Annotated in this window: 40 protein-coding genes (1 of these 40 running past the window's edge); 22 read left to right on the top strand and 18 right to left on the bottom strand. The window is 37.2% G+C overall.

All coding sequences use genetic code 11. The features are described from left to right. From A6M55_RS16400 to recO, 5 genes are all read left to right on the top strand, one after another. Window positions 1–279, top strand: partial view of an RluA family pseudouridine synthase gene (locus A6M55_RS16400; RefSeq protein ID WP_015028461.1) — the 3' end only. Its footprint begins 450 nt before the window's first position; only the last 279 of its 729 coding nucleotides appear in the window; the start codon falls outside the window, past its left edge; it ends in the stop codon at window positions 277–279. Window positions 280–409: 130 nt separating this feature from the next. Further along, entirely contained in the window at window positions 410–1354 is a 945-nt protein-coding gene (locus A6M55_RS16395) for a hydroxypyruvate isomerase family protein (RefSeq protein WP_015028462.1), read from the top strand. Window positions 1355–1649: 295 nt separating this feature from the next. Next, window positions 1650–2474, top strand: a complete 825-nt coding sequence (ispE, locus tag A6M55_RS16390) for a 4-(cytidine 5'-diphospho)-2-C-methyl-D-erythritol kinase (protein ID WP_064198566.1) — start codon at window positions 1650–1652, stop codon at window positions 2472–2474. Between the two features lie 33 nt (window positions 2475–2507). Further along, window positions 2508–3092 (top strand): cytochrome c oxidase subunit 3, encoded by a 585-nt coding sequence (locus A6M55_RS16385; protein WP_015028464.1) that lies wholly within the window; start codon window positions 2508–2510, stop codon window positions 3090–3092. Next, window positions 3082–3771: a DNA repair protein RecO gene (gene recO / locus A6M55_RS16380; RefSeq protein WP_015028465.1), complete on the top strand. Its 690-nt coding sequence runs from the start codon at window positions 3082–3084 to the stop codon at window positions 3769–3771. The genes A6M55_RS16385 and recO overlap by 11 nt, the downstream gene beginning before the upstream one ends. Before the next feature lie 183 nt (window positions 3772–3954). Here recO and A6M55_RS16375 read toward each other — a convergent pair whose 3' ends face one another. From A6M55_RS16375 to A6M55_RS16365, 3 genes are all read right to left on the bottom strand, one after another. Next, entirely contained in the window at window positions 3955–5478 is a 1524-nt protein-coding gene (locus A6M55_RS16375) for a M17 family metallopeptidase (protein ID WP_064198565.1), read from the bottom strand. A 55-nt stretch (window positions 5479–5533) separates the two neighbouring features. Next, window positions 5534–6625, bottom strand: coding sequence for an alpha/beta hydrolase (locus tag A6M55_RS16370; RefSeq protein WP_015028467.1), 1092 nt, complete (start codon window positions 6623–6625; stop codon window positions 5534–5536). A 325-nt stretch (window positions 6626–6950) separates the two neighbouring features. After that, window positions 6951–9920, bottom strand: coding sequence for an FAD-binding and (Fe-S)-binding domain-containing protein (locus tag A6M55_RS16365; RefSeq protein WP_082893076.1), 2970 nt, complete (start codon window positions 9918–9920; stop codon window positions 6951–6953). A 468-nt stretch (window positions 9921–10388) separates the two neighbouring features. Here A6M55_RS16365 and A6M55_RS16360 point away from each other — a divergent pair, with 468 nt between their 5' ends. The 5 genes from A6M55_RS16360 to A6M55_RS16340 all read left to right on the top strand — a co-directional run bounded on the left by A6M55_RS16360 (window position 10389) and on the right by A6M55_RS16340 (window position 23345). Beyond that, a complete protein-coding gene (locus A6M55_RS16360; protein WP_041693436.1) occupies window positions 10389–13397 on the top strand; it encodes a TonB-dependent receptor in 3009 nt (1002 codons plus the stop codon). A gap of 47 nt (window positions 13398–13444) precedes the next feature. Beyond that, window positions 13445–14926, top strand: a complete 1482-nt coding sequence (locus A6M55_RS16355) for a RagB/SusD family nutrient uptake outer membrane protein (protein WP_015028470.1) — start codon at window positions 13445–13447, stop codon at window positions 14924–14926. A 184-nt stretch (window positions 14927–15110) separates the two neighbouring features. Further along, window positions 15111–18431, top strand: coding sequence for a VCBS repeat-containing protein (locus A6M55_RS16350; protein WP_064198563.1), 3321 nt, complete (start codon window positions 15111–15113; stop codon window positions 18429–18431). A 5-nt stretch (window positions 18432–18436) separates the two neighbouring features. Beyond that, on the top strand, window positions 18437–21769 hold the full coding sequence (locus tag A6M55_RS16345) for a VCBS repeat-containing protein (protein ID WP_064198562.1): 3333 nt from the start codon (window positions 18437–18439) through the stop codon (window positions 21767–21769). Window positions 21770–21815: 46 nt separating this feature from the next. Then, window positions 21816–23345 carry a VCBS repeat-containing protein gene (locus A6M55_RS16340; protein WP_064198561.1) on the top strand — a complete coding sequence of 510 codons (1530 nt, stop codon included), beginning with the start codon at window positions 21816–21818 and terminating at the stop codon, window positions 23343–23345. Here the strand turns inward: A6M55_RS16340 and A6M55_RS16335 are convergent, their stop codons facing one another. Then, complete coding sequence (locus A6M55_RS16335) at window positions 23346–23936, bottom strand: hypothetical protein (protein ID WP_156511099.1); 591 nt, start codon at window positions 23934–23936, stop codon at window positions 23346–23348. 215 nt (window positions 23937–24151) lie between these two features. On the opposite strand from A6M55_RS16335, the gene A6M55_RS16330 reads away from it, so the two are divergent. The 5 genes from A6M55_RS16330 to A6M55_RS16310 all read left to right on the top strand — a co-directional run bounded on the left by A6M55_RS16330 (window position 24152) and on the right by A6M55_RS16310 (window position 31138). Continuing rightward, complete coding sequence (locus tag A6M55_RS16330; protein ID WP_064198559.1) at window positions 24152–26671, top strand: TonB-dependent receptor; 2520 nt, start codon at window positions 24152–24154, stop codon at window positions 26669–26671. Further along, a complete protein-coding gene (locus tag A6M55_RS16325; RefSeq protein ID WP_064198558.1) occupies window positions 26671–27735 on the top strand; it encodes a DUF4249 domain-containing protein in 1065 nt (354 codons plus the stop codon). Before A6M55_RS16330 ends, A6M55_RS16325 begins: the two co-directional genes overlap by 1 nt. 150 nt (window positions 27736–27885) lie before the next feature. Further along, a complete protein-coding gene (locus A6M55_RS16320) occupies window positions 27886–29406 on the top strand; it encodes a lipopolysaccharide biosynthesis protein (protein WP_064198557.1) in 1521 nt (506 codons plus the stop codon). A gap of 15 nt (window positions 29407–29421) precedes the next feature. After that, entirely contained in the window at window positions 29422–30303 is an 882-nt protein-coding gene (locus A6M55_RS16315; protein ID WP_064198556.1) for a glycosyltransferase family 2 protein, read from the top strand. Continuing rightward, window positions 30296–31138 (top strand): NAD-dependent epimerase/dehydratase family protein, encoded by an 843-nt coding sequence (locus tag A6M55_RS16310; RefSeq protein WP_064198555.1) that lies wholly within the window; start codon window positions 30296–30298, stop codon window positions 31136–31138. Before A6M55_RS16315 ends, A6M55_RS16310 begins: the two co-directional genes overlap by 8 nt. 2 nt (window positions 31139–31140) lie before the next feature. Here A6M55_RS16310 and A6M55_RS16305 read toward each other — a convergent pair whose 3' ends face one another. The 7 genes from A6M55_RS16305 to A6M55_RS16275 form a co-directional block, all read right to left on the bottom strand. Then, the gene (locus A6M55_RS16305) at window positions 31141–31533 is read right to left on the bottom strand and encodes a MerC domain-containing protein (RefSeq protein ID WP_015028479.1); all 393 of its coding nucleotides are present in this window, start codon (window positions 31531–31533) and stop codon (window positions 31141–31143) included. A 114-nt stretch (window positions 31534–31647) separates the two neighbouring features. Next, the gene (panB, locus tag A6M55_RS16300; protein WP_064198554.1) at window positions 31648–32463 is read right to left on the bottom strand and encodes a 3-methyl-2-oxobutanoate hydroxymethyltransferase; all 816 of its coding nucleotides are present in this window, start codon (window positions 32461–32463) and stop codon (window positions 31648–31650) included. Window positions 32464–32567: 104 nt separating this feature from the next. After that, a complete protein-coding gene (locus tag A6M55_RS16295) occupies window positions 32568–33848 on the bottom strand; it encodes a murein hydrolase activator EnvC (protein ID WP_015028481.1) in 1281 nt (426 codons plus the stop codon). Window positions 33849–33892: 44 nt separating this feature from the next. After that, on the bottom strand, window positions 33893–34738 hold the full coding sequence (locus tag A6M55_RS16290) for a DUF4292 domain-containing protein (protein ID WP_015028482.1): 846 nt from the start codon (window positions 34736–34738) through the stop codon (window positions 33893–33895). 60 nt (window positions 34739–34798) lie between these two features. After that, window positions 34799–36523, bottom strand: a complete 1725-nt coding sequence (locus tag A6M55_RS16285) for a tetratricopeptide repeat protein (protein ID WP_064198553.1) — start codon at window positions 36521–36523, stop codon at window positions 34799–34801. A gap of 536 nt (window positions 36524–37059) precedes the next feature. Then, window positions 37060–38400 carry a xylose isomerase gene (gene xylA, locus A6M55_RS16280; RefSeq protein WP_015028484.1) on the bottom strand — a complete coding sequence of 447 codons (1341 nt, stop codon included), beginning with the start codon at window positions 38398–38400 and terminating at the stop codon, window positions 37060–37062. A 169-nt stretch (window positions 38401–38569) separates the two neighbouring features. After that, window positions 38570–39910 carry an Nramp family divalent metal transporter gene (locus A6M55_RS16275; protein WP_064198552.1) on the bottom strand — a complete coding sequence of 447 codons (1341 nt, stop codon included), beginning with the start codon at window positions 39908–39910 and terminating at the stop codon, window positions 38570–38572. A gap of 177 nt (window positions 39911–40087) precedes the next feature. Here A6M55_RS16275 and A6M55_RS16270 point away from each other — a divergent pair, with 177 nt between their 5' ends. The 7 genes from A6M55_RS16270 (at window position 40088) to A6M55_RS16240 (ending at window position 49271) form a co-directional block, all read left to right on the top strand. Continuing rightward, window positions 40088–40756 carry a metal-dependent transcriptional regulator gene (locus A6M55_RS16270; protein WP_041693959.1) on the top strand — a complete coding sequence of 223 codons (669 nt, stop codon included), beginning with the start codon at window positions 40088–40090 and terminating at the stop codon, window positions 40754–40756. Window positions 40757–40873: 117 nt separating this feature from the next. After that, window positions 40874–41953 (top strand): LptF/LptG family permease, encoded by a 1080-nt coding sequence (locus tag A6M55_RS16265; protein ID WP_015028487.1) that lies wholly within the window; start codon window positions 40874–40876, stop codon window positions 41951–41953. Between the two features lie 235 nt (window positions 41954–42188). Further along, a complete protein-coding gene (locus A6M55_RS16260) occupies window positions 42189–43385 on the top strand; it encodes an argininosuccinate synthase (RefSeq protein WP_015028488.1) in 1197 nt (398 codons plus the stop codon). A 253-nt stretch (window positions 43386–43638) separates the two neighbouring features. Then, window positions 43639–45834 carry a carbohydrate binding family 9 domain-containing protein gene (locus tag A6M55_RS16255; protein WP_015028489.1) on the top strand — a complete coding sequence of 732 codons (2196 nt, stop codon included), beginning with the start codon at window positions 43639–43641 and terminating at the stop codon, window positions 45832–45834. 12 nt (window positions 45835–45846) lie between these two features. Next, window positions 45847–46728 carry a glycerophosphodiester phosphodiesterase family protein gene (locus A6M55_RS16250; RefSeq protein ID WP_064198551.1) on the top strand — a complete coding sequence of 294 codons (882 nt, stop codon included), beginning with the start codon at window positions 45847–45849 and terminating at the stop codon, window positions 46726–46728. 108 nt (window positions 46729–46836) lie between these two features. Further along, on the top strand, window positions 46837–48363 hold the full coding sequence (locus A6M55_RS16245) for a GH3 auxin-responsive promoter family protein (RefSeq protein ID WP_064198550.1): 1527 nt from the start codon (window positions 46837–46839) through the stop codon (window positions 48361–48363). Window positions 48364–48413: 50 nt separating this feature from the next. Beyond that, window positions 48414–49271, top strand: coding sequence for a fumarylacetoacetate hydrolase family protein (locus A6M55_RS16240; protein ID WP_064198549.1), 858 nt, complete (start codon window positions 48414–48416; stop codon window positions 49269–49271). 103 nt (window positions 49272–49374) lie between these two features. On the opposite strand, the gene A6M55_RS16235 is transcribed toward A6M55_RS16240, so the two are convergent. The 7 genes from A6M55_RS16235 to A6M55_RS16205 form a co-directional block, all read right to left on the bottom strand. Continuing rightward, window positions 49375–49899, bottom strand: coding sequence for a GNAT family N-acetyltransferase (locus tag A6M55_RS16235; protein ID WP_015028493.1), 525 nt, complete (start codon window positions 49897–49899; stop codon window positions 49375–49377). Between the two features lie 16 nt (window positions 49900–49915). Next, window positions 49916–51094, bottom strand: coding sequence for a type IX secretion system outer membrane channel protein PorV (gene porV, locus A6M55_RS16230; protein ID WP_015028494.1), 1179 nt, complete (start codon window positions 51092–51094; stop codon window positions 49916–49918). Window positions 51095–51195: 101 nt separating this feature from the next. Next, window positions 51196–54612: a type IX secretion system sortase PorU gene (gene porU, locus A6M55_RS16225; protein WP_082893074.1), complete on the bottom strand. Its 3417-nt coding sequence runs from the start codon at window positions 54610–54612 to the stop codon at window positions 51196–51198. A 129-nt stretch (window positions 54613–54741) separates the two neighbouring features. Further along, complete coding sequence (locus A6M55_RS16220; protein WP_082893073.1) at window positions 54742–55425, bottom strand: SprT-like domain-containing protein; 684 nt, start codon at window positions 55423–55425, stop codon at window positions 54742–54744. An 8-nt stretch (window positions 55426–55433) separates the two neighbouring features. Beyond that, window positions 55434–55841, bottom strand: coding sequence for a Holliday junction resolvase RuvX (gene ruvX, locus A6M55_RS16215; protein ID WP_015028497.1), 408 nt, complete (start codon window positions 55839–55841; stop codon window positions 55434–55436). Between the two features lie 73 nt (window positions 55842–55914). Continuing rightward, complete coding sequence (mazG, locus tag A6M55_RS16210) at window positions 55915–56691, bottom strand: nucleoside triphosphate pyrophosphohydrolase (protein WP_229235557.1); 777 nt, start codon at window positions 56689–56691, stop codon at window positions 55915–55917. A 177-nt stretch (window positions 56692–56868) separates the two neighbouring features. After that, the coding region (locus A6M55_RS16205; RefSeq protein ID WP_229235556.1) for a thioredoxin family protein at window positions 56869–57671 on the bottom strand (803 nt) is incomplete at its 5' end.

Genomic DNA, 57671 nt, shown 5'->3' with positions numbered 1-57671 from the left:
TTACTCGAGATAAACCCGATTACTGGTCGCCCACACCAAATTCGTGTGCAATTGGCCAAAATGGGTTGCCCAATTAGAGGTGATGTGAAGTATGGATACCCACGCCCAAATATTGAAGGCAACATCAATCTTCATGCTCGCAGGTTGTATTTTATTCATCCAGTGAAAAAGGAGCCAATCATTTGCAAAGCGGCATTGCCCGAAAATGCCTTCTGGGAAGAGTTTTTAGAACTCGAACCAGAAGATATCAAAACAGAAAATCTTGATTTCTTATATTGAAAAAACAAAAAGCGATTGGGTTAGTCCAATCGCTTTTTTTATAATATATTTGAAGACCATTTATTCCAACAAAAAATTCAAAACTACCAAACCATTATTTTGGTATTCAACCTTCAATCTATAACAAAAAATGAATCGCAGAAACTTTTTATCAAAGAGTGTCTTGGCTGCCGGAGCTAGTACCCTTGGCACTTCAACCGCAGCTTTAGCTTCTACGCCGAGTCAAATCGAACAACCAAACATCATCGCTCCTAATAAATTCAAACTTCTCTATGCTCCGCATTTCGGAATGTTTGAAAATTCAGCTGGCAAAGACCTTTTCGACCAACTTAAATTCATGGCTGACAATGGCTTCATGGCTCTGGAAGATAACGGAATGTTAGGCCGCCCAGTAGAAATACAAACAAAAATTGGTGAAACAATGGCCAAATTAGGCATGAAAATGGGGGTTTTTGTGGTAGATGGTGGCGATAATTGGAAAGTTTCACTCACCACTGGTAAAAAAGATTTCCTCGAAAACTTCTTAAAAACTTGCCGTGCCTCGGTAGAAACAGCTAAACGTTGTAATGCTAAATACATGACGGTTGTACCTGGCTATTTTGAGCGAAATCTACCATTAGGTGTTCAGACAGCCAATGTCATTGATGCCTTACGCCGAGCTTGTGATATTTTCGAGCCTCATAACCTCACGATGGTACTTGAACCATTAAGCGATAATGCCGATTTATTCTTACGCTATTCTGACCAAACCTACATGATTTGTAAGGCGGTGAATAGCCCTTCATGTAAGATTTTATTTGATATGTGGCACATGCAAAGAAATGAAGGCCGCATGACTCAACACATGAATTGGTGCTGGGAAGAAATTGCCTATTTTCAGATTGGCGATGAGCCAGGCCGCAAGGAGCCAACTACTGGCGAAATAAATTACAAGAGCTTATTTAAGCATATTTACGAAAAATCGAAAGCCAATAATCAAGAGTTCATCATGGGAATGGAACATGGTAATTTTGCTAAAGGCAAAGAAGGAGAAGCAAAATTGATTGAAGCTTATCAATGGAGCGATAATTTCTAAGATTATTATACAAGCAGGGGTATAAAGCCCCTGCTTATTTATTTTTCATAGTTTCATTTAGTGAATCATCAGACTTTTACTATTTATCTACAATCAGTTTCTATTCTTCCTTATCAAAACTGCTCAAAAGTCCTACTAAAACCACTATTCAGACTACAATTCTGATTATTTCATATTTTTGAGTCTGTTTAAAATTAACTTATTTAAGATTTAAGTGTTTTAATAAAAACTAACAATCGTTTTGTTATTGATTTACTCGGTGGTTGAGTAATTTTGAAATCGAAATTTTATATAGATGCTTACATTTCCAAACGCTAAAATAAACATTGGCCTCAATATCGTAGAAAAACGCTCTGATGGCTTCCATAATATCGAATCTGTTTTTTACCCAGTCGAATGGTGCGATGCCCTCGAAATCTTACCAAATCAAGACCAAACTGCCAATGAAGCAATCTTCCAAAGTACGGGCTTGAATATTCCGGGCAATGAAAGTTCAAATCTTTGTTTGAAGGCATGGCATTTATTGCAAGACCAAATCTCTACGCCACCGACTATTCATTTGCACAAAGTAATACCAATGGGTGCAGGCTTGGGTGGTGGTTCTGCCGATGGAGCTTTTACACTTCGCATGCTCAATGAGGTTTATCAACTAAATTTGAGCAACGACCAACTAAAAGATTTTGCCCGAAAATTAGGTTCGGACTGTGCTTTTTTCATCGAAAATAAACCTGTTTTTTGCTATAATAAAGGCGATGAATTTGAAGATTTTTCGCTTAATCTGAAAGGGAAATTTATAGTGTTAGTCAATCCAGATATTCATATTTCTACTGCTGAAGCTTATTCGGGGGTATCGCCACAAAAACCTGAAATATCATTAAAAACGGCTCTTTCGGAGCCAATATCTAATTGGAAAACAATTGTTAAAAACGATTTCGAAGAAAAACTGTTATTAAAGTATCCAACCATTGCCGAAGTAAAAGAATCACTTTATGTAGCTGGTGCTGTTTATGCTTCTATGACGGGCTCAGGCTCAACTGTATATGGAATTTTTGAAAACGAAATAGACTTAAAAAATCAATTTCCAAATTTCGCAATATGGCAAGGATTCTTTAAAGTATAATTTTATTTAAACCCTTGGGGGACGGGTGAAAAGATGAATCAATTAAGTAAACGCCGAGAACCATTTGCTTTCATGCTCTACCTTGCTATGATTAGTAGCGGGCTGCTTTTTTTCTTTTTATTGATTGTTTTTATTACGAAAGAAGCTAGAAATCAGGATATTCCTGTAAAGATTCCGGGTGTATTTTGGTTTAGTACTTTAGTTATTATAGCAAGTAGCCTTACGCTGCAAGGGGCAAATAAAGCTTTTAAGGAAGAGCGTTTTCGAACCTATCGTCTAAATATCAGTCTGACCTTACTGACGGGCATTTTGTTTATCGTTTTACAAGGTTTTGGATGGCGTAAATTATTGAATGCCGGCATCACAATGAGCAATAATACTGGAGGAATGTTTATTTATGTTCTTTCAGGACTACATATTTTGCACACACTGGGCGGAATTATAGCACTCATCTCAGCTAACAAAGATGCTTTTCAACGAATGGAATATATTGATTCTTATGTTTATAGTGTCAATCCACCTAATCAACTGAAAATCAAGCTCATAAGTATCTATTGGCATTTTGTAGATGTACTGTGGGTTATTCTGTTTCTATTCTTATTGTATCATGCTTCATAAAACTCGTGGGATAGTCATTAGCTATATTCGATACCGAGAAACCTCCATTATCGTAAAGATTTATACCGAAAAATTTGGTATTCAATCGTTTATTGAAAATGGCGTAAGAAGCAGTAAAGGAAAAAATAAGATTGCACTTTTTCAACCGCTTACACTACTCGATATGGTGGTATATCATGATGAAAAGAAAGACTTGCATCGTATCTCGGAGGCCAAATCAGGCTTTCCATTTCGAAGCCTTCCTTACGATATTCACAAGTCAAGTATCGCCATGTTTTTGGATGAAGTTTTGAACAAAACACTTCAAGAACATACTGAAAACGATGCTCTTTTCGATTTTCTTTATCATTCACTCATTTTTTTAGACGAAACCGACGAACATTTTGAAAATTTTCACCTAATCTTTCTGCTCAAATATGCTTTTTTCTTAGGCTTTTCTCCAGAAAATGCACAAGAAATCGTCTCTCAGTTTCGAGAATTAAATGTTCTTATTCCTTTTGAAAACGATTATCAGAAATTGATGAACCAGCTTATCATGGCTGATTACCAAACGCCATTATTCATGAATCGGGCGGTTAGAAATCATTTACTCGAAATCATCATCGCGTTCTACAAAATTCATGTTGAAGAATTTGGCGAAATAAAATCACTGCAAGTATTACGGGAAGTATTGAGTTGAGTACTAAGCCTTCGGTAGTTGAGCGAAGTCGAAACCACTCCCTGTAGCTTCGGCTTCGCTCAGCTTCCGATGTTTCTTGGTAGGTATCGGTGCAGAAACGCTTGTCAAAATCACTAAATTATAATTTTTGCCAATCGGTGGTTTCGGCTTCGCTCACCCACCGAAAGAAAAATTACACATCAATTATTTTCGCAAGAAGGTAGTTAATAAATTTACACCAAAAGCGGTAGCCGACTTCATTTTGGCAAATTCTGAATCGCCAAAAGCCATCCCAGCAATATCAAGGTGAGCCCAATTAGTGTGTCCATCAATGAAGAACTCCAAGAATTTTGCAGCCGTAATTGCCCCAGCCACTGGAGCAGAAGAAAGGTTCTTTATATCAGCCACATCAGAGTTCATCATATCTTTATAATCATCCCAAAGTGGCAAACGCCATAGTTTTTCTCCAGTTTCTTGCCCGATTTCAAGTAATTCATTTGCTAAGGTATCATTATTCGATAATAATCCTGCGGCGGCATAACCCAATGCGGCAATACAATTACCCGTGAGCGTTGCCAAATCAATAATTACATCAGGCTCAAAATTCTTTTTGATATACGAAAGGCCATCGGCCAAAATTAAGCGTCCTTCGGCATCAGTATCAATTACTTCAATTGTTTTACCAGCATACGAAGAAATAACCTCACTTGGTTTAAGTGCATTGCCATCTACACAATTTTCGGTTGATGGAATAACGCCTATCAAATGCACGGGCAATTGCAGTTTAGCCGCTAATTCCATTGCTCCTAAAACTGCTCCTGCTCCTCCCATATCTGACTTCATATAACTCATACTTGCCGAACTTTTAATAGAAATTCCACCTGTATCAAAAGTTACACCCTTTCCTACTAAACCTACCCTTCGGCTACGCTCAGGGACCGGTTTGGAAGATACTTGTTCTCCGAGCATAGCCGAGGATTGGTTCCCGAGCGTAGCCGAGGGATATTCCATCACAATAAACCTTGCAGGGTTTTCAGTGCTACCACGTCCAACTGCCAAAAGAGCATGTAAGCCTAACTCAAGGCATTGTTTCTCATCATAAACTTTTACATCGAAACCGTATTTTTGCCCAGATTCTATGGCAAATTCTGCTAATTTCTGCGGATATTTATAATTAGCTGGTGCATCAACCAAAGTCATGATTCTACTTTGTGTTTCGGCAATTGCTTGTCCAACCGCCACTCCTTTTTCGCCTTTTTCGAGCCAATTTTCTGCAACTTGAATTTCTAAAAGCCCAGATTCACCAAAAATATCAGCGGTTTTCTTCTCATCACTTTTATAGATACCTACCTCATATTCAGCCAAACAAATACCATTCACAATTTGCTCAATATTGGCTTCTAAACCTGCCATTTTAAGCTTTAATCCAACATTGCTTGGCAGTTTTTTCTTGTTATTGTAGAAAAACGAGCGAAAAACCTTTACATAATCAATAGGTTTAGGAGATTTTCCTAAGCCTAAAAGATATACCTTTTCCAGCCCCTCAATAGCTCCATACAAAGCCAATGTTTCTTTTGTTCCTGCCTTGAAATCCTGTTGGAGCGTTTCGGCACTTAGCCCAACGTGCTTCGCAATTTTTGAAAGATTTTCCGCCAATTTCTCATTATCTACCAGTGGGAAAATAATTGTCTTAGCAGCAGTATTGTTGGCTGTTATCTTGATTTTCATAAATTCTTTAATATTTGATTTGTAGATGGTTTTTTGTGGAATAAAATACTTTCCGTTAATTAAACAACCACTCTATTGCCTTCGGGAATTCTTGTCCCCAGCGTTTTTCGTTATGCTCTCCTTTAGGGTCGATTGAGAGTTTAATTTGTATTTTTTCAGTGTCCCAGCCCTGTCCCTCAATGGTCTCCTTCATTTTCTTAACGTTTGGAACCATCGCATTGCCTTCTTTTCCGCCACCATACAAATAGATTTTTGTAGCTAATGGATTAAAAAACTCTATTGCATCGAAGTATATTTTCCGAGAAACCCAAAGTGAAGGCGATAAAACCATTAATCTACCAATTGCTTCTGGATACATCAATCCTGCATAAATACTAATCAAACCACCCATCGAACTCCCACCAATTCCTGTAAATTGACGTTCGGTTTTAGTGCGATAATTAGCATCAATAAATGGTTTGAGCGTACGAACAATAAAATTTGCATATTTCATACCCAAACCTTTACCTTTTGATTCAACTGTGTAAGGGGAATATTCATTAAAACGGCCTTCTTCACCGTGTTCAATGGCTACTACAATTACATCGCCCATCTCTCGTTTAGCCAATAATGATAAACGTTTATCTATCTCCCAATTGCCGTAGTTTGAGCCTTTCCCAAATAGGTTTTGGGCATCTTGCATATACAAAACAGGATAACGCTTATCGGTATTTTGGGCGTAATCATGAGGGAGAAGAATATAAATTTTCCGAGTTTTGCCTAATTGTGGAATTTCAAATTTTTCAGAAATGACTTCTACTTTAGGCATTAACTTTTGAATATAAGCTGTAGCTCCTTCTTGACGCCAATAGGGAACAAAATCGGCGTACTGACCTGATAATTTTTCAATTACTCGGTTTTTTGGTGAATTTCCATAGGTATCTAATTCTACAAAATCCCAACCACCACGCGTATATTTATATTCTATTTTTTCTGGGAGGGTAATTTCGGGCGAGAATGTAAATTTGTATTTTCCCTTGCTCACTCGCTTCATTTCAAAATCCGACACATCGGGATGCCATTCGCAGAAGTTGCCCGATAAAAAAACAGGTCGTTCGTCATCAACAATAGTTGTCAATTCCAAACTCAACAAATTTCGATTACTCATTTTTACTTTTTCTAGTGGTCAGATAAGTGTTAAGTATGTTATAAAACACCTTACAGTTACGTATTGTTCCATAATTCAAGATAGTAGGCTAGCAACTTAGCTTTTCAAAGTCCTTATTATGAATGTTTTTGCTGTAATTTTAAGCAAAATATCTCTCTCGAATACTCAAAACTATATTTATTTAGCAAATATACTATTTTAAGTAATAAACACACAGATTCAATCTGAGGAAATAAAATTGGCGAAATTCTTTCAAAACTATGCTCGAAAGAATTTCGCCAAAATAACAAATTAAACAAATATTTCCCTTCAAGGAATCAATTTACTAAACTAAAGCTTGCCACAAAACCTCAACAGGATGCAAAGCAGTGCGACCAGTTCCATCATGGATTTGATGACGGCAGCTTGTACCTGGTGCTGCAATAATTACTTCTTCTGGTTGCTTTCTGACTGTTGGGAACAATACCAATTCACCAATTTGCATAGATAATTCGTAGTGTTCTTTCTCATACCCAAACGAACCTGCCATTCCGCAGCAACCTGAAGGAATCAGGTGTACTTCATAATTTTTAGGCAATGAAAGTATTTTTTTCGTTGGTGTAAGCGAAGCCACTGATTTTTGCTGACAATGTCCGTGTAACTTGATAAGACGTTTTTCAGTTGTAAAGTTTTCGGCCGTAATTCTCTTAGCATCTACTTCACGAGCTAAAAACTCATCAATCATTAAGGCATTTTTACCTAACTGTTTCGCTGCTTCAACTAAACTTTCTTCGACTAAATCGGGGTATTCATCTCTAAACGTAAGAATTGCCGAAGGTTCAATACCAACCATTGGTATCTCTTCATTGATAATATTTTTTAGTAAAGACACATTCTGGTTCGCTAATTTTTGAGCCTCTTTCAACATTCCTTTTGATAAGTATGCTCTACCCGAATCAACATGATTTGGAATAATTACTTCATATCCTAATTTATTCAATAAATCGAGGACTTTTTTGCCAATTTCTACATCATTATAATTCGTAAACTCATCGCAGAATAAATAAACTTTTTTCGCTTTTGGGGCTATATTTTGCTCCGATTTTCTATACCATTGCTTAAGTGTGTGTTTGCTCAAAAGTGGCATCGTACGCTCAGGATGAAAACCTACCACCGAATTAGCAATTTTACGCAAAGGAGCATTATCGAAAATTAAGTTATAAGCCCAAGGCACATAAGATGCCAAATTGCTCATTTTCGAATAGTTGCCAATTAACCACGAACGTAGCGGAACCCCATTTTGCTCTTGATAGTGCTGTAAAAACTCCATTTTCAATTTGGCAACATCCACATTCGACGGACATTCTGATTTACAGCCTTTACAAGCCAAACACAAATCCATCACCTCTTTGATTTCTTTACTATCAAATCGGTTGAGTTTTTCAGAATTAGTCAATACCTCTCGTAAGATATTCGCTCTAGCACGGGTTGTATCTTTTTCGTTGCGAGTGGCCATATAACTTGGGCACATTGTTCCGCCACTTAGTTCGGTCTTACGGCAATCGCCCGAACCATTACATTGCTCGGCGTGTTGGAGAATATTTTGATTATTAAATCGGAAAACAGTTTTAAACTCAGGTACTTGGTGATCAGCCTCATAACGCAAGAATTTATCCATCGGAGGCGTATCAACAATCTTGTTTGGATTGAAGATATTTTGTTCGTCCCACACTTTTTTCAAATCTTTAATCAAAGTGTAGTTTTTCTCTCCAATTTGTTGGCGAATAAATTCACCACGCAAACGTCCGTCTCCATGTTCGCCCGAAAGAGAGCCTTTATATTTTTTTACCAAGATTGAAATCTCTTCCGCAATTAATCTGAATTGTCGATGTCCTTCGGCAGTTTTAAGATTAATAATCGGTCGAAGATGTATTTCCCCCGAACCAGCATGAGCATAATGCACCGAAGACATACCATTTTTCGACAAGATTTCATTAAACTCTCTAATAAAATCAGGCAAGTCATTTACATCAACGGCCGTATCTTCGATAACAGCTACCGCTTTTTCATCGCCAGGCAAATTTGATAAAAGCCCTAATCCAGCTTTACGGAGAGTCCAAATCTTTTTGGTATCCTCGCCAAATAAAATCGGAAAATGATAGCCTAATCCTGCAGCACGCATCTCAGCTTCCATTTCGGCCGCTCGTTGATGAATGTCATCTATATTATCATGTGAAAGTTCAACTACAAGAATTGCCCCGGGGTCACCTTGTACAAAGAATCGGTTTTGACGTTGTTCTTTGTTTTCTTTCGTACATTCTAAAATATAATGGTCTATTAACTCAACCGCTGTTGGTTTATATTTTAAAGCAATTAGATTAGCTCTTAGAGACTCATCAACCGAATTAACGTGCACGCAAACCAAGCCTTGTACCTTCGGTGGTAGGTTATTTACATGAAGCTTTATTTCAGTAATAAACATCAATGTACCTTCAGAACCAGCAATAAGCTTACAGAAATTGAAAGCCCCCCCTGCCGCTACACCCGATAACGGAGGAGTCTTGATGGTTTCTCGATTATCTTGCGGTGTAAATATTTCCGTTTCTAGCAGTTCATCAATAGCGTACCCTGTATTTCTGCGTTCGATACTCATTTTTGGAAACTCCTTACGAATTTCTGCTTGATTATCAGAATTGCTCAATACTTCATAAATATGCTTATAAATACTACTCTCCAATGTGGTATCAGATGGGTCAAGCTTTTTCATGAACTCGTCTCTGCTCAAACTCTTGAACTCCACAAATGAACCATCGCTCAAGTAACCCTTCACTTCTAAAAGATGATTCCGGGTACTTCCATAAACCACTGAATTAGAGCCACAAGAATTATTACCAACCATTCCACCAATCATTGCACGATTGGCCGTTGAAGTTTCAGGCCCAAAAAACAATCCATGTTGTTTCAAGAAATAATTCAGTTCATCACGCACCACACCTGGCTGTACCCTCACCCATCTCTCTTCTTTATTGACTTCAAGAATTTTTGTAAACGTACGCGACACATCAACTACAATTCCTTTTCCAACCACTTGCCCAGCCAAAGAAGTACCAGCAGTACGAGGAATGAGGGAGGAATTATTTTTACGAGCAAAGGCTATCAGTTTTTCAATATCAGACTCGTCTTTGGGAATAGCTACTGCGAGCGGCATCTCACGATAAGCCGAGGCATCAGTGGCATACAAAGTACGCATGACATCATCCAGATAAAGTTCACCTGCCAAGTCTTTGGCCAGTTGCTGTAATTGTTGATTCATCATCAGATTCTTCAGTTTTTGAATTTTTCAAAGATAAACGCCTTTGAGTGACAATACTCGGGTTCGTTATCGATGATTTTTTTATCTAAAAAAAATACAAATTTGCTCTTTATAAATTTATATGATGGTAAATATTTTAGTTGTTGAGCGTGAAGCAATTCTTGAAGTATAATTATGGTTTGCAAAAATAAGATGAAAAACCTAAAGGCATATTGTTTTTGTACAATTTTTCAGAATTGAATTTTTTTAAGAACTTTTATTTTTTAGTATAATTTTTTGGACTTTAAGCATTTGTTTTTGTAATTTTGAGGGTTAATTAAAAAAATAGTTCAATGTTTTCTAAACAAACTTCTATAACAAGTTATTTTTTTGATAATTTTAGTCATTAGGAGCAGTTTAAATTATTTAGAAAATGGAAAATTATTTTTTATTTAAGTTAATCATTCATTAATCTTTCTTTAATTACAACCTATGATGAAGTCCTACCAAGTGGGTCGCTATATTGGGCGACTAACGGCTGGTGTGAAAACGTCTATTTTCACAATTGCAGCATTGCTGTTAACAACACTCACATTTACTGTGATGGCACAAGAAGTAACTGTATCAGGTACGGTAAAAGGAGCTGATGGCAGCGGTTTACCAGGTGTTACAGTACAAGTGAAAAGTACCAGTAAGGGTACTCAAACTGGCTTAGATGGTACTTACAAATTGGCTGGTGTTCCGAAAAACGGAGTATTAGTATTCAGTTTTGTTGGTATGGAAACTAAGGAAGTGGCTATCGGTAACAAAACTGTTGTTGATGTAACTTTAACAGACGACACTAAAGCTCTTGAAGAAGTTGTGGTAGTGGGTTATGGTACTCAAAAACGTAAAGAAATTTCTGGTACCGTAACAAGTTTAGGTAGCCGCGATTTCAACGCAGGTATCGTAACAAACCCATTAGCTGCAGCTCAAGGTAAAGTTGCTGGTTTAGTTATCACTCAAAGTAGTGGTGACCCTAACTCAACGCCAACTGTACGTTTAAGAGGTACTGGTTCATTGAACGCTGGTTCTGAACCACTTTACGTAATTGACGGTGTGATTGGTGCTCCTATCCAAAACATTGCTCCAGAAGATATCCAAACAATGGACATCTTGAGAGATGCTTCTTCAGCAGCAATTTATGGTTCAAGAGGTGCGAATGGTGTAATCTTAATTACTACTAAAAGAGGTAAATCTGGTGCTCCAAGTGTAGATTTCAATTCTTATCTAGGTACAGAGAGAATTTCTCAAAGACCTGATTTGATGAATGGTGCACAATTTAGAGAGGCTGCTAAGAAATACAACCAAAGTTTCACTGATAACGGTGCTAATACAGATTGGTTAGATGTAATTACTCGTACTGCTTATACTCAAAACTATCAATTGGGTGTTTCAGGTGGTTCAGAAAAAACATCATACCGTGCATCAGTAGGATATTTGGATCAAGTTGGTACTTTGATTGGTTCAGGAAAAGACCGTTTAAATGCTCGTTTGAACATTGATTCAAAAGCACTTAACGATAAATTAAACTTGAAGTTTAACTTCTCTGCTTCACAGACAAATGGTGATATTGCACAAAATATCGCTTTAGGTCTTGCTCAAAACATGCGTCCGACTGACCCTATTTATAATGCTGACGGTACTTACTATCAAATTCCAGGTACTTTTGCTAACTACAACCCATTAGCGATTGTAGAAAACAGAAAGCAATCTGAAAGATTAAGCGATTTATTAGGAAATGTACAGGCTGCCTACACTATTACTAATGGTTTAGTATTTAATGTAAGTGGTACATTACGTACACAAGCAAATAACATTAGTGCATTCCAAAACTCATTTGCTAATGTACCTATCAGAGGTTTCGCTGGTAACTCTGCATACCGTGGATTAAATGCAACAACTGACAAACAGTTGGAGACAACTTTGAACTACAACAAAGCTTTAACAGCAAACAGTAACTTAAACTTATTAGCAGGTTATACTTATCAAGATGTAGTTTATGATGGTTTCGGTGTTACTAACAATAACTTCTTAACTGACATTTTAGATGCTAATAACATTGGTTCAGGTCTTGGTATCAGAACAAACCCTGGTTTTATCGGTTCTTACAAAAACGAATACAAATTAGTATCGTTCTTGGGTCGTGCACAATATAGCTTAGCAAATAAATATTTTGCAACTGTTAACGTTCGTCGTGATGGTTCTACGAAATTCGGTGATAACAACAAGTGGGGTTTCTTCCCATCAGTTTCAGTGGGTTGGTCTCTTAGTGAAGAAGCTTTCTTGAAAGGAAATTCTACAATTGATAACTTAAAACTTCGTGTTAGCTGGGGTAGAACTGGTAACTCTGAAGGTATCAGACCATTACTTTCTAAATCTTTCTATGGCCCAAGTGGTTCATACTATGATGGTAACTCTGGTAGTTTCTTACCTGCTTACGCAATCCAGTCAAACGCTAACCCTAACTTGAAGTGGGAAGTTAACGAAAACTACGGTGCTGGTATCGACTTCTCATTATTGAAAGGAAAAATCTCTGGTAATTTAGACTGGTACACTCGTCAAACTAAAGACTTGTTATACACAGTAAACGCTCCGCAAGAAAAAGGATACGTTTATCCTACAATCTTAGCTAACATCGGAAGTATGCAAAACAGAGGGGTTGAGATTTCATTATCTTACCAATGGGTTGATAACAAAGACTTCTCATTTAGCTCTACTTTCGCTGGCTCATTCAACCAAAACAAAGTGTTGAGCTTGAAAAACAACGAATTTGCTGCTCCAGACCAAGTATTCTTAACAACAAGCTTGGGTAACTTTATTAGAGGTACATCTGCTGTAAACTTCTCTGTATTACAAGCTGGCCAACCAGTTGGTGTATTCTTCGGTGCTAAAGTTGCAAGCATCTCTGATAAAGGAACTTACGTATTCCAAGACTTAGATGGTAATGGTAAAATCGAGCCAAGTGCAGGTGACAGAACTTACCTTGGAAACCCGAACCCATTCTTCGTTGGTGGTTTAACTAATAACTTAAGATATAAAGCATTCGACTTACAACTTCAATTTACAAGCAATTTAGGTGCTAAAATCATGAACACCAATGCCTTGTTATTAGGAAGACAAGATGGTCGTATCGCAGAAAGTAACGCTCTTGCATCGGCATTGACTTCAAAAATCAATGATACACAGACAATCCCTATGGATTACTACGTTGAATCAGGCAACTACTTACGTTTGAACAACGCTTCATTCGGTTACAATATTCCAGTTGGAAAAGGTATCGTGAAGAGAGCACGTGTTTATGTTGCAGGAAACAACTTATTATTATTCACTAAATATTCAGGTGTTGACCCAGAAGTTAGCCAAGCGTTATCAATTGGTTCACAAGCACCAGGTATTGATGTTCGTGAAACTTACTACAAAACTCGTGGTTTAACTGCTGGTGTTAACTTAAGTTTCTAAACATTTTATCAAACAATCTGTTTACATCACAAAATATTACATTACTCATGAATAATATAAAGAAAAACATTTCAAAAGTACTCTCTGCTGCTGTTGTGGTGTCTGCTTTGGCACTACAATCATGTACAGATTTAACTGAGCCGGTTTACGATGCGATTCCTGCTGACCAATTTTTGAAAACTGACGCTCAGGTAGCTGCAGCTCTTGGACCTGCTTACTCAGGTATGAGAGGTATTACTTGGGACTGGTTTAACCCAAGTGAAGCAACTTCTGACGAATTAATAGTTCCTACTCGTGGTGGTGACTGGTTTGACAACGGTGACTGGTTGGCGTATTCTCGCCACACTTGGACTCCACAACATGGTCCAATCAATGGTATGTGGGGCTTTATCTTCGGAAATATCTCACAAGTAAACCAATTGCTTAATGTTGTTAAAACTAATAAAGCTGCGGTTGATGAACTTCGTGCTATCCGTGCGTTTTATTACTTCATGGCAGTTGATGCATTTGGTAATGTACCTATCGTAACTGATAATACATCTTCAGCTGCAACAAAATCTCGTGCTGAAGTTTATGCTTTTATTGAGAAAGAATTGACAGAAGCAATTCCTAGCCTTCCAGCAGGAAAAGCTTACAGCCGTATGACTCAAGATGCAGCTACAATGTTATTAGCTAAATTGTACTTAAATGCTGGTGTTTACAAAGGTTCTCCTGAGTGGCAAAAAGCTTATGATACAATTGATAAAGTAATCAAATCTAAAAATGGTTATAGCTTAGCTGCAACAACGCTTGCTAACTTTACTACTCAAAACCAAAGCTCACCAGAAGCCATCTTCAACATTCCGTTTGATAGCTTCTTGGCTGGTGGTTTGAACTTCCAAATGAGAACATTACACTATGCTAACCAACAAACTTATGGTTTAGGTAATGCTCCTTGGAATGGTTTCTGTACGCTTGCAGATTTCTACAACTCATTTGATAAAGATGATGCTCGTAGCAAAATGTGGTTAGTTGGTCAACAATATTCAGCTTCTGGTGCTCCTTTGAAAGATGCAAAAGACCAACCATTAGCGTTTATTCCTGATTTCAACAAAGACCAAATGACTGATGCTGACCCTGAGTTCCAAGTAGCTGGTGTTCGTTCTCAAAAATATGAGATTCAAAGAAACAACCCGAACGGTGACCAAGATAACGATTACGTATTCTTCCGTTTGGCAGATGCTATCTTGATGAGAGCAGAAGCTGCTTTCAGACTTGGAAAAACTGCTGATGCTTTGGCTGATGTAAATACTATCAGAGCTCGTTCATTAGTTGCTCCATTAAAATCTGTTACTGCTGCCGACATTCTTGCAGAAAGAGGTCGTGAGTTAGCATGGGAAGGTTGGAGACGTAATGATATGATTCGTTTCGGTACTTTCAGCACTTCAAGAAAATTCATGAAAGTTGTTGATAAAACAAGAGAATTGTTCCCAATTCCTCAAGCTCGTATCGATGCTAACCCATTGTTGAAGCAAAATCCTGGATATTAATATTTCAATATCTTTCCCGAAAAGGCAGTTCCTAACGGTTCTGTCTTTTTATTTTAACAATATGCTGATAGTTAGAGGCATATTTATTGCTAAATTTGTGATTCTCTGTCAATAACTGACGAAAAAAATACTTTTTAAACTTAAATTCTAAATTAAATTTTAGATTTTCTTTAACCTATAATTGATGAAAAAATCTCTTTGGGCTATCTCGTGCGTAGTGCTTCTGCTATCTTGTAGTAAGTCGGAAGATACACTTTTCGAGTCTCTGCCAACCTCAGTTACTGGAATTGATTTTATCAACCGAAGTCTGGAGCGTAAGGATTTTAATATCTTCAACTACCGAAACTTCTATAACGGTGGTGGTGTGGCCATTGGTGATGTAAACAACGATGGCCTTTCGGATATCTTCGTTACTTCAAATTTTGAAGATAATAAACTGTATTTAAATAAAGGAAAAATGACTTTTGAAGACATCACGGCGAAAGCTGGGATTGTTGGTAAAAAGTTTTGGTCAACGGGTGTAACCTTTGCTGATGTCAATGGCGATGGTTTAATGGATATCTATGTGTGTAATTCTGGAAGCCGTGACCAACGTGGCAGCCAACTTTACATCAATCAAGGTATTAAAGGCGGTATTCCTATTTTTGTTGAAAAAGCAACCGAAGCTGGCTTAGAAGATGGCGGATTTTCAACCCATGCTGCATTTTTTGATTATGACCGCGACGGCGACCTCGACATGTACTTGCTCAATAATAGCTTCACTCCTATTGATAAATTGGGCTACATGAACCTTCGTGAAGAACGTGATAAACTTGGTGGTGATAAACTTTTTAGGAATGATAGCCCCGCAACTCTTGCGAAGGGGGAAACACCTAAATTCACCGATGTTTCGGCTGAAGCAGGTATTTATGGAAGCCTCATTGGTTTCGGCTTGGGAATCACGATTGGTGATGTAAATAACGACAACTGGCCAGATATTTACATCTCCAACGACTTCTACGAAAGAGATTATCTTTATATCAACCAAAAGAATGGTACATTTAAAGAAGACCTCGTGAATGAAATGCCCCATATCAGTCTCAGCTCGATGGGAGCTGATATAGCCGATATCAATAATGATGGTAATCTTGATATATTCGTGACAGACATGCTTCCTGGTGACGACCGCCGCTTAAAAACCACCAGCGTTTTTGAAGGCTATAATCTGGTTGATTTAAAGCTAAAGCGTGGTTTTTGGCACCAATATATGCGTAATAACCTACAACTCAACAATGGTGATGGAACCTTTAGCGAAGTGGGGCAATTGGCGGGCGTACACGCAACAGACTGGAGCTGGGGGGCCTTGATTTTTGACATGGACAATGATGGAATGAAAGACCTTTTTGTTGCCAATGGTATTGCAAAAGACCTTACAGACCAAGATTTTGTGGAGTTTTTAGGAGATAGAAACACCATGCAACAAATGCTCGAAGGCAAAAAATTTAATGCCAAAGAGTTTATTGATAAGATTTCTTCAGTGCCGATTCCAAACTATGCGTTCAAAAATAATGGTAATTTAAATTTTACCAACAATGCTAAATCATGGGGTTTAGAAGGCCCGGGTTTCTCAAACGGTTCGGCGTATGGAGATTTAGATAATGATGGAGACTTAGATTTAGTAGTAAATAATGTTAATGCCCCTTTATCGGTCTTCAAAAATAAAACCAATGAGAAGACAAAAAACCACTTCCTTAGCGTCAAACTTAAAGGTACGGCCAAAAACCTCAACGGTATTGGTTCTACCATTACTGTTTACCAACAAGGAGTAAGCATTGTTTTACAACAAATGCCCAATCGTGGATTTCAGTCTTCGTGCGACCACCAAATGGTATTTGGTTTAGGCGAAAAAGGGACGATTGATTCTCTGAAAATTGTTTGGCCTGACGATAAAATGCAGGTGCTGAAAAGTGTTAAAACTAATCAGACACTTACCTTAGATTATAAAGATGCCAATCAGGTATTTAAGCAATTCTTTGCTCCAAAAAAAACTATTTTTACCGATATTACTGCCTCAACTCTTGATTATACGCACGTAGAAAGTAATTTTCAAGATTATGATCGTGATGTGTTATTGAAGCAAAAATATTCTACACAAGGCCCTGCAATGGCTGTGGGTGATGTAAATGGCGACGGCCTCGACGACCTATATTTGGGTGGAGCCGCTGGACAGGAAAAACAGTTATTAATTCAGCAAAAAAACGGCAAATTCATCAAATCTACTCAGCCAGATTTCAGCATGGATTTAACTACCGAAAACACCGATGCCATTTTCTTCGATGCTGATAAAGACAATGATCTTGATTTATTTGTGGTAACGGGTAGCAACGAATTTCCTGAAAATGCCCCCGAACTGCATGATTTGTTGTATCTGAATGATGGTAAAGGTAATTTCAAAAGAGATGTTCGTTTTCCCGCAATTTTTGAAAATGGTTCTTGTGTAACCGCGGCCGATTTCGATAAAGATGGCGATAACGACCTGTTTGTTGGTTCGCGTATGATTTCTGGTAAATTTGGCTATAGTCCCGCCAGCAATCTTTATATCAATGATGGAACTGGTGAATTTAAAAATCAGTCAAAACGATATATGCCCGAAATCACTTCGCTCGGCATGATAACCGATGCCGAATGGAGCGATATTGATAAAGATGGCTTTGTTGATTTAATTATTACGCAAGATTGGGGCGAAATCGTTGTTTTCAAAAATGAGCGTGGTAAGAAAATGTCACTTGCCAATAAAATAAAAGATTCGGAAGGTCTTTGGAATTGTATCAAGCCTGCTGACATCGACGGCGATGGAGATACCGACTTTATCGTGGGAAATATTGGAGATAATACAAAACTCAAAGTTTCGCCTGAAACTCCAGCGTTTTTACATGCAAAAGACTTTGATAACAGCGGAACAATTGAACAGATTATTTCTTGCCTTACAGAAGATGGAAAAACGTATCCAATGGTTTTAAAAGGCGAGCTTCAAAGAGCATTACCGATGATAAAACGTAAGTATGTAAAATATACAGATTATGCCAATCAGACCATTACTGATATGTTTACTGCCGAACAAATGAAAGATTGTGTAGAACGAAAAATCACTACTACCAAATCAATCATGCTCATCAATGACGGTAAAGGTAATTTTGAAATCAAGGATCTGCCGATCGAGGCTCAATTTTCTCGCATGGCCGCCATTGAAACTGGTGACTTTGATAATGATGGTATCGTAGATATACTTTTAGCTGGTAACTTCTTCGATGTATTGCCAGAATGGGGTCGCTTCGATGCCAGCTATGGCGTATTCTTGAAAGGTAAAGGAAAAGGTATATTCCAATCTATAAAAACAAGCGACTCTGGTTTCAAGACAGTGGGTCAGGTAAGAAAAATGTATAAATTAAAAACTGGTGCCAACAAAGAGGTTGTGGTTTTAGCCAAAAACAACGAAAAAGCACAAGTATTCGGTTTTAACAAGTAAATGCTATGAAATCAATAGTTAAAATTCTAAGTACAATTACAGTTATTTCTTTAGTTTTTAGTTCTTGTAAATCTGTTAATAAAGAAAATGAGGTGGCTTTATTCAAAAAGCTATCACCAACAGAAACAAAGGTTGATTTTACGAATCAAATTACCGAAACCAAAGATTTTAATATCCTCGACTACCTGTATTTCTATAATGGTGGTGGTGTTTCTGCTGGTGATATCAACAATGATGGATTAACTGACTTATTTTTTGTTTCGAATCAAGGCAAGAATAAACTTTATATCAATAAAGGAGTAAAAGATGGTGTGCCTCAATTTGAGGATATTTCTGAAAAAGCTGGTATTGGTGGTTTTTCTGATTGGAAAACAGGCTCTACAATGGTAGATGTAAACGGCGATGGGCTACTCGATATTTATGTTTGTGCCGTTAGTAATTACAAAGGGCTTGAGGGTTCAAATGAGCTTTACATCAACAACGGAGACTTGACTTTTACTGAAAAAGCTGATGAATATGGCCTCGATTTCGCTGGCTTCTCTACACAAGCAGCTTTCTTCGATTACGATAAAGATGGCGACTTAGATATGTATCTCCTCAATCATGCCGTACACAATACTCGCTCTTATGACCGCGTAAATACACGTATGCTCAAGGATAATGAAGCAGGCGACTATCTTTACCGAAACGATAATGGCAAATTTACTGATGTAAGTAAAGAAGCTGGCATTTATCAAGCGGCTATGGGCTATGGTTTGGGCATTTCGGTGGCGGATATCAATAATGATGGCTGGCTGGATATTTATGTAAGCAATGATTTTCATGAAGATGATTATTATTACATCAATCAAAAAAATGGCAAATTCAGCGAAGAAATGAAGCAACACTTCAAGCATTTGAGCCGTTTTTCGATGGGTTCAGATGTAGCTGATATTAATAATGATGGGTATCAAGACATCATGACGCTTGATATGTATCCAGAAGATGAAAAAGTAGAAAAATCTTCAGTTGGTGAAGACCCGCTCGAAATTTATCTCTATAAACTTCAATTTGGTTATTTCAATCAATATAGCCGTAACTGTTTGCAGTTGAGCATGGGTGGTAAAAAGTTTAGTGATATTGCTCCATCTGCTGGCGTGATGGCTACCGATTGGAGTTGGAGTACACTCATGGCCGACTATGACGGTGATGGTATCAAAGATATTTTCATTACGAATGGCATTCTTCGACGCCCAAATGATTTAGATTACCTTAAGTTCATTGCCAGCGATTCGCTGCATTACAATGTGCCTACTTCTGAAAAACTCGACCAAGAAGCCATTGATAAAATGCCAAGCGGAAAATGGCACAATTACCTATATAAAGGCACGAAAGAGCTGCGTTTTCAGGATAAATCAATAGTTTGGGGCTTTGAAGAAGAGGGAATCTCAAATGGTGCGGCTTATGCTGACTTAGATAATGATGGAGACTTAGACCTTATTTCAAATAATCTCAACGAATCCGCAAGTATTTACCTCAATAACAGCCGCCAACTCTTGCAAAACAATTTTGTCAAAGTCAAATTTAAAGGCAATGACAAAAATAAATTTGGAGTTGGGGCAAAGGTTATCTTAAAGACTTCCGAAGGAGAGCAGCTTCAGCAGATGATGCCTACGCGTGGATTTATGAGCTCGGTTGAACCTTCTTTGATATTTGGTATTGGTAAACAAACCAAGGTCGATACGATGATTATCATTTGGGAAAACCAAAAGATGGAAATCATCAAAAATCCAGCTATCAATACTACGCTAACGGTTGAAGAAAGTAAAGCACAAATGAATGTTTCGGATTTTCAGTTTTTTTTACCTGTTAAACCAATTTTTGAAGAAGTAAGCACCGAAACTAACATTCCTTTTGTTCATCAGGAAAACGTTTATTTTGATTTCAATCGTGAATTCTTAATTCCATTTAAAGTTTCAGTTGATGGCCCGAAAATGGCCGTTGGCGATGCAAACGGCGATGGACTTGAAGATTTTTATGTAGGCGGAGCAAAATACCAAGCTGGAGCATTATACCTTCAAAAAGCTGGTGGTGGCTTTAGTCTTTCGCCACAAGCAGTCTTCCAAGCAGATTCATTGCAGGAAGATGTTGATGCCCTCTTCTTTGATGCCGATGGCGATAAAGACCAAGACCTCTACGTAGTTTCGGGTGGAAACGAATTTTATGATAAAATGCCTCAACAATTCGACCGATTATATATCAACGATGGTAAAGGTAATTTCACGAAATCAACTACTGCCCTTCCCGAAATGTACGATAATAAATCATGTGTACGACCATGTGATTTTGACAAAGACGGAGACATTGACTTATTTGTTGGTGGACGAGTAGTAGGCTATAATTACGGAAAATCGCCACGTTCTTATCTTTTGGTTAATAATGGAAAGGGTAAATTTACAGATATAACAGTCAACAAAGCACCCGACCTACGAGAAGCAGGAATGATTACTGATGCTATTTGGGCAGATTTAGACAAAGATGGCGACCAAGATTTAACTGTAATTGGCGACTGGATGCCAATCAAGATGTTTGAAAATAACAAGGGTAAATTTACTGAAATTGATAATAAACTATCTTCTTACACTGGTTTTTGGAACGGAATCACCGCCGCAGATTATGACAAAGATGGTGATATTGACTTAGTTGTTGGTAATTTAGGTACCAATACGAAATTCAGAAAAGAAGAAGGTGGCCAACTAAAAATGCTTATTAAGGATATTGACGGCAATGATGCCAAAGACCACATCATCGCCTACAACCGAGGAAGCGATTGGTATCCTGTCAATAGCAAAGATGAAATGGGTAAGCAATTGCCAAGTATTATCAATAAAAAATATGTAGAGTATAAAAACTTTGCAGGAAAGACCATTGATGAACTCTTCACGAGTAAAGAACTAAAAGATGCCGAAGAAAAACTTGTCAATACTTTTGAGTCTGTTTACCTCGAAAACCAAGGAAATAACACTTTCAAAATGAGTTATCTGCCAAGTTTAGCCCAAGTATCAAAGGTGATGAGCCTCGTAACTGAAGATGTAGATAACGATGGAAACCTTGACGTAATCGTAGGTGGAAATTTCAGTGGAGCCAATATGTATCAAGCTCGTTATGATGCTTTCTTTGGTCTTATTTTAAAAGGCAATGGAAAAGGCCAATTCACGGCATCGGTTCCAACTGATAATGGTTTATTGATGGAAGGAGATGTAAGAGATATTAAAACGCTTAATACACCAAAAGGCAAACTCTATTTCGTAACTCGCAATAATGACAAATTGCAAGTTTTTAGAAAAATACCAAACTAAAATGCTTTGGGGTTCATGAATTTGAACCCCAATTTTTATCAATAAAATGAAGCTAAAAAACACTAATTTATTCATCATAAGTACCTTTTTGGTAGTTGGTGTAGCGGCTATTTCGCTTAGTTGTGAAAACTCAAAAGTAGCAGAAGGTGAAAAATTGGCTCAACAATATTGTTCGAGCTGCCATCTTTTACCAAGCCCTGATATGTTGCCTAAAAATGTGTGGCAATACAGTACATTGCCTTATATGGGTATCATGATGGGCGTTGAGACCGAAATCAACGGTTTAGAAAAACCATTATCCGACTACGCCATTTTACGTCCAGCTTCACAAATGATAAGTGATGAAGATTGGCTTAAAATCAAACGATATTATTTGGCCAAAGCACCAAAAACGCTTGAATTTCCAAAATATGAAGCTCTGGAAGAACTCAAAGACATGTTTTTGGTTCAGCAAACTACTTTAGCAATTAAAGGGGCAACTATTCCAAATTTTACAGCTGTTTGCTTCGATACGCTCAATAGAAAAATCATTGCGGGTGACCAGTCGAACCATGTGATTTGGGTACTCGACCAAAATGGAGAAACCAAACAATCTATTCTCAATCAACATGCCCTCACAAACGTTGACCTCGCACATGCCGATAAACAAGATTATTTATTTACCTATATCGGTACAACCACGCAGGCAAATCCAGATGTGAATGGTTCGGCTGAGCAAGTTTCGTTGGCTAATAATACCTTCAAATTTCAACAAAAACTTTTACCAAATCTGAATCGTCCGATAGAGGTTTTGTCCAAAAACTTAGATGATTCTCCCGAAGATGAACTCATAAGCAATGAGTTTGGATTTAAAGCTGGTGGACTTTCAATTTGGAAAAAAGATGCAAAAAATCAGTTCCAACGCAAACAATTAAGCACACAAACTGGAGCTACCAAAACCATTATTATGGACTTTAATGGTGATAAACGCAACGATATTTTAGCTCTTTTTGCCCAAGGTGACGAACAAATAATTCTGTATCTCAATAAAGGAAACCTAAACTTTGAGGCGAAACAATTATTACGTTTCCCATCGATTTACGGAACAAGCTCATTTGACATTGCCGACATCAATAGAGATGGAAAGTTTGATATTGTATGTACGGCCGGCGACAATGCTGATTTTTCTACCATTCTAAAGCCTTATCACGGGGTTTATGTATATACCAATACTGGTAATTTTACATTCAAACAAAGTCATTTTTTCCAACAAAACGGAGCAACCAAAGTCATTCCAAGAGACTTTGACAACGATGGAGATATTGACATGGCTTCGGTTGCACTTTTCCCAGATACCGATCACCGTCCGCTTGAAGGATTTATGTATTTTGAAAACACAGGCGATCATTTCAAACAAAAAACACTTCCTATTAATCATTTAGGTCGATGGAGTGTGATGGATGCCGCTGATATTGACCACGATGGCGACATTGATATGGTTCTGGGCAGCCATCCAGTTGCGAAGTTTCCTGCGGGTTTCGACCAAGCTTGGAAACAAGGAAGTGGTTTAATTATTTTACGAAACAAAACATATTAATCAATTCGCCAAAGCTTTATCTACGAATTGAAAAAAGTCCCGGTTATCAAAATAACCCGTTCCGGCATAATAAATGGCCGTTTTTCTGTTAGTTATCAAGTGGTTCACAGGTAAAACTTCAATATCAGCAGGAAAACGGTTATTTTTAAATATATAGAATGGCATTGAAAAATCATTCTTTTGAGCGAAGTTTCTGGTAGTAGCTAAGTTAGTAGTACACAGTATCAAAAATCGAATTTTACCTTGGTATTTTTGATAAAACTGTTCAATTTCAGTCAATTCATTCTTATTTGAGATACTTCCGTAATGTAAAAAAACATTGCTGGTATCGAGCAATTTAACTAAAGGAATTGCCTTTCCACTCATTAACTCTATTACGGTATCTTTTAATAATCTTTCTTTATCATTTTCTCTTACACTAAGAGGGCTCATCCAATTTGTTTCATCGTATGATTTTCTTCCAGCTTTTATATCAGCAATAAATTTATCTTTTTCGATAGTATATGCTCTGTAACGCTTTATTTTTTTATTAGCAAAATAGACGAAAAATATTAAGCTAATAGCTGCGATAATGTAACTAACTTTCTTCATAATTTTATATTTTATTGTTTCGCTCAAAACTACCATTTGATTTAATATTTTGGCTGTTAAATAAATATAATTGATGTTAAGATATGTTAAGCCTACACGCAAATTATCGCTTTTATAGTTCTATCTGTCGTCGATTATTTACCATTCTTCTATTTTAATTTACCCTGCCCATCAAAATTTATTATCTTTGATAATTAGTTATATTTAACCTATAGATGAAAAAACAATTACTTTGGGCAATTTTATGCCTTTATACTACTTTGCTATGCCATGAAGTTCAAGCTCAGAAAAAGAGCTTTCTGCTTTCTGGTTTGGTGAAAGATGCCGAAACAGGTACTCCACTCGAAAATGCCAATATCTTGTTTTCGGGTCTTACTCTTGGAACTTCTACTGATTCTTCGGGGAAGTTTGCTATCTATTTACCCGCTACTTCTTATCAAATTGTAGTAAGAATGTTGGGCTATAAAATCAAAATCGAGCGATTTACCTTAAATAAAAACCTCGAATTTGAATTCTTGCTTGACAAAACCCCTAAGATTTTAGATGAGGTTGTCATTACGGCCGAAAAATCAGATGCCAACGTTAATCGGGCGATCATGGGCGTAGAGAAAATTTCAGGAAAAACACTCAAAAAACTCCCAACACTTATGGGTGAAGCCGATGTGATTAGAAGTATAATGCTCTTGCCGGGCGTAACTACCGTAGGAGAAGGTGCTTCTGGATTCAATGTTCGAGGAGGGAATGTTGACCAAAACTTAGTACTTTTAGATGGTATTCCGCTATTCAATACTTCTCATCTTTTTGGATTTTTCACGGGTTTCAATGCCGATATGGTGCAAGATGTGAGCCTTTTCAAAGGCGGCATTCCTTCTATGTATGGCGGAAGAGCTTCTTCTGTGCTTGATGTACGGCTCAAAGAAGGCAATTTTGATAAGTGGAGTTTACAGGGCGGTTTAGGGCCAATTTCGAGCCGATTACTTTTAGAAGGACCCATTTTTAAAGGAAAAACTTCCATAATTGTTGGGGCAAGGGCTTCATTATCAGATTTTTACTTACGCTATTTCAATAATCCTTCGCTCAAAAATAGTAATGCAAATTTCTACGATATAAATGCCAAAATTACCCACCGATTCAACAATAACCAACGGGTCTCATTGGCAGTATATTCGAGTGATGATGCCTTCAAATTCGCCCAAGATACTTCTTACTACTGGAATACCCAAAACCTTAGTCTTAAACACAATGCACTTATTGGCACTAAGCTATCACATAATTTTACTGCCTTTGTCAGCAAATACCGCTACGGCATAAAAGGACTAAAACCACAGTATGAATATAATTGGCAGCCTTCAATCACGCAGCAATCTATTAGAGAAGATTTAAGCTACGAGTATTCTAACAAAAGTAAGTTTGATTTTGGCGGAGATTTCAGTGTCTATCGAAATGATGCTGGTAGTTTATTACCCAATTCTGCTGAATCAATCATTGACCCATTCCGAATGCCTGTGCAGCATTCACGAGAAATGTCGATTTATGGTGGGCATAGCCTCAGCTTAAACTCAAGGATAAGTCTTGACTATGGCATACGATACGCTTATTATCAACTCATTGGGCCAGATAATATTTATACCTACAAGGCTAATCAACCACGTGAAGTAGAGACCATTACCGATACTCTGACCTACAAGAAAGGTTCGGTCATTCAATCTTATGGGGGTTTCGAACCTCGTTTTTCGTTTGCTTTTAAAGTTGATTCAAGTTTATCTATCAAAATTGGGTTCAATCGAATGCAGCAGTTTATGCACTTATTATCGAATACAATGGCTATTTCGCCTGCTGATATTTGGAAAAATAGCAATGCCCAATTGCCTCAACAAATTGCCGACCAATTTTCGATTGGGGTGTTTAAGAACTTCACCAATCCTCAAAATAATATTTTTGAAACCTCGGCTGAGTTTTATTACAAAAAACTCAACAACGTAATCGACTATATTGATGGAGCTTCTTTATACTTAAATCCAAGCGTCGAAACCCAACTTTTAGTGGGTAAAGGCTATGCTTATGGAGCCGAATTTTTTGTAAAAAAGGCACGGGGTAAAAAGCTGACGGGCTGGTTATCATATACTTATTCACGTACTTTTCGCCAAATCGAAGCAAATGCCAACCAAATTGGGGCGAATTTTGGTTTAAAATTCCCTGCAAATTTCGATTCTCCGCACAACATAAAGTTTGTGTTAAATAACCGATGGACCAAACGCCTGACTTTCAATGCTAATTTTACCTACAATACGGGTCGCCCGATTACGTATCCAAACGGACGCTACAAGATTTATGCCTTTAGCGATGTATATGATTATATGGTAAAAAATGGACTTAATCCAAGAAACGGTCTCGATAAGAAATCTTATGTTTACAATGGACAAACTTTTGTTTTCTTAGATAATGCTACGATTCAGGAAATTTTAGATGGGTATGCTTCGCCAAGTTTTACACTTCGAAATGCCGAACGAATCCCTGACTACTTTAGATTAGACTTAGGATTAACGCTCGACCCGAAGGAAAACAGCAAATGGAATAGTAGTTGGAATTTTTCGATTTATAATATCCTAAATCGCCAGAATGTCTATTCTATCTATTTTAGATCATCGACTGGCTTACGTAATTTGGCTCGTACCTACAAACTTTCGGTTTTGGGTGCTGCCATTCCATCACTAACTTATAATTTTAAATTCTGATGAAAAAAATAACATTAATTATCCTGCTCTGTTCGTTATTTTTTTCCTGCGAAACAGAAATTACCGACTTCAAAACACAAAATTTAAGTAACGCATACGTGGTTTATGGAGAATTGACCAATCTTGCTGGACCTTACAACGTACGAATCAATCGAACGAGTTCGTATTCACCTTATGATATTACGGCTTTTCAGGGAGATGCTGTAAAAAAAGCTCAGGTACAGATTCTTGATGATTTGGGCAATGCAACACCACTAAGCGAAATCCGTGATGGGCTTTATCAAACTCCTGCTCAATTCGTTGCGGTTATTGGTAAGAAATATCAGTTAAAAATCAAAACCAATGACGGCGTAGAAATCGAATCGAGCTTAGAAAAGCTCAAAGCCCCGACCCCACTCAATGATTTTTCATACAAATTCATTGATGCTGAAAAAGTAGAAAATATGCGTTTTGATGTAACGGCTTCTATTAAAGATTCGAAAGAAAATGAAGACTATTATTTTATCAAACGACAGGATTTTATACAATTTCTAACCACTTGTCCTGAGCCACCGCCACCGCCAGCTCCTGTACCGCCTTGTTTTTCGAAATGCTGGCGTGCACCGCTTAATACACAACCTATTCTGATTAACGACTTTTTGGTCAATGGAAAAAATCTACCTATTACCTTAGGAAGTGTTGATGTAAAGGATTTTCCGGATTGGATAATACAATTGGATGTCTATTCAATTTCGAAAGAAAACTACAATTATTGGAAACGCCAAGAAGACCAACGAGTAATTGGGGGTGGATTATTTGATAAGATTCCAGCACAAATTGTGGGCAATTTAAAATGCACCAATCGAACGGGGCAAGAGGTTTTGGGGGTGTTTCAAGTAGGAGGTGTAGTAAAACAACGCCTTAAAGTTGACCGCTTAGGGGCACTTTCAAGCGAAAACTTACAAAAAGTTCAGTTTTATGCCGATTTTAATAATATTCGCTACAAAGACCTTAAGCTTTGGGATTGTAAAAATGCAGGTTTTGTAGATTATAATATCGGATATACGATACCCAACTTATTTTAAAACATTGACCCAATAGCCCAATAATATTACTTGAAAAGCATGAAATAAAGCTAATCATTTGCAAATCACTCAACAAGTATGGAAATTGCAGTCAATTTCCTGTAAAACCATAAAACTTCGACTGTCATTTAAGCACTGGCAGACCAAAATATGAGTGTAGTTAAAAAATTAGCGAGCGATACTGCTCTATATGGCCTAAGTAGTATTGTTGGGCGTTTTCTAAACTGGCTTTTAGTGGCCGTGCATACCCGCGTTTTCCACCAACCAAAACTCCTTGCCGATAATAACCAACTTTATATCTATGTCATTCTTCTAAATATCATTTATACGTATGGTATGGAGACGGCATTTTTCCGCTATGCTAATAAGAAAGAAAATCGACAAGAATATTACAATCTTATCTTATCGTATATTATTCTTACGAGTATTATTTTTTCTGTCATTATCTTTTTCTGTGCAACGCCACTCATCAACTGGATGGGCTTTCCGGGCAAAGAACGCTTAATTGTTTGGTTTGCCATTATTTTAGCTACCGATGCTATTGCAGCCATTGCTTTTGTAAAACTAAGAGCAGAAGGAAGATCGAAACGATTTGTGTTTATCAGAATGACCAATATCTTCATCAATATCGGTCTCAATGCCTTTTATTTGATGTTTTGTAAGTATATTCATGAAGGCCTTTTCTTGCAATCATGGAAACCCTTTGCCGATTTTTTCTATAATCCTGCCATTGGACCAGATTATATTGTTTGGGCAAATTTTATCGCCAGTTTATTGACAATTCTTCTTTTATGGAGAGAATTTCTTGATTTTAGGTTTAATTTCAACTTCGAAAAATTCAAACCTATTTTCGTTTATGCTTATCCATTGCTAATCATGGGTTTGGCTGGGGCAATCAACCAAACAGCCGACCGCGTAATGTTTCGAGAAATTCTACCTGAAGGATTCTATCAAGGTTTATCGACCGACGACGCCTTTAGTATTTACGCCAATGTTTATAAGCTTTCGATTTTCATGTTGCTTGTTGTGCAGGCATATCGCTACGCAGCAGACCCATTCTTTTTCTCGAAAGCTGAAGATAAAAACTCACCAGCCATGATAGCACTTGCCACGAAATGGTTTACGATTTCTTGTATTCTGATTTGGGTGGGTGTAAGTGTAAATATCGACCTAATTAGCTTAATTTTGGGTAAAACCTACCGTTCGGGCATCATTGTAGTACCTATTTTACTTTTGGCCAACCTCTTCATTGGCGTTTATCAAAATACGGCTATTTGGTTTAAGTTGAGCGATAAAACTCAATATGGCACCTATTTTACCATTGCAGGAATGGTGCTGACTATCATCTTAAATATTATACTTATTCCACGAATGGGTTATGTAGGGTGTGCCATCACCTTTGCCATTTCGTCGTTTGTGATGATGGTTCTTTGCTACTATTATGGTCAAAAACACTACCCAATACCGTACGAACTAAAGTCAGTTTCAACTTATTTAATTATTGCGGCTATCTTAATTTATGTTTCGATGCAAGTAAAAATCGAAAACACCATTTTGTCGATTTCACTTCATATTTTATTATCGCTTTTGTTTCTAGTTGGAATCGTATTTTTGGAGCGAACAAGTCTTGGCTTACGCTTTGGTAAATCAAAAAAGAAAAGCTTAGAATAATTTTACATCCTACCGATGAATACCGAATTTTCGTTTATTATATTATCGTTCAACGAAGAACAACATTTACCCCGATTGCTGGAGTCAATCAAAGAACTCAATGCCGAGACTTTTATTTTAGATTCGGGTAGTACTGACCGTACGCTCGAAATTGCTGAGCAATATGGGGCGAAGGTTTTACACAATAAGTTTGAGAATCACCCTAAACAATGGGATTTTGCTTTGAAAAACTTTCCAATTAAAACCCCTTGGACAATCGGGCTAGATTCTGACCATATTGTTTTACCCGAATTATTTGAGCTGCTGAAAAACTTCAAAAACGCAGAAATTCCTTCCGATGTAAATGGCATTTTCTTCAATCGAAAAAACTATTTTAAAGGTCGTTGGCTTAAGCATGGTGGCTATTTCCCACGATACCTAATGAAAATGTTTCGTACTGGTGTGGGTTTCTCCGACCTCAACGAAAACATGGACCACCGCTTTGTGGCAGAAGGCAAAAATATTGTTTGGGATAAAGGGTATTTAAAAGAAGAAAACCTCAAAGAAAACAGGATTAGTTTTTGGATCGAAAAACACAATCGTTACAGCGACCAAGTGGCACGTGAAGAAATCGAACGAAAAAAGCAATTACGTAGCCAAACAATTCAGCCCAAATTCTTTGGAAATCCAGACCAACGAATTGCATTTTTGAAGAAAATTTGGTGGGATATGCCGTTATTTGTGCGTCCGTTTATTTATTTTTTTCACCGTTATTTTATCCAACTGGGTATTCTTGACGGAAAAGAAGGTATGATTTTCCACTTCCTACAAGCTCTTTGGTTTAGATTTGTGGTCGATGTGAAGATTTTTGAATTAGAGAGTGAAGAAAAACTAAAAAATGAGGTAAGCAATGAGTAAATCAATAAGTATTTTGGGTTGTGGTTGGTTAGGTTTACCACTTGGAAAGTATTTCGCTGATAAAGGATACCAAGTAAAAGGAAGCACAACCAACGAAGAAAAACTATCTATTTTAGCTGAAAATGGCATTGAAGCTTTTCGCATTCAACTTAATCCACATATTGTTGGCGAAAATGTGGATAACTTTCTAAGTTCAGAAACACTGCTAATAAATATTCCACCACGCATTAGTCTTCAAAAAGCTGATGCCCACGTAGAGCAAATTTCCAATTTGCTTAATTTTATAAAAACATCATCTATAAAGAATATCATTTACATTAGTTCAACATCTGTTTACCCCGAGTTAAATAGAGAGGTGCTCGAAGAGGATGTCATAACACCCGAACAATCAGCTAGTCCAACTATGGTAAAAGCTGAGAAACTACTACTAAATTTTTGGAAAGAATCTTCAGTGAATTTAACTATTCTGCGTTGCGGTGGACTCATGGGCTACGACCGAATTCCGGCGAAATATTTTTCAGGTTGGAAGGGACTCACAACGGGAAATATCCGAGTAAACTACGTTCACCGAGATGACGTAATCAAGATTATCGAAAAGATTATCGAAAACCAGATTTGGAACCAAGTTTTCAATATTGTTTCGCCGATTCACCCGACAAGAAAAGAAATTTACGCAAAAAACTGCGAAGAATTAGGCTTTGAAATGCCCGAATTTGTAAAACCTGCTGAGCCTCAACCATTTAAAATCATTAGTGTAGCAAAATGGCTCAAACATTCAAATTATAAGTTTATTTACGAAAATCCATTAGATTATTACTACCAAAAGAAAAGCTAAAATTAGTGAGTATGACTATGGCAAGCACGGCGGTGAGAAGTCCAGTTTATCCAATAGGCTAGAGCCATAATAAGAGCACCAGAAACATTGAAGAGCATTTCGAGTGAACCTTTTGCCCAAAATAGGCCAGTAATATTGAAACAAAGTGCTAAAACCAATAAAAATAATGGCTGCGGGTTATGATGATTTCTGTAATCTTTGATTAATAAGAAAACAGCTAATACTGCACTTGACCCAATAAGATAGAATTCAGATTTTTCGGTTAAGAAACTTTCTCCTAAAATCGGTAAAGCGGTCATGAGGAAAGGCATAGCCAAGCAGTGAATTGTACAAATCACCGAGAGCCACAAGCCAACTTTGTTAAGTGTATGGTAATGAGTGAATATTTTTCGCATAAAAATCTTAAACCGTGTAATTGATACAGCATAATATTTACAACAGTGATGCAAATATACAGTATTTATGCAACACCATTGCAAATATTTTAGTTCACGGATGAAAAAATAATCTTAATATGATTCTTTTTCGTTCGGGAAGTCAGATGCTTTTACATCTTTAGTATAATTCATTACGGCTTCGGTCATGATGCTGTGTAAATCGGCATAACGACGAAGGAAACGTGGAGAGAAATCTTTATTAATACCCAGCATATCGTGCACCACTAAAATCTGACCATCACAGCCATTACCCGCACCTATACCAATAGTAGGAATATGAACTGAATCTGTCACTTTTTTGGCCAAAGTCGCAGGGATTTTCTCTAAAACCATTCCGAAACACCCTACTTCATTGAGCATCTGGGCATTTGCCATGAGCTGCTCAGCTTCTTCTTCTTCTTTGGCACGCACAGTATAAGTGCCAAACTTATAGATTGATTGTGGCGTGAGTCCTAAGTGCCCCATTACTGGAATACCCGCACTCAAAATGCGTTCAATCGACTCTCTGATTTCGATTCCACCTTCTAATTTAACCGCATGTCCACCCGATTCTTTCATAATTCTAATGGCCGAACGAAGAGCTTCTTCCGAATTTCCTTGATACGAACCAAAAGGTAAATCTACCACTACTAATGCTCTCTTTACGGCCTTTACTACTGCCTGAGCATGATAAATCATGTTATCGAGTGTAATTGGGAGGGTTGTTTCATGCCCAGCCATTACATTGGATGCCGAATCTCCTACTAAAATCAGCTCCACGCCTGCGGCATCTACTATTTTTGCCATCGAATAATCGTAGGCTGTTAAGCATGCTATTTTCTCGCCTTTTCGTTTGAGTTCTTGAAGGGTATGCGTAGTAACACGCTTGATTTCGTTATGTACAGACATAGTTTAATGTAGAATGTAGAATGAAAAATGTAAAATGGCTTTTCAAGAAAACATAACAAAAGCAGCTTCTTGTAAATTTTACATTCTTAATTCTCTATGAATAATTATCTCGGACTAAGCCAACCTTCTGGATTTAAGTGCTCACTATTATGCCAAATCTGGAAGTTAATTTCAGGAGCTCCGCCAGACTCGCCTGCTGTTCCAATGGTTTCTTTAGCACTAACTTTTTGGCCTATTGATAAGAAAATTTGTTTCAAATTAGCATAAACCGTAAAATACTCGCCGTGCTGAATCAGCACCACTTTGCCTAAACCCGGAATTTCAGTTACATCTTTTACCTCACCCGCATAAACCGACCTTACAGTTGCATTGGTCGATGTTTGAATATCAATCCCATTATTGTTTATCAAAACCCCATTTAGAACTGGGTGTTCTTTAACACCAAATCTATCTGAAATAAAGCCACGCTGTACGGGCCAAGGCAAACGAGACTTTGAAGCGGCAAACGAACGCCCAAGTGCCGAATCTTCATCGTTTGATACTTTAACTACTTTCTTAGAAGTATTTTGTTTAGCCTTATTTTTGGCTAGTTTAGCTGCTTGGTCTTGCTTCAATTCTAACTCGCGATTTTTACGAGCCATTTCGCGAGATACTACCGCTTCAATTGATGCTTCTAATTTACTAACCGACTTCTTAGTTGCTTCTATTTCTTTTCTTAGATCTTTTTCCTTTTGCGAAAGTTCAGTTACCATTTCGGTCTGGCGACTTTTTAATTGCTCTAAATACTGAGCTTCGGTAAGTTTAGCCGAAATAATGCGTTTTTTATCTGAACGTTTTCCCTGTAAATTTGATTGTCGTTCACGCAGGAGTGCTACTACTTTAATGATTTGTGCTACCTGAGATTTACGATTATCTGTATATTGTTGCAGGTATTTATACCTCATAATAAGCTCATTAAACGAAGAAGAAGAAAATAAAAAGCTAAGTTTATTTATCTTTCCACTTATTTTAGAGGCACTATAAAGCATAGCAGCATACTCCCTTTGAAGTGTATCGAGTTTACGTTCGAGGACTTCTTTGGCACCTATAATATCTTGCATCTCCATATCAATCAGCTCTAAATCTTGCTCCATTAAACCTATTTGTTCTTCTTGCGAAGAAATTTGTTCTTTAATGGCTTTGATTTTGCCAACGGTTGCTTCTTTTTTCTCTTGCGTATTTTCTAAAGCTAGCTTAGTTTCGGCAATTTTTTCAAGATTTCTTCGCTTTTCACGTTCGAGTTGAGCTCGGCTTTTTTTCTTACGCTGAGCCATCAAATCGGCGTTAGGCCAAATACTTAGAATTGATAAAAAGGCTATAAAGTATGTAATTTTTTTAAAGGTCATTTTCAAAAGAGTAAGCAGGTTTCGCAGTATTCGTTTTCAACTTCCTACTTAGGCGTGTAAGATTTAGGAATACTGAATGAAAAACCCGGACTTTGGTCTAACACTTCAATTTTATTATGTTGCAAATTTACCGAAGTTTGTAGAACCTTTCCATCCTTTTTAGCATCAATCTTTGCTTTTACTTCTTGTGGTATCAATAAATCTGTAATAGGCAAGAAGTTAGTATAGTCTATTTCCATTTTGCTATCACCAGTTTCATCGCTTGCATTTACTTTTTGGAGTTTTAGATTTGCTTCAGAAACAAGATTGTCGATTAGTACAAACCCTTCTTTTTGCTTTATTAAAAAACCGTTTTCTTGCTTCAAAACTTCATCACTCTCACGCTTTCGAATCGGCATATTTCCAATTAAAATTGATTGAACAAGATCATAGTTCAGATTGAAGTTGAATTGCTTGCTTAAACTTGCGAAATCATATTTATAATAAGTCCGATGCAATCGGTCGAGGAAAATCACTGAATCCTTCGTAATAATTCCACGGCCACCTTCCAAACCTACCACAATAGAAAGCCAAATAATACTATCTTTTTTGATATGTATATTTACAGGAAAACTTTGTTCTTCTCCACCTCCTGAAAAATTTACTTTTGATTTGATATTCAAGTATTTAAAATCAATTTCAGCGGGCTTGACCTCAATTTTTTGTACAACTGGTATTTCTACTTTTGCAGGTTCTTCTACCGTTAAGACTGGTTTTTCAGCTTTCACTGTTTCAGACTGGAGCGTATCGGCGGCCAATGCAACCTCTTTTTTATGCATTCTATGACGCTTACAAGAAGAGGTCGAAAGAATGACAAAGAAACTAAGAATTATAAAGGTATATTTTAACATTTTATGGTTAGTTTATATTTCCACTTCAAACTCGTGGACAGCAGAAAATGGCTTATTTATTTATTCAACCAAAGTTCCTGATTGAATCTTCTTATCAATATTTGTACTATTTTCACCCATTTGACGAGCCTTTTTCCATTGTTCTAAGGCTTTTTCTTTCTCACCAAGTCGATAAAGGACATCACCATAATGCTCAACGATTGTACCACTCACACCTTTATCTTGTTTGATAGCTCGTTCTAAAAACTCACGTGCTTTTTGATACTCTTTCATCGTATAAAGTACCCAAGCATGTGTATCAAGATAAGTAGCATTATCACCAAATTTGTCAGTTAAACGAGAAGATAGTTGTATTGCACGGCTAAGTTTATCTTTACGAATTGATAAATAATAGCTGTAATTATTTAATACATATTCATAGTCAGGATCAACTTTTAATACAGCCTCGTAGGCATCATCTGATTTGGTATATTTTTTAAGTTCATTGTAAGTATCGCCTAAAAGAGCATTCACGTGCTTCGCTAACTCAAGATTATCTACCGCTAAGTTTTTAGCCTCTTCGAGTGAAGAGCTTGCTTTTTCATAATCTTTCTTTGCAAAATTGGCAAAACCATTATGATACCAAAAAAATGATTGATTCGGGAAATACTCAATCGCTTCTTCTGAATGTTTAGCTAAGCTATCAATCTGATTCAATTTAGCATCTAACTCAACGATTGCTAACCAAACCTCAAAAACTGATTTATCGTAAGTCGTAGATTTTACGTAATTATCACGAGCACTTGCCGTTTCGCCCTTTTTCATCAATAAATCACCTAAAATAACATACCCTTTGGCTTCTTTAGGCGATTGCTTAACTAACGCTTGTGTGAGTGTAAGAAGATTATCTAAAGTCTTATTACTACTGTCGTCTTTGAGCATGAGCATATAGCTATTCAAAATCTTAAACTTTACATCGACAGACAAGTTTTTATTAGCGAAAGCCTCTTGAAGTTCTTCATTACATTTTTCGAGTTCATTTTGTTTTCTATAAATTTCGGCCAAAAGTACGTGTGCTTCCGCAAAATCTGGGTTCTTTTTTAGCGAATTTCTGAGCATCGTAATTGCTTGCTCGTAGCGTTCGTTAGAAATCAATATTTGGGCTTGCTGAACTACATATTCTGGTTCGGAAGGTTCGGAAGCAATGAGGCGGTCGCCTTCTTCGATGGCTTTTTCGAGCTTATTTTGTTTGAGATAAATTAATTGTTTTTGGCGAGTAATTTCTTCGCTTACTCCAATTGTTCGCTCAATTTTATTGTAGATTTCGATAGCATCAGAAAATTTCTCTTGCAGAATATAGATATTAGATAAATCGAGGTAATTATCAACATCCTGTGGAAATCTACTTGCTAATTTTTCATACATTTCAGCTGCATCTTTATAACGTTTTTGCTTGGTGTAGATTTCGCCTAAAAACTTGCGATAAAACTTATTTTCATCATCAAGTTTAAGTGCTTTCTCACTGTAAACAGTTGCGGTGGCAATATCATTACTAGCCAAATACGCCTTAGCCAACATGTAGTTGATACCCGCACTAGTTGGTTCGCCTTCGGTGGCTTTCTTAAATAATGGAATGGCTTTGTCGTAGGATTCGGCAATGTAGTATTTCATGCCTTCTACGAAGTATGCTTCTGACTTTAACTCTTTCTCCGAAATACCCTTGCTCTCAGTTTTTTTGTTTTTCTGAGCTACCGAAAGTATCGGTAAGGCAACAAATACTAAATATATAATTGGTCTGAACTTCATTGTTAATCTTTGTAGTAGCTTTTCAACGCTAAAAAACACCAAATATTGCAAGTACTAGCGGGGCAAGTTCCTTGCCAAATTATAATCAAAGTTCTTAATTTTTCTTGATAAAATAGCAATTTACAAGGCTTTCTTTTAAGATTTTGAACAAATGAATCACTTGAAGAATCCTTATACTTAAATGGAGATGATTAGTGAGCCTATTTGGGAGTTTACGTATCTGGTAGGTAAAAAGTTATTCTTGATTGCCGATTCAAGTTTTTTTCATTTTCAGTAGAAAATTTGATAGCAACTAGCCTGCATCATTTTAGCTACTGTTTTATTTACTTACCGTTTAATTAATTATTCTGAAAATAGTGAAGCAGTTTTAGCTATTGGTTGGAATCGTTAGACCCAGTTTGTGTGAAAGAAAAATACCTAATTGAAAGATGGTTGGCGAGAGTTCTTACAAACCAATAAAAAGTGATTAATATTAAGTGCTGTATTCTGGGTTTTTGACTCAGAATACAGCACTCTCATTCGCTTATGCAACTCGATTAAATGTATTGATTAATAATCATTTCAAACAATTCTTGTTTGCCGCTAATTTGTTGAGGCTCACCATTGGCTAATGCAATACGGTGTAAATCAGCTAAACCTAATTTGCCTGATTCAAACGCAGCACCATCTCCACTATTGAATGATGCATAACGATTCGCACGGAGTTTCTTATAATCAGATTTGTCAAGGATATCAGTTGCAATCAACAATGCACGAGCAAAAGCATCCATACCTGCAATATGTGCAATGAAAATATCTTCTAAATCAGTTGAATTACGACGAGTCTTAGCATCGAAGTTGATACCTCCAGTAGAGAAACCACCCGCTTCAAGAATCACCAACATTGATTCTGTTAACTCATATAAATCAATTGGGAATTGGTCAGTATCCCAGCCATTTTGATAATCGCCACGGTTTGCATCAATACTTCCCAACATACCAGCATCTGCTGCCATTTGTAGTTCATGAGCAAAAGTATGGCCAGCCAAAGTAGCGTGGTTTACTTCTAAATTCAATTGGAAATCTTTATCTAAACCATACTGACGCAAGAAACCAATCACAGTTTGTGCATCATAATCATATTGGTGTTTCGATGGCTCACATGGTTTTGGCTCAATGTAGAATTTACCAGTAAATCCTTGTGAACGGGCATAATCACGTGAGATAGAAAGGAACTGGCCAAGGTGGTCAATTTCTTTCTTTGTATTTGTATTCAACAACGACATATAACCTTCACGTCCACCCCAGAATACATATCCTTCACCTCCTAAAGTAATTGTAGCATCAATAGCATTTTTTACTTGGAAACCAGCATGAGCAACAACCGCAAAATCAGGGTTTGTAGAAGCTCCATTCATGAAACGCTTATGAGAGAATAAGTTAGCCGTTCCCCAAAGTAATTTCACACCACTTTCTTGTTGTTTTTGTTTAGCTAAAGCCACAATCTCTTGCAGGTTTTTCTCGAATTCAGCTTGAGAATCTCCTTCTGGAGCAATATCAATATCGTGGAAGCAGTAGAAAGGCGTGCCTAATTTTGTCATAAACTCAAACGCAGCATCAAGTTTTTGTTTCGCTGCATCCATTGGGCTTGTAGCAACATCCCAAGGGAAGATTTTAGTTCCTGGACCAAATGGGTCACCACCATTACCACAGAATGTGTGCCAATAGGCAGTGGCGAAACGTAAGTGTTCAGCCATTGTCTTGCCAGCCACCACACGATTAGCATCGTAGTATTTGAATGCTAAGTAGTTGTTTGACTCTCTACCTTCGTATGCAATTGCATCTTTGATAAACGGAAAATACTCTTTTTGACCAAGAGTAACCTTAAGATTTGACATGTTAATGATATTTTGGTTTGAATTTGATTCGAAAAGTGATGCGAAGTAAATTATTAAGTGTCAATTTTACAATTAATTTTGAATAATTATTTTTAGTTGTGATATAATATAACGAAGACTTCGCTTAAAGCGAAGTCTTCGTTTTTATACACGGACTATTTAAGTGTTTTTAAAATATCGTATCAAACAGCAAATAACTATTCAAAGCAATAATAATAACTGTTACAGCCCAAGCAGTATATTTTACATAAGCGGGATTCACGAATTCTCCCATTTTGAGTTTATCAGAAGTAAACATTACTAATGGTACCACCGCAAAACTTAATTGCAGTGAGAGAATTACTTGACTCAAAACCAACAAATCGGACGTTCCTTGTTCTCCATACAAAATAGCTACAATCAGTGCTGGAACAATGGCTAAAAGTCGAGTAATGAGTCTTCTCAACCACGGTTTTAGCTGAATATTTAAAAAACCTTCCATCACGATTTGCCCAGCCAATGTACCTGTAAGTGTAGAATTTTGCCCAGCCGCTAAAAGAGCCACTGCAAAGAAAAGTCCTGCTAATTTCACACCTAAAATTGGGTCAAGTAAATGATACGCATCTGTAATATCAGCCACTTCCTTATTTCCTGTAAAATGAAAAGTTGCAGCCGCCATAATCAAAATAGCAGCATTGATAAAAAAGGCAATGAAAAGGGAGGCTGTTGAGTCGATTGTGGCGTATTTAATGGCACTACGCTTGGCAGCTTGTGTATCTTCGATTTTACGTGTTTGTACAATACTCGAATGTAAATACAAATTATGAGGCATAACTGTTGCTCCCAAGATTCCGATGGCGATATAGAGCATTTCAGGGTTTGAAACAATCTGCGTACTTGGTACTAAACCTTTCGATACTGCAACAATATCGGGTTGTGAAACAATAATTTCGTACCCAAAACAAAGTAGAATAAGTAAAATAAGCCCCCCGACAATCACTTCGATTAAACGAAAACCTTTGTTCTGAAGAAATAAGATAAAGATTACATCAATGGATGTAATCAAAATTCCGTAAGTAAGTGGAATATGAAAAAGTAAATTCAATGCTACGGCTGCTCCAATTACCTCAGCTAAATCGCAGGCTGCGATGGCAATTTCTGCCAATATCCACAACATAATCGAAACTGGCTTCGAGTAAGCATCACGGCAGGCCTGAGCTAAATCTCGCCCAGTTGCAATACCCAATTTGAGCGAAAGATGCTGCAAAAGCATCGCAAAAAGGTTCGAAATCAGAATAACCGACAAGAGCGTATATCCAAATTTCGCACCGCCAGCAATATCGGTTGCCCAGTTACCGGGGTCCATGTATCCTACTGCAACCATCAATCCCGGCCCTACAAAAGCAGCCATTCGTTTCCAAGAACTACCTGTTTTCGGAACGTTGATGGTGCCGTGTACTTCTGGTAAAGATTGTGTCGGGCCATTCGAACGCCAACCCTTTACCTGATTTATATCTAAATTTTTTTCCATTTGTTGTAATTCTCCATTTTCAATACAAACATAAAACAAAAAATTTGCTAATCAAAATAAATTTTTAGACTTATCTAAAATTTTGTTTGATTAGACTAAAAATGTAATTTTGTGGAAGCAGTTGGCTATTATGCCTATTTTTCATACTATCGTCTATCTACTGTGGACAATCAACTAATCACCTCTTTCACCGAAGAAAATTATCTTAAAATCATATATCTTCTTACCGAACGCCACAATGGCAACGAGGTAAGCACAAATCAACTAGCCGAACATACGCAAACCAAAGCCGCCTCGGTTTCGGATATGTTACGTAAATTGGCTGAAAAAAACTTTATCAATTACCGAAAATATCAAGGCGTTACACTCACCGAAGCAGGTGAGCAAATTGCTTTGGGTGTCATTAGGAAGCATAGACTTTGGGAAGTTTTTTTGGTAGAAAAACTTGGCTTTGGCTGGGATGAGATTCATGATATTGCTGAGCAACTCGAACATATCGACTCGAAAGAATTAACCAAACGCCTTGATGATTTCTTGGATAACCCTAAATTTGACCCTCATGGCGACCCAATTCCAGATGCAAAAGGTAAGATGCCATCGGTGAGTTATCAAAAACTATCAGAAATTCCGCTTAATCAATCAGTCATCATGATGGGGGTTTCAGTACATTCACCTGCTTTTCTCCAACATCTTGATAAACAACAAATTACACTTGGTTGTAACCTTAAAGTATTGGAAATAAGTGAATTTGATAAATCTTACAGCTTATTATTGAACGACCAACTAAAGCTCTTCGTTAGTCATGAAGTAGCCAGAAACTTATTGGTACAAACACAAGAAGCGTAATTTTCAGAAAACAACTTTGTTAATACTTCTTAATAAAACCAATGAGCATCTAAGATTACTTATCTTTGCACCAAATTTCCAAATCATAAACCTTTAGTTTCCCTCAAATGGGGCTTTATGAATATTCTCGATAAATATCTAATCAAGCGATTTCTGAAGACATACTTTTTTGCGGTATTGGTCATTGTGCTCATTATCATGGTGATTGATTTCGTGGAAAAAAACGATGATTTCATTCAGAAAAACGCACCAATGCGTGCCATTTTACTTTCTTACTACGCTAATCTTGCTCCATATTGGGCCAATTATATTAGTCCGTTGATGATTTTTATTTCTACGGTTTTTTTTACTGCCCAAATGGCAGCTCACACCGAAATTGTAGCTATTCTAAGTAGTGGAACCAGTTTCCCTCGCCTGATGCTACCTTATTTTATAGCCTCTTCAATGGTGGCGGTTTTATCTTTCGTGATGGTCGGCTGGATTCTCCCAAAAGCTAATAAAGTTCGCTTAGGTTTTGAAGCTGTTTATGTCAATGATAAATTTTATTTCTCCGACCGAGATTTTCATACTGCAGTAGCTCCCAATACCTACGCGTATATGTCGAGCTATAACAACGAAACAAAAATGGGCTATGATTTTACGCTCGAAAAGATTGTTGATAATAAACTCATTGAGAAGCTATCGGCCAAAAGAATCGAATGGAATGATAGTACAAAACGTTGGAAAATTACAGATTATAAGATTCGAACCTTGGGTATTATGAAAGATAAAATCATCTATAATGTGGCTTCTAAAGATACTTTGATTAATCTTTCTCCGAGTGATTTTGAAAGTGACCGTAATATTTATGAAACCTTTACGATACCCGAATTAAGGAAGCGAATCGAATTAATTCGCAGTCGTGGAGCTGAAGGTATTGAGTCTTTTCAGATTGAACTTTACCAAAGAATTGTTACGCCTTTTGCCGTAATCATTTTATCGTTGATGGGCCTAATTGTATCGGCTCGGAAAGCACGTGGAGGCGTTGGTTTTCAGATTGCTATTGGCTTCGTTTTGGCCTTTGTGTATATCTTATTCTTCATTATGTCGAAAGGTATTGCCGAATCGGGTAGTATGCCTCCGATGCTGGCAGTTTGGCTACCTAACATTGTTTTTTCGTGCATCGGCACAATCATGTATTTCACTGTACCAAGGTAATTATTATTTTCTCTAATAATACATCCCCCTACCCCCTTCAAAGGGGGATTTTTGTTCTCGGGAAAATATTCCCCCTTTCAGGGGGGGCAGGGGGATGTTAATTATATCTCGAGATTATACGAAAAATGCAATAATTTTAAATAAAATTCGATATTTCACATTAATAAGTCCTATTTTTGTGGGAAATTTTGTTGAACTCTAAAAAATACGCTCATTTTGGGGCGGGTTTTGGCTTATGAAAGTTGTTTTGGCTTACAGCGGAGGCTTAGATACTTCGTTTTGTGTAAAATATTTGACCGAAGAGTTGGGTCATGAAGTTCATTCTGTATTAGTTGATACGGGCGGTTTTTCGGAAGCAGAAATGAAGGACATCGAAACCAAAGCTTATGAGTTGGGCGTAAAACACCACTACACAGCTCGCATGGTTGATGAGTATTATCAGAAATGTATTCGTTTTTTGGTTTATGGAAATATCCTGAAAAACAATACGTATCCACTTTCGGTAAGTGCTGAGCGTATGTTTCAAGCAGTAGCAGTAGCCGAATATGCTAAGCAAATTGGTGCTGAGGCGGTTGCTCACGGAAGTACAGGTGCAGGCAATGACCAAGTGCGTTTTGATATGGTTTTCAGAATTGTATTACCCAATGCACAAATTATCACACCAATCAGAGATTTAAGATTATCTCGCGAAGCTGAAATTGAGTTTTTAATTTCGAAAGGTGTTGTTCGTGAATGGCATAAAGCAGCTTATTCAATCAATAAAGGTTTGTGGGGAACTTCAGTAGGTGGCCGTGAGACTCTAAATTCTCATGATTTCCTTCCAGAAAGTGCCTTCCCGACTCAAGTAACCAAAACGGGTACTGAGGAAGTAGTTCTTCAATTTGTTAATGGTGAATTGAAAGGCGTTGCTGGAGAAAGTTTCGAAAACCCAGTTTCTGCCATTCGTCGTTTGACTGAAATTGCAGCTCCTTATGGAATTGGTCGTGATATTCACGTAGGCGATACCATTATTGGTATCAAAGGCCGCGTGGGTTTCGAGGCTGCTGCTCCATTGATAATTATCAAAGCTCACCATTTATTAGAGAAACACGTGTTATCTAAATGGCAACAATACTGGAAGCAAAATTTGGCCGAATGGTACGGAATGATGCTCCACGAAGGCCAATTCTTAGAGCCTTTGATGCGTGATATTGAAAAATTCTTGGAAAGCATGCAGTCGCACGTAACAGGTGAAGTACGTGTACACTTAGCTCCTTATAACTTCCAATTATTGGGTATTAAATCTAACTACGATTTGATGTCACCGGTATTTGGTAGCTACGGCGAAATGAACAATGCTTGGAGTGGCGATGATGTAAGAGGTTTCTCTAAAATCATGTCAAATCAAGTAATGATTCACCAAAAAATCGCAGAATTAGCAGAGAAGAAATAAAAAATATCAGATTTTTTCGGCGTCGGCAAGGTTTAGAACCCAAAGGGAGCTACTTGCCGACGTTTTATTTTGTCCTAATCAACAAAAGATTTGGGTAAGATAAAAATCAACGCTGGTTTGCCTCAAAAGAATTCTAACTTGTTCGTACTCAAAGTTTTGTCGCTTTTTTTTGTCATTTGGACTTATTTACAAGGGAATCGTGTAGAAAAAACATAATTTTGTTATAAACAAAACTACAATCTAATCATATAAAATGTACAAGTACCTACTAGCTCCTTTTTTCCTACTAACCCTCCTAAACACTTTTGCTCAGAAAAAAAATGAAAAGATGGAGTATCACATCCATCGAGCAACTTCAGCCGTAAAAGTTGATGGAATTGTTGATGAAAAAGCCTGGGCAGATGCTCAATTGGCCACCAACTTCTACCAAGTTTTACCAATGGATACTTCCTACGCCAAAGTACGTACGGATGTAAAAATGACCTACGACGATAAAAATCTATACGTGGTTTTTATCAATTATGATAAACTACCTGGTCCGTATATGGTAGAATCGTTGAAACGCGATTTTGCTTTCGGAAAAAACGATAACGACTTACTATTTATTGATACATTCGATGACCAAACTAATGGCTTTTCGTTTGGGGCGAATGCCATGGGAGCTCAGTGGGACGGGCTCATGTATAATGGTAGCAGCATTAGTCTTACTTGGGAAAATAAGTGGACTTCAGAAGTAAAATACGATGATGAAAAATGGGTTTGGGAATGTGCCATTCCCTTTAAAACACTTCGATATAAAAAAGGAATTAAGCGTTGGGGGGTAAATTTTAGCCGTTTAGACCTAAAAACTACCGAAAAGTCTTCTTGGGCACCTGTACCACGCCAATTTCCGACGGCATCATTGGCATACGCAGCCTCATTGATTTGGGATGAAGAACCACCAACGGCTTCTTCAAATATTTCATTAATTCCTTATATTTTAGGTGGTGTAAGTAAAAATCACGAGAAAAAACTTCCTGCCGATTACCGTGGAGATGTTGGTTTTGATGCCAAAGTGGGTCTTACTTCTTCACTAAATCTCGATTTAACCGTTAATCCCGACTTCTCACAAGTAGAAGTTGACCAACAGCAAACTAATCTTGACCGATTTGAACTCCTTTTTCCCGAAAGACGGCAGTTTTTCTTAGAGAATGGTGATTTGTTCTCAAATTTTGGTTATCAAACCATTCGTCCATTTTTTTCTCGCCGCATTGGCTTAAATACGCCAATCAAGTTTGGGGCGAGAGTCAGTGGAAAACTTAATAAAGATTGGAGAATTGGCCTCATGGATATGCAAACTGGTAAAAATGATATTGTTCCAGCAGCTCAGAATTTTGGCGTTATTGCACTCCAACGCCGTGTTTTTGCCCGTTCAAATGTGGCGGTTATGTTTGTCAATAAACAAACTATCGGGTACGAATCATTAAATGACACAAAAAATGTTAGTGAGTTTAATAGAAACTTAGGCATTGAGTACAATATTCTTTCAAAAAATAACGCTTGGACTGGTAAACTGCTCTACTTAAAGTCGTTTACACCGACCTCTAAGCCTAATGATGGCGTTTTAGCAGGAAATATTCTTTATACAAATAAACGCTGGACAGCGGGCGTACAACTCGAACAAGTAGGCACTAACTACACCGCTGAAGTAGGCTACGTACCACGCTTAGATTACGGAAAACTAAACCCGCAAGTGGGATATTTGTTTTTCCCAAAACCATCAAGCAAAGTATTAAGCCATGGTCCTCTGACAATGTTTACGCATTATTTTAATAGAGATTTTTCGAAGGAAGTTGAAAACGAAAAATTCTTATCTTACCGTATAAATTTCCGAAAAACAAGCACATTAATGGCTTGGGTAGCTCATAACTACGTATATTTATTAAACCAATTTGACCCTACCAATTATGCGGGCGTTTTCTTACCAAAAGGCAGTGAACATAAATGGAACTCATTTGGTGTAGATTATACTTCAAAACCCCAAGCTTTATTCACTTATTTGGTTTCGAGTAGATACGGTGGCTATTACGCCAATGGTACTCGCCTACGCTTGAATGGCGAAGTAGGTTATCGTTTCCAACCTTATGTAGCTCTCACGGTGGCTGCAAATTATAATCGTCTAGATTTCAAAGACGATAAAATATTACCTAAAGAATTAATAAATACACAATATAATTTTTGGTTGATAGGCCCTAAAATTGATGTAACTTTCACGAATAAATTATTCTTTACAAACTTTTTACAGTATAATAACCAAACTAAAAACATGAACCTAAATACGCGTTTGCAGTGGAGATATAGCCCCGCTTCCGACCTATTTTTGGTTTATACCGATAATTATTATTCTGATACTTTTCAAGTACGTAACCGTGCTTTAGTATTGAAGTTTACTTATTGGTGGAATGTTTAGTAAAAGAAACTCATGAAAACTATACTTTTTATTATTTTCCCAATATTAACCTTTGCCCAAAGCATGAATTTTGAAATTCAAGGCCACCGTGGTTCTCGAGGACTAATGCCAGAAAATACAATTCCGGCATTCAAGAAAGCCATTGATTTGGGAGTACATACATTAGAGTTAGATGTGGTTATCTCGAAAGATAAAAAAGTGGTAGTTTCTCATGACCCTTTCTTTAATCCAAATTGTACAACCGACCCTTCTGGAAATTTTATTACGAAAGAAACTCAGGGTAATTTATATCAGCTTACTTACGAAGAAATCGAAAAATATGATGTAGGTCTTCGTGGTAATAAAGATTATCCTGAGCAATTTAAAATGGCGGTGTATAAACCCCTACTCGAAGATATGATTCATGAAAGTGAAAAATACGCACGAGAAAAAGGGGTAAAACCTTTGAAATATAACATAGAAATAAAAAGTGAGGAGAAAGAATACGGCATTTCTCAGCCATCAGTTGAAGAATTTTCCGACTTGGTTTATAAAGTAATCATCAAGCAAATTCCACCCGAGAGAGTTACTTTACAAAGTTTTGATTTCAATGTATTGAAATTTTGGCACAAACAAATTGAGGAAAAAAAATATAAAGCCATCGCCCTTTCCGCATTAATCGAACCTTTTGATAACAACGATATTCAATTTAATCTGAATAAATTAGGTTTTAAACCCGAAATTTGGAGCCCCTATTTTGCACAAGCAACTGAAAAAAGAGTAAAAGAACTCCACGAATTAGGCATAAAAGTAATTCCTTGGACGGTAAACCGCCGTGAAGACATGGAAAAGGTAAAAGCTGTTGGCTGCGACGGCCTCATTACAGATTATCCCGACCGCACCAAAGGTTTGTGAGATTCAGAAAAAAAGCCTAATTTTCCCGAATAATTTTGGAGTCACAAACTTCTGAGCTACAAACCCTAACTTGTGGCGTTAAAGAGTTTGGTGCTTTCAAACCACCAAATGAGCATGCTTAACGACATACTTAGTTTTTTTCTTAAACGTCGCATTACACGAATTGAGGAGTTTTTGCGTAATCCAATAGACACGCAAAACCGTGTTTTTCACGACCTCATCGAAAACGCCCGATACACTGAATGGGGTATAAAATACGACTATAGTAGCATTGATTCGATTAAAAAGTTTCAAGAGCGAGTACCTATTTCCACCTACGAAGAACTTTATCCTTACATTGAAAGAGTTTTGAAAGGAGAGCAAAATGTTCTTTGGGCTTCAGAAATAAAGTGGTTTTCGAAATCTTCTGGTACAACTAATTCTCGTAGTAAATTTATTCCTGTTTCGGAAGAATCGCTCGAAGATTGCCACTATCGTGGAGGGAAAGACATGATGACCCTCTATCTAAATAACCGCCCAGAAGCCAAGCTCTACGAAGGTAAAGGGCTCTCGATTGGTGGTACACTTCACCCAAATCCGTTTAATGCCAATACACAAGCTGGAGATATTTCTGCGGTAATTACTAAAAATCTTCCTGCTTGGGCAGATTTCATTCGAACCCCTCCAAGCGAGGTGGCTTTACTCGATAATTGGGAGCAAAAAATGGAGCAAATGATTCAGATTTGTACCCAAGAAAATGTAACAAGTATTTTGGGCGTTCCAACCTGGACAGTAGTTTTGTTAGAAAATATTCTCGAACGAACTGGCAAGAAAAACATGCTTGAAGTTTGGCCTAATTTCGAAGTTTTTGTACACGGAGCGGTAGCTTTCCAGCCTTATAGAGACCTATTCCGTACGAAGCTATTCCCTTCTGAACAAGTAACTTATCTTGAAACCTACAATGCTTCGGAAGGATTTTTTGCCATACAAGATGAACTCAGTAGAGTTGGCGAGATGTTGCTAATGCTCGATTATGGCGTTTTTTATGAGTTTATTCCAATGGAAGAATGGGAAAATGAGCACCCTAAAACCTTAACTCTCGAAGAAGTTGAGCTCGATAAAAATTATGCTTTGGTGATTTCAACCAATGCTGGTTTATGGCGATATAAAATTGGCGATACAGTTAAATTTACTTCGATTAGCCCTTACAGAATCAAAGTTAGTGGGCGAACCAAACACTTTATCAATGCTTTCGGTGAAGAAGTAGTGATTGAAAATGCTGATATAGCCATCACCGAAGCTTGTGCAATTGCCAATGCCGCCATTGCTGATTATACAGCGGGGCCTGTTTATATGGGCGATGGTAGTAAAGGTTGCCACGAATGGATTATTGAATGTTCGAAAAAGCCCGATAATGAGGCTCTTTTCATTGAAACACTCGATAGTTCATTAAGAAAAGTAAACTCCGATTATGACGCCAAACGCTACAAAGATATGGCCTTACTACAGCCAAAAGTACATTTTGTAGAAAACGGCACTTTCTATCAATGGATGTCGAAACGAGGTAAACTTGGGGGACAAAATAAGGTACCTCGCCTGAGTAATTCCCGTGAATACCTTGACGATATTTTACTGATGATTAGAGAGTTAGCTTAAGAAAATTAGTATAAATCAATATAAAAATCCCCTTTTAGGGGTTTGGGCTTATGAAACTATTCCGCTTTGGCGACCAAACCAACGAAAAACCTGGCGTAATTCTCGCCAATGATAAAAAAATTGATGTTTCGACTTTTGGCGAAGACTACAATGAGCAATTTTTTGCAACAGATGGCATCACCCGACTTGAAAACTGGCTAAGGACTAATGCGGCTAATTGCCCAACAGTAGCTGATGATGTAAGATTAGCTTCATGTGTGGCTCGTCCATCAAAAATTATTTGTATTGGCTTAAATTATGCCAAACATGCTGCAGAATCCAATATGGCTCTTCCTACCGAACCAGTGGTATTTTTCAAAGCTACTACTGCTCTTTGTGGGCCAAATGACGATGTAGTGATTCCGAAAAACTCAGTTAAAACTGACTGGGAAGTTGAGTTAGCTTTTGTTATTGGCAAAAAAGCAAGTTATGTAGAAAAAGAAGATGCCATGAGCTACATTGCTGGTTATTGCTTGCACAATGATTATAGCGAACGTGAGTTTCAGTTGGAGCGTGGCGGACAATGGGTAAAAGGTAAAAGCTGTGATACATTCGCTCCACTAGGGCCGTTTATGGCTACTGCCGATGAAATTTCGAATCCGCATGATTTGCGTTTGTGGTTATCGCTCAATGGCGAAATGCTTCAAGATTCGAATACAGACGATATGATTTTTGATATTCCTACCATTCTAAGTTATTTAAGCCAATTCATGACACTCCTTCCAGGTGATGTTATCTCGACTGGTACTCCTGCGGGTGTTGGCTTAGGTCTTAAGCCACAACGCTATTTGGTTGCGGGCGATGTAGTAGAATTGGGTATTGATAACCTTGGCACACAAAAACAAACAGCAGTAGCTTATCACGCATAAACTACTTTTGTCTAATGAATTAACGACAGCAATTAAAATAATTCAGACCTTGTTCAAACAAAAAAGCTCAATGAAAGTCATTGAGCTTTTTTGTTTAAGATATTTATTTTTTCATCTGAAGCTTCATCATAATATCTGTTTGTTCGTCATCGCCTAATCTAAAAATATGCTTATCGAACTCAACAAATCCATTCTTTTTGTAAAAACTGATAGCTCTCAGATTTTCTTCCCATACTCCTAACCATACGTAGTCTACATTTATTTCTTGAGCTACCTCTATGGCTTTCTGATAAAGTAATTGCCCTACATTTTTACCGTGATACGCTTTTAATACATAGATTCTTTCAATTTCGAGCGATTTTGTATTTTTCAGCTCTGTTTGAGACTCGCCAGTATTAATTTTCAGATAACCAATAATATCCTCTTCATACTTTGCAAAATAAAATATTGAATTCGGATTTTTTAACTCGGTCAATAACTTTTGGTTAGCAAAACTTTCTTCTAAATATGCTTTCATATTTTCTTCAGAATTCATTGAAGCGAATGTCTCTGAGAAAGTTTCTATCCCAATTTTTTTTAATGGCTCGACGTCGTCGCTTGTTGCCTTTATGACCTTAATTTTATCCATTCAAATATCTAATGCATCAGTTATTTTCTGTTGGTACTTCGGTTGGGATACTCGATGGCTTACCGTTCATATCAAAAATCAAAGTAATTCTCCAAGTATTTGCAAGTGGACTTCCTTGTGAAGTAGGCACTAAATACGCCAAATCAAGTTGATAATTGCTTATTTTTAAACCTAAACCAGTAGTTACGTATTTACTCCCCCCTTTCATACTGCTCTCCATAAAATACCCCCCACGAAGTGCAAAGAAATTATTATACCAATATTCTACACCCGTAGAAAGCGTAACTTCACGAAGCTCTTCTTTTAAACCATCTGGGGCATCAGAAAATGAGCCAAAAATTCCAGCAATTGCACTGGTAGTTTCAGGGTCACGGCCTTTCACAATATTTCCGTTGTTATCACGCAATGGTGGAGTAGGAATCAATAATTTATTGGCATCAAGCAAGAAGTTAAATCTATTATGAGCATCTAGTTTAAAGCCAACGGCACCACCAACTTTCAAATTAGTAGGAATATAGAAAGCACTTCTTCCGTAATTAATTTTACCACCAATGTTTGAAATAACGGCTCCTGCAGAATAGGTCATTCCACGGTCTTTATCTTTTGCACTTGGGCGGTCGGTAGTGTAGAAGAACGAAACGTCGCCAGCTACCGTACTTGCAGGCTTACTTGCTACACCATTGACAACTTGGCTACCAATAAGATTTGAGTGAATAAACTTACCATTGATACCCATTGAAAAATCTCTACCGATTTTACGAGTATAACCAGCCGTAAAATTCAAATCTCTCGATTGGAAAGTTCCATTTGGTTGTCCAGTAGCAGTTGTAAATTGTATCTCACCTTGATTAAAGTAAGTCATTGATGCTCCAAACGCCGAATTTTTATCGAGTTTTTTGAATAAGCCAACATTGAGTAGCCCCATATCATCAACTAAATCACGTAACCAAGGTGTATATGATACAGTTGAACCAATATTTTTATCTATAAAGGCTAATTTGGCGGTATTCCAATAAATTGAATTAGCGTCTGGTGTAGATGCTACCCCAGCATCACCCAAAGCGGCTCCTCTTGAATCTGGTGAGATTGTAAGAAAAGGTACTGACGGCGAAAGGGTTCTACTAACTTGTGCTTGAGTAGTGAAAGCATTGATAAAAGCTACACTTGCCAAAGCTGCTACAATTTTACGTTTCATGTGAGATTTTTTAATATCCTACCCTTAGAAAGGGTGTTTATCGTTTCAGAATATATTTTTGTCTTTAGTTTTACAAGTTCAAATATAACTTATTTTCTTGATTACTTCCAAAAAAGCATTTTGCCAGCAAACGACGAAGTTTTATTTTCAGAAGAAGAACTAACAGAAATGCGATATATGTATGTGCCTGCTTTCCACTTTTTAGGTTCAACTTCCATGCCAACATTCAGGGTTTTATCGCATACATAGCAATTCTCAGAGTGCTCAAATATCTGCTTCCCACTGGCATCAAAAATACTCAATTTAATAGTTAAATCTTGGTTTTCGGCGTTGTGTTCAATATAAAAACTTGTAGTGTTTTCAACTGGATTTGGATAATTGTAGGCTCTCAAAATTTTTAAATCAACGCGTTCAACTACAAATTCTAACGCTCTTTCAGCTGAATTATTATAGGTATCCCAAACTTTTAATCTAATGGTATGACGACCGGCAGGTAGTTCTCCTAAATTATATTTCAAGACTCCTTTTGTCAACTCATTTTCATTCACAAAATACTGATTTACAACAACTTGCAGCGTATCATTTAAAACTAAAAGCATTTCGTGCCCTACACCAGCTTGCGAAATATTTATTCCATTTTCATCACTTATCTCAGCACTAAGCACATTATTTTTATCAACGCTTAACTTAATTTCTGGTGGTTTTGTATCATTCAAGATATTAGTTTCGCTACCACCTACCATCAATTCATTAAAACTACCTGTGGCATCCGTTAAACTATCTGACGAAATCGCATAAAAACTTACTTTTCCTAGTCCAAGTTGATAATTAATATCCTTAGGAACAATAAAGCTTAGCTTAAAGCCTCCATTCTTCACCTCTACGATACCTTCAAAGAGCTGGTTACGATATGCCTTATACTTAAACTTTTCGGTTTTTTGCCCAAGTGTACTAATTTCCGAAGGTTTATCAAAAACAGAGACGAGAACTTTGCCATTAAAGTTATTTTTGAGCTTTCCTGTTGATGCCTGTATTTCTCCTTCAAGCGAAACTCGACTCAAAGCTTTTAGTGTTTGCTTTTCGGGCGAAAGACCGTTTACTTTGGTCAAAACAACTTTATCTGTGGGATAAGCCAATTGCATGGAAGGGTCGCCCAATAATGAGAAATTTCGATTAAAAACACCGCTTAAAGAATTATTTTTAGTAACTCGAAAAATATCACCTAATCTAAAAACTGACCCTGCTTTTACTTTCAAAAATGCTTGATAAAATGCACTATTAAGCAAAAAATTAGTATTTGAATAAACTGGTCGAGTGGTTGTGAGCAAACCAATCGCCGCACCCTTGGGACTAAGCATGGCCATTTCGGCTCCAGAAACATTCCCAGGGTCATCGAATCGGCCAAACGAGCAAGTAGCAGTCAAGAAAACTGGCATATTGCTCAAATTTCGCCAAGTCAGAATTTGTTCTCTAGTTAGCACTTTTTCTTCTGTCCAACCATCTACGCCGCCGTGCCCGCTGTAATTAATAATCAAAGAACCTTCATTCACAATCCTATTAATAGCTCGATTAGTTGCGGGCGAAATTGCTCCATTAGCCGTTGCAATTTGTGGGAAAGCATCTAAATAGATTTTATTAATTTGCCAATCTTGGTTGTTTTTAACCGCCATTTCGGCAATATCATCGGCATCTTGTTGATGAATATTAAAATCTCCATCATCGGCCACAAAGCTAATTTTTCTTCGCCAACTACCCATTGTTTTTTGGGTTTGAGCATAATAAATCAGTTTATCAACAACATTTTTTGCTTCCTCATAATTTTTAACTGGCAGACGTCCTACGCTAATATCAAGTGAGTGATTTCCTGCATTATTTTCTAGCCATTCACCTTCATTTTCTTCGAAAAACCCAAAATAATCATCCGAAGCATAACTATTGACAGGATTCAATGACTCTCGACTTTCATAGGTAGGAATTTGCAACTTAGTATCTATGCCAGCATATTGAATCAGATTTTTATAATCAAAACTTGCATCAGCAAAAAGTAATAAATACTTCAATTTTTGAGGGTTTTTCTGCCATAAAAACCTTCCAAAATCACGAATAGCCGTGGGGTCTGGACTTCCATTACCAAATTCATTATAAATCTGTTCGATATCTATTACTATAGCATCCAATGCGTCATTCTTTTTTCTAAAATCAGCTAATCTTTGTGCCTGTTCGTGCCAAAAACTCACACTAACTATCAATAAATCAGGCACTTGTACTTGTTGAAGATTTTGATTCTGAATTTTATGAATAGCGTTGGGTTCGAGTAAATTAGCTTCAGAAAACAAGACAAAGGTTTTTAATTGATTTTGGGTTTCGGTGTTAAAAACAGCTTCTGAATTATTTATCTGAAAAGGTATATTTTCAACAGTAAGTGCATTCGAAACATCCCATATTTTTTGATTATTCGATGCTTGACTTAGGGCAAAAGTGCTTATTTTATTTTTTAAACTTTCTATCGACCTAACTATTGTTTGCTGAGCATAAAATTGAAGTTTTCGCTTCATTTGTACCTCAAAATAATTCAAATATGCAACTGATGAACTTTGATTGTTTTTATTAAAACTAAAAATCAACTTTTGGGTATTTTTTCCATTGGCAAGTGCTGTAAATGATTGAATGCTTTCATTGCCTTTGATATCATAAGTACCTGTTCCGATGGCTCGTAGGGGTTGTTCACCAACGAGCGAATCGGCATTGAGTTTTAGGCTCACTTTTGTACTGACAAATGAAGCTCCGAGAATAGCTGAATTTATTTTGATAGATGAACCTGCTACAACACCTTCAGATTTTACATCAAAACTCATATCAGGACTTACGCCAAATGATTCGCCGTACCACTCTCGCCCCGAACCACCTAAATCTCTTCCACCCGAGCTAATAATATTTTTTTGGTCGAGTTCATGGAAAGAAAAATCATCAAATGTTCGAATGAAATTTCCAACATTTGTTGGTAGTGTCTGATTCTTCACACGAAGGCCTTTAGAATCTGAAAGATTTAAAAATACAAATGTGGTATCGGAATATGGATTGTTTTGATGCGAAAAATTTTGATTTTCGGCATTATAAATAATCTTATGCGGACTTTCAGCAAAGAATAAGATATAATCAGCGGGGTCAAACTTACCATCGTTTTCTCCAATAACTTCAATGGCATTTTCGGTTAAATCTGCTAAACGCTTTGCATTATTGGCTTGTGGTAAAACTCCCGCCCCATTCCCAAAAATTCTAATATTTTGAGGATTAATTTTCCCAATATCAATACCTGCTGATTGCAAAAAAGCTGCATCAATTTTGTGTACGCCCGTGCGTGTAGTAGCAATTTTAAACCATTGCCCAGTTGCTAAAACCGACTGAGCTACTGAAGATTGTGTAATGAAAAAGGTAGCAAATAAGCACAAAAATATCTTCCCATTTGTGCTAATAAATCGAAAAATACTGTGAACCCTATTCGCTTTATTCAAAAACATATTGTTTAATAAAGTTAGTCTTATGGTTTTTACCTTTCTACAAAAACGCTTTATCTCAAGAAAATGATGAGTATTTAGACATCTTTTTGATAAAAAATATATAAAACTAAAGCTGTTTAGAAGCTAAACTTAAATTGGATTGACACGTGCTGAACCTAAAATAGTATATCGGCGTTTAGATTTTTTTTCTACACAAAGAATTCGTGTACGTCGTTTTTCTATTTTCTGAAAAACATTACCTCTAAACTCAAACCATTGATTATCGGGCAGTTCGGTTAATATAATCCCCGTTGCTTGCTCCTTATCGAAACTCCTCAAAGCCTCTGATAATGGGGCGTAACTAACCGATGAAGCCGCAGGGTTTTGCATGTAATTTCTGAGCGGAACCAGCAGGTTTTCGGGAAAAACAAATTCGTTTAAAATTGGAGCCATCAGCTGCTGAAAATGTTGTTTCCATTCTTTTCCATGCGGTGCGATTCTTCGACGACCTTTATGGAGCCAAGTTCGTTGATGTGCAATTTCATGAATATAAGTTACCAAAAAAGCATACGGATTGAGGTCATTATTAATGGTAATTTTATGGTGTCCTTCACGAAAAATATAATTACCAAAACACGTGCTTCTCGTACGAGAAATTTTGAAATGAAAAGGTTGTTCTCGCCACAAATCCCAACAATACGTAATGGCAGGTTGAGGCAAGTGTTTTGTCAGAATCTCACGCATTTTTTGCTGACTTACTTCATCAATCAGTATTTTAGGCGGAGTGTCGGGCTCCAAGACTTTCTGGATGGTATTTTTTATTGTTCTTAGCATTATTTGCACTACACTCCCATAAAACTTTGTAGAATAATCACAGCACTAATTTTATCAATATTACCTTTTACTTGGCGGTCTTTTTTCTTCATTCCCCCCGCTATCATGGTTTGCATAGCCATTTTTGAGGTAAAACGCTCATCGTGTAAATGAATAGGTATTTCGGGGAAAATATTTTTCAATTCAAGCACAAAACGCTCTACGTAGGCAGTACCATCAGTACTCGAACCATCAAGATTTTTAGGCATTCCTACCACAAAAGCCTCAACTGCTTCATTTTGAGTATATTTTTTTAAATAATCCAATAGCGAATCTGTCGGCACGGTTTCAAGGGCCGAAGCAATGATTTTGGAAGGGTCTGTCACGGCCAAACCCGTACGTTTTGCACCATAATCAATGGCGAGAATTCTTGGCATAATAGTTAAGACAAGTTTGTAACTTATCAGTTAATAGCTATTTGACAGGTTACAAACCTGTCCTACTTAAATTTTACAACTTCTTTGCCTCTTCCCAAAATACATCCATTTCGGCTAGAGTCATATCTTTTAGGTTTTTGTTAGCTTCTTTGGCTTTTGTTTCTAAATATTGAAAACGCTTAATGAACTTCTTATTGGTACGTTCGAGGGCCGTTTCTGGGTTAATATTAATAAATCGGGCATAATTTACCAACGAGAAAAGCAAATCACCAAATTCACCTTCCGCTTTATCTTTATCAATGGCTTGGTCGGTTTCAACATCAAACATTTCTTTAAACTCGCCCATTTCTTCTTCAACTTTTGCCCAAACCTGACTTTTCTCCTCCCAATCAAAACCCACGCCTCGAGCCTTTTCTTGAATTCTCAAGGATTTTACTAATGCTGGTAAAGAAGTTGGCACTCCACCTAACACCGATTTATTGCCTTCTTTTAGTTTTAGTTGTTCCCAATTTCGTTTTACTTCTTCCTCGGTTTCGGCTTTTACATCACCGTAAATGTGTGGGTGACGCGAAACCAATTTATCACAAACCGAATGTAGCACATCAGCCACATCAAAATCTCCGGTTTCAGAGGCAATTTTCGAATAAAAAACCAAATGAAGCATAATATCGCCCAATTCTTTCTTTATTTCTGGTAAATTCTTCTCCAAAATAGCATCTGAAAGTTCATAGGTTTCTTCGATTGTCAGGTGGCGAAGGCTATCCATTGTTTGCTTTTTATCCCACGGACATTGCTCACGAAGTTCGTCCATGATTGTCAGTAATCTATCAAATGCTAAAAGTTTCTCCATTCTTTGTGGAGGAAATATTGGGGGAAGCTTGTTACTCATGAGTGATGTATGTAATTACTTAGATAAAACCTTTGTCTAACGAATACAAAGTTCGTCAATAATAAAGAAAAAGCCACCTGTTTTTGCAGATGGCACGATATTTTTATTTTTTGTAGGACAGATTTGTAATCTGTCTTTTCAACTTTTCCACTTAATTGCACAGCCTACTGCTTTTGTGCTAGTAGTAACTACTGGTTTTCCAACCATGAGGTTATTCACGGCATCTTCTACGTAGCGTTTGGTTACTCCCGAAGGGTCTTGGGCGTTGTCATCAATGGCACCAATATAGCTTACAATATTTTTCCCGCCTTCTTTTTTCAAAACATAAACTTGTGGTGTACGCATCGCTCCAAATGCTTTTGAAACAACCTGTGTATCATCAGATAAATACGGAAACGGATAAGCTTTTTCTTTGACACGAGCTTGCATATTAGCAAACGAATCTTCTTCGTAAGCATCTGGGTCATTAGGGTTAATCATAATCACGGGATATCCTTGTGCAGCATACTTCCTATCAAGTGCAATGACACGGTCTTCGTAGGATTTGGAAAACGGACAGTGATTTGATGAGAAAACAATAATAAAACCCTTAGCTGAAGAAAAATCAGATAACGCAAGCATTTTCCCATCAACATTTTTGAGTTTAAAATCAGCTACAACATCGCCCAATAAATAGGCCGTAGGGGCAGCAGATGTAGCAACTTTGGGCAAATCGTTGTTTGGACTAGCTTGGGCTGTTTGAAATGCCACGAAAACATAACTTAACAACACTGCTCCGATGATTAAAAACTGCTTTCTCATTGTATTTGATATTAGGTGTACTTGGTTGTGCCTCTTAATAGTTGACGGATTGATAATTAAACCTAAAAAACTATGCCAGCTATTCATCGGCGAATACGATTGTGGTTGAAAACGCTCTAATAACAAAAGTATTTTAAAAA

The organism is Emticicia sp. MM (assembly GCF_001649495.1).
Note: the sequence above shows the minus strand (reverse complement) of the source record. Positions and strands in the feature narration are given on the sequence as shown.

Excerpts from the sequence above, each read along its gene's own strand:
- A6M55_RS16395 (WP_015028462.1), top strand. The coding sequence starts at position 410 with ATGAATCGCAGAAACTTTTTATCAAAGAGTGTCTTGGCTGCCGGAGCT.
- ispE (WP_064198566.1), top strand. The coding sequence starts at position 1,650 with ATGCTTACATTTCCAAACGCTAAAATAAACATTGGCCTCAATATCGTA.
- A6M55_RS16385 (WP_015028464.1), top strand. The coding sequence starts at position 2,508 with ATGAATCAATTAAGTAAACGCCGAGAACCATTTGCTTTCATGCTCTAC.
- recO (WP_015028465.1), top strand. The coding sequence starts at position 3,082 with ATGCTTCATAAAACTCGTGGGATAGTCATTAGCTATATTCGATACCGA.
- A6M55_RS16375 (WP_064198565.1), bottom strand. The coding sequence starts at position 5,478 with ATGAAAATCAAGATAACAGCCAACAATACTGCTGCTAAGACAATTATT.
- A6M55_RS16370 (WP_015028467.1), bottom strand. The coding sequence starts at position 6,625 with ATGAGTAATCGAAATTTGTTGAGTTTGGAATTGACAACTATTGTTGAT.
- A6M55_RS16365 (WP_082893076.1), bottom strand. The coding sequence starts at position 9,920 with ATGATGAATCAACAATTACAGCAACTGGCCAAAGACTTGGCAGGTGAA.
- A6M55_RS16360 (WP_041693436.1), top strand. The coding sequence starts at position 10,389 with ATGATGAAGTCCTACCAAGTGGGTCGCTATATTGGGCGACTAACGGCT.
- A6M55_RS16355 (WP_015028470.1), top strand. The coding sequence starts at position 13,445 with ATGAATAATATAAAGAAAAACATTTCAAAAGTACTCTCTGCTGCTGTT.
- A6M55_RS16350 (WP_064198563.1), top strand. The coding sequence starts at position 15,111 with ATGAAAAAATCTCTTTGGGCTATCTCGTGCGTAGTGCTTCTGCTATCT.
- A6M55_RS16345 (WP_064198562.1), top strand. The coding sequence starts at position 18,437 with ATGAAATCAATAGTTAAAATTCTAAGTACAATTACAGTTATTTCTTTA.
- A6M55_RS16340 (WP_064198561.1), top strand. The coding sequence starts at position 21,816 with ATGAAGCTAAAAAACACTAATTTATTCATCATAAGTACCTTTTTGGTA.
- A6M55_RS16335 (WP_156511099.1), bottom strand. The coding sequence starts at position 23,936 with ATGAAGAAAGTTAGTTACATTATCGCAGCTATTAGCTTAATATTTTTC.
- A6M55_RS16330 (WP_064198559.1), top strand. The coding sequence starts at position 24,152 with ATGAAAAAACAATTACTTTGGGCAATTTTATGCCTTTATACTACTTTG.
- A6M55_RS16325 (WP_064198558.1), top strand. The coding sequence starts at position 26,671 with ATGAAAAAAATAACATTAATTATCCTGCTCTGTTCGTTATTTTTTTCC.
- A6M55_RS16320 (WP_064198557.1), top strand. The coding sequence starts at position 27,886 with ATGAGTGTAGTTAAAAAATTAGCGAGCGATACTGCTCTATATGGCCTA.
- A6M55_RS16315 (WP_064198556.1), top strand. The coding sequence starts at position 29,422 with ATGAATACCGAATTTTCGTTTATTATATTATCGTTCAACGAAGAACAA.
- A6M55_RS16310 (WP_064198555.1), top strand. The coding sequence starts at position 30,296 with ATGAGTAAATCAATAAGTATTTTGGGTTGTGGTTGGTTAGGTTTACCA.
- A6M55_RS16305 (WP_015028479.1), bottom strand. The coding sequence starts at position 31,533 with ATGCGAAAAATATTCACTCATTACCATACACTTAACAAAGTTGGCTTG.
- panB (WP_064198554.1), bottom strand. The coding sequence starts at position 32,463 with ATGTCTGTACATAACGAAATCAAGCGTGTTACTACGCATACCCTTCAA.
- A6M55_RS16295 (WP_015028481.1), bottom strand. The coding sequence starts at position 33,848 with ATGACCTTTAAAAAAATTACATACTTTATAGCCTTTTTATCAATTCTA.
- A6M55_RS16290 (WP_015028482.1), bottom strand. The coding sequence starts at position 34,738 with ATGTTAAAATATACCTTTATAATTCTTAGTTTCTTTGTCATTCTTTCG.
- A6M55_RS16285 (WP_064198553.1), bottom strand. The coding sequence starts at position 36,523 with ATGAAGTTCAGACCAATTATATATTTAGTATTTGTTGCCTTACCGATA.
- xylA (WP_015028484.1), bottom strand. The coding sequence starts at position 38,400 with ATGTCAAATCTTAAGGTTACTCTTGGTCAAAAAGAGTATTTTCCGTTT.
- A6M55_RS16275 (WP_064198552.1), bottom strand. The coding sequence starts at position 39,910 with ATGGAAAAAAATTTAGATATAAATCAGGTAAAGGGTTGGCGTTCGAAT.
- A6M55_RS16265 (WP_015028487.1), top strand. The coding sequence starts at position 40,874 with ATGAATATTCTCGATAAATATCTAATCAAGCGATTTCTGAAGACATAC.
- A6M55_RS16260 (WP_015028488.1), top strand. The coding sequence starts at position 42,189 with ATGAAAGTTGTTTTGGCTTACAGCGGAGGCTTAGATACTTCGTTTTGT.
- A6M55_RS16255 (WP_015028489.1), top strand. The coding sequence starts at position 43,639 with ATGTACAAGTACCTACTAGCTCCTTTTTTCCTACTAACCCTCCTAAAC.
- A6M55_RS16250 (WP_064198551.1), top strand. The coding sequence starts at position 45,847 with ATGAAAACTATACTTTTTATTATTTTCCCAATATTAACCTTTGCCCAA.
- A6M55_RS16245 (WP_064198550.1), top strand. The coding sequence starts at position 46,837 with ATGAGCATGCTTAACGACATACTTAGTTTTTTTCTTAAACGTCGCATT.
- A6M55_RS16240 (WP_064198549.1), top strand. The coding sequence starts at position 48,414 with ATGAAACTATTCCGCTTTGGCGACCAAACCAACGAAAAACCTGGCGTA.
- A6M55_RS16235 (WP_015028493.1), bottom strand. The coding sequence starts at position 49,899 with ATGGATAAAATTAAGGTCATAAAGGCAACAAGCGACGACGTCGAGCCA.
- porV (WP_015028494.1), bottom strand. The coding sequence starts at position 51,094 with ATGAAACGTAAAATTGTAGCAGCTTTGGCAAGTGTAGCTTTTATCAAT.
- porU (WP_082893074.1), bottom strand. The coding sequence starts at position 54,612 with ATGTTTTTGAATAAAGCGAATAGGGTTCACAGTATTTTTCGATTTATT.
- A6M55_RS16220 (WP_082893073.1), bottom strand. The coding sequence starts at position 55,425 with ATGCTAAGAACAATAAAAAATACCATCCAGAAAGTCTTGGAGCCCGAC.
- ruvX (WP_015028497.1), bottom strand. The coding sequence starts at position 55,841 with ATGCCAAGAATTCTCGCCATTGATTATGGTGCAAAACGTACGGGTTTG.
- mazG (WP_229235557.1), bottom strand. The coding sequence starts at position 56,691 with ATGGAGAAACTTTTAGCATTTGATAGATTACTGACAATCATGGACGAA.